Source organism: Brevundimonas sp. GW821-FHT09G01, assembly GCF_059416065.1.
In genome coordinates this window covers 439510-494078 of the sequence record NZ_JBWKOL010000002.1, presented here as the reverse complement: position 1 = coordinate 494078, position 54569 = coordinate 439510, and the positions used below count along the sequence as shown (strand labels likewise).

Annotated in this window: 56 protein-coding genes and 2 tRNA genes (2 of these 58 only partly in view); 30 read left to right on the top strand and 28 right to left on the bottom strand. The window is 69.9% G+C overall.

The window, feature by feature from the left end; genetic code table 11:
• Positions 1-513, top strand: the 3' portion of a protein-coding gene (locus AC07NB_RS07300) for a GNAT family N-acetyltransferase (RefSeq protein ID WP_291836070.1). It extends 21 nt beyond the left edge of the window; only the last 513 of its 534 coding nucleotides appear in the window; the start codon falls outside the window, past its left edge; its stop codon occupies positions 511-513.
• A gap of 222 nt (positions 514-735) precedes the next feature.
• Here AC07NB_RS07300 and AC07NB_RS07295 read toward each other — a convergent pair whose 3' ends face one another.
• The 3 genes from AC07NB_RS07295 to AC07NB_RS07285 all read right to left on the bottom strand — a co-directional run bounded on the left by AC07NB_RS07295 (position 736) and on the right by AC07NB_RS07285 (position 2282).
• Positions 736-933 (bottom strand): hypothetical protein, encoded by a 198-nt coding sequence (locus tag AC07NB_RS07295; protein WP_494571889.1) that lies wholly within the window; start codon positions 931-933, stop codon positions 736-738.
• A 123-nt stretch (positions 934-1056) separates the two neighbouring features.
• Entirely contained in the window at positions 1057-1710 is a 654-nt protein-coding gene (locus tag AC07NB_RS07290; RefSeq protein ID WP_494571888.1) for a BA14K family protein, read from the bottom strand.
• Positions 1711-1766: 56 nt separating this feature from the next.
• Positions 1767-2282, bottom strand: coding sequence for a hypothetical protein (locus AC07NB_RS07285; protein WP_291836062.1), 516 nt, complete (start codon positions 2280-2282; stop codon positions 1767-1769).
• A gap of 137 nt (positions 2283-2419) precedes the next feature.
• Here AC07NB_RS07285 and AC07NB_RS07280 point away from each other — a divergent pair, with 137 nt between their 5' ends.
• The gene (locus AC07NB_RS07280) at positions 2420-3622 is read left to right on the top strand and encodes a threonine ammonia-lyase (protein ID WP_494571887.1); all 1203 of its coding nucleotides are present in this window, start codon (positions 2420-2422) and stop codon (positions 3620-3622) included.
• Positions 3603-4136: a BamJ family beta-barrel-assembly machinery protein gene (gene bamJ, locus AC07NB_RS07275; RefSeq protein WP_494571886.1), complete on the top strand. Its 534-nt coding sequence runs from the start codon at positions 3603-3605 to the stop codon at positions 4134-4136. Before AC07NB_RS07280 ends, bamJ begins: the two co-directional genes overlap by 20 nt.
• Here the strand turns inward: bamJ and queG are convergent.
• The 3 genes from queG to AC07NB_RS07260 all read right to left on the bottom strand — a co-directional run bounded on the left by queG (position 4133) and on the right by AC07NB_RS07260 (position 6991).
• Positions 4133-5170 carry a tRNA epoxyqueuosine(34) reductase QueG gene (gene queG / locus AC07NB_RS07270; RefSeq protein WP_291836053.1) on the bottom strand — a complete coding sequence of 346 codons (1038 nt, stop codon included), beginning with the start codon at positions 5168-5170 and terminating at the stop codon, positions 4133-4135. The two genes, bamJ and queG, sit on opposite strands and share 4 nt — an antisense overlap.
• Positions 5171-5326: 156 nt before the next feature.
• Complete coding sequence (gene fzlA / locus AC07NB_RS07265) at positions 5327-6010, bottom strand: FtsZ-binding protein FzlA (protein ID WP_291836050.1); 684 nt, start codon at positions 6008-6010, stop codon at positions 5327-5329.
• Positions 6011-6058: 48 nt separating this feature from the next.
• Positions 6059-6991: a cation diffusion facilitator family transporter gene (locus tag AC07NB_RS07260; protein WP_492314067.1), complete on the bottom strand. Its 933-nt coding sequence runs from the start codon at positions 6989-6991 to the stop codon at positions 6059-6061.
• Between the two features lie 135 nt (positions 6992-7126).
• On the opposite strand from AC07NB_RS07260, the gene AC07NB_RS07255 reads away from it, so the two are divergent.
• Entirely contained in the window at positions 7127-8284 is a 1158-nt protein-coding gene (locus AC07NB_RS07255) for a citrate/2-methylcitrate synthase (RefSeq protein ID WP_494571885.1), read from the top strand.
• A 27-nt stretch (positions 8285-8311) separates the two neighbouring features.
• Complete coding sequence (locus tag AC07NB_RS07250) at positions 8312-9115, top strand: undecaprenyl-diphosphate phosphatase (RefSeq protein ID WP_291838681.1); 804 nt, start codon at positions 8312-8314, stop codon at positions 9113-9115.
• 222 nt (positions 9116-9337) lie between these two features.
• On the opposite strand, the gene AC07NB_RS07245 is transcribed toward AC07NB_RS07250, so the two are convergent.
• Positions 9338-10309: a complex I NDUFA9 subunit family protein gene (locus AC07NB_RS07245; protein ID WP_492314065.1), complete on the bottom strand. Its 972-nt coding sequence runs from the start codon at positions 10307-10309 to the stop codon at positions 9338-9340.
• A gap of 175 nt (positions 10310-10484) precedes the next feature.
• On the opposite strand from AC07NB_RS07245, the gene AC07NB_RS07240 reads away from it, so the two are divergent.
• The 5 genes from AC07NB_RS07240 to lptB all read left to right on the top strand — a co-directional run bounded on the left by AC07NB_RS07240 (position 10485) and on the right by lptB (position 13435).
• Positions 10485-10571, top strand: a tRNA-Leu gene (locus AC07NB_RS07240).
• A gap of 299 nt (positions 10572-10870) precedes the next feature.
• Positions 10871-11485, top strand: coding sequence for a ribonuclease D (locus tag AC07NB_RS07235; RefSeq protein ID WP_291838676.1), 615 nt, complete (start codon positions 10871-10873; stop codon positions 11483-11485).
• A 9-nt stretch (positions 11486-11494) separates the two neighbouring features.
• Positions 11495-12148: an LPS export ABC transporter periplasmic protein LptC gene (lptC, locus tag AC07NB_RS07230; protein WP_494571884.1), complete on the top strand. Its 654-nt coding sequence runs from the start codon at positions 11495-11497 to the stop codon at positions 12146-12148.
• A complete protein-coding gene (locus tag AC07NB_RS07225) occupies positions 12148-12624 on the top strand; it encodes an LptA/OstA family protein (RefSeq protein ID WP_291838669.1) in 477 nt (158 codons plus the stop codon). Before lptC ends, AC07NB_RS07225 begins: the two co-directional genes overlap by 1 nt.
• A gap of 19 nt (positions 12625-12643) precedes the next feature.
• On the top strand, positions 12644-13435 hold the full coding sequence (gene lptB, locus AC07NB_RS07220) for an LPS export ABC transporter ATP-binding protein (RefSeq protein WP_492314064.1): 792 nt from the start codon (positions 12644-12646) through the stop codon (positions 13433-13435).
• A 2-nt stretch (positions 13436-13437) separates the two neighbouring features.
• Here lptB and AC07NB_RS07215 read toward each other — a convergent pair whose 3' ends face one another.
• Positions 13438-14193: a DUF805 domain-containing protein gene (locus tag AC07NB_RS07215; protein ID WP_494571883.1), complete on the bottom strand. Its 756-nt coding sequence runs from the start codon at positions 14191-14193 to the stop codon at positions 13438-13440.
• Positions 14194-14327: 134 nt separating this feature from the next.
• Between AC07NB_RS07215 and AC07NB_RS07210 the strand changes: the two genes are divergently transcribed.
• The gene (locus AC07NB_RS07210; RefSeq protein ID WP_492314062.1) at positions 14328-14765 is read left to right on the top strand and encodes a hypothetical protein; all 438 of its coding nucleotides are present in this window, start codon (positions 14328-14330) and stop codon (positions 14763-14765) included.
• A gap of 16 nt (positions 14766-14781) precedes the next feature.
• Here AC07NB_RS07210 and AC07NB_RS07205 read toward each other — a convergent pair whose 3' ends face one another.
• The gene (locus AC07NB_RS07205) at positions 14782-16359 is read right to left on the bottom strand and encodes a phage tail sheath family protein (RefSeq protein WP_494571882.1); all 1578 of its coding nucleotides are present in this window, start codon (positions 16357-16359) and stop codon (positions 14782-14784) included.
• A 325-nt stretch (positions 16360-16684) separates the two neighbouring features.
• Between AC07NB_RS07205 and AC07NB_RS07200 the strand changes: the two genes are divergently transcribed.
• Positions 16685-16843, top strand: coding sequence for a hypothetical protein (locus tag AC07NB_RS07200; RefSeq protein WP_492314060.1), 159 nt, complete (start codon positions 16685-16687; stop codon positions 16841-16843).
• On the opposite strand, the gene AC07NB_RS07195 is transcribed toward AC07NB_RS07200, so the two are convergent.
• Complete coding sequence (locus tag AC07NB_RS07195; protein ID WP_494571881.1) at positions 16840-17280, bottom strand: VOC family protein; 441 nt, start codon at positions 17278-17280, stop codon at positions 16840-16842. The two genes, AC07NB_RS07200 and AC07NB_RS07195, sit on opposite strands and share 4 nt — an antisense overlap.
• A 145-nt stretch (positions 17281-17425) precedes the next feature.
• Between AC07NB_RS07195 and AC07NB_RS07190 the strand changes: the two genes are divergently transcribed.
• Positions 17426-18751, top strand: a complete 1326-nt coding sequence (locus AC07NB_RS07190; protein WP_494571880.1) for an Hsp70 family protein — start codon at positions 17426-17428, stop codon at positions 18749-18751.
• A 17-nt stretch (positions 18752-18768) separates the two neighbouring features.
• Here the strand turns inward: AC07NB_RS07190 and AC07NB_RS07185 are convergent, their stop codons facing one another.
• Positions 18769-20454: a phage tail sheath family protein gene (locus tag AC07NB_RS07185; protein ID WP_494571879.1), complete on the bottom strand. Its 1686-nt coding sequence runs from the start codon at positions 20452-20454 to the stop codon at positions 18769-18771.
• Between the two features lie 147 nt (positions 20455-20601).
• Here AC07NB_RS07185 and AC07NB_RS07180 point away from each other — a divergent pair, with 147 nt between their 5' ends.
• The 4 genes from AC07NB_RS07180 (at position 20602) to AC07NB_RS07165 (ending at position 24370) form a co-directional block, all read left to right on the top strand.
• Positions 20602-21267, top strand: a complete 666-nt coding sequence (locus AC07NB_RS07180; RefSeq protein WP_494571878.1) for a hypothetical protein — start codon at positions 20602-20604, stop codon at positions 21265-21267.
• Positions 21268-21414: 147 nt separating this feature from the next.
• Positions 21415-22920 carry an RNA polymerase factor sigma-54 gene (rpoN, locus tag AC07NB_RS07175; RefSeq protein WP_494571877.1) on the top strand — a complete coding sequence of 502 codons (1506 nt, stop codon included), beginning with the start codon at positions 21415-21417 and terminating at the stop codon, positions 22918-22920.
• A gap of 242 nt (positions 22921-23162) precedes the next feature.
• Positions 23163-23828: a ribosome hibernation-promoting factor, HPF/YfiA family gene (hpf, locus tag AC07NB_RS07170; RefSeq protein ID WP_492314055.1), complete on the top strand. Its 666-nt coding sequence runs from the start codon at positions 23163-23165 to the stop codon at positions 23826-23828.
• 74 nt (positions 23829-23902) lie between these two features.
• Positions 23903-24370: a PTS sugar transporter subunit IIA gene (locus AC07NB_RS07165; protein ID WP_492314054.1), complete on the top strand. Its 468-nt coding sequence runs from the start codon at positions 23903-23905 to the stop codon at positions 24368-24370.
• A gap of 181 nt (positions 24371-24551) precedes the next feature.
• Here the strand turns inward: AC07NB_RS07165 and AC07NB_RS07160 are convergent, their stop codons facing one another.
• The 4 genes from AC07NB_RS07160 to AC07NB_RS07145 all read right to left on the bottom strand — a co-directional run bounded on the left by AC07NB_RS07160 (position 24552) and on the right by AC07NB_RS07145 (position 26193).
• Positions 24552-24812 carry a DUF1150 domain-containing protein gene (locus AC07NB_RS07160; RefSeq protein WP_291835108.1) on the bottom strand — a complete coding sequence of 87 codons (261 nt, stop codon included), beginning with the start codon at positions 24810-24812 and terminating at the stop codon, positions 24552-24554.
• An 82-nt stretch (positions 24813-24894) separates the two neighbouring features.
• Positions 24895-25314 carry an Hsp20 family protein gene (locus AC07NB_RS07155; protein ID WP_291835106.1) on the bottom strand — a complete coding sequence of 140 codons (420 nt, stop codon included), beginning with the start codon at positions 25312-25314 and terminating at the stop codon, positions 24895-24897.
• 161 nt (positions 25315-25475) lie between these two features.
• Positions 25476-25551 (bottom strand) — tRNA-Ala (locus AC07NB_RS07150).
• 180 nt (positions 25552-25731) lie between these two features.
• Positions 25732-26193, bottom strand: a complete 462-nt coding sequence (locus AC07NB_RS07145; RefSeq protein WP_291835103.1) for a TIGR02300 family protein — start codon at positions 26191-26193, stop codon at positions 25732-25734.
• 247 nt (positions 26194-26440) lie between these two features.
• On the opposite strand from AC07NB_RS07145, the gene aroA reads away from it, so the two are divergent.
• The 7 genes from aroA to mscL all read left to right on the top strand — a co-directional run bounded on the left by aroA (position 26441) and on the right by mscL (position 31749).
• On the top strand, positions 26441-27736 hold the full coding sequence (aroA, locus tag AC07NB_RS07140) for a 3-phosphoshikimate 1-carboxyvinyltransferase (protein WP_494571902.1): 1296 nt from the start codon (positions 26441-26443) through the stop codon (positions 27734-27736).
• The gene (locus tag AC07NB_RS07135; protein WP_494571876.1) at positions 27733-28002 is read left to right on the top strand and encodes a hypothetical protein; all 270 of its coding nucleotides are present in this window, start codon (positions 27733-27735) and stop codon (positions 28000-28002) included. The genes aroA and AC07NB_RS07135 overlap by 4 nt, the downstream gene beginning before the upstream one ends.
• Positions 27999-28283, top strand: a complete 285-nt coding sequence (locus tag AC07NB_RS07130; RefSeq protein ID WP_494572570.1) for a hypothetical protein — start codon at positions 27999-28001, stop codon at positions 28281-28283. Before AC07NB_RS07135 ends, AC07NB_RS07130 begins: the two co-directional genes overlap by 4 nt.
• Entirely contained in the window at positions 28280-28930 is a 651-nt protein-coding gene (cmk, locus tag AC07NB_RS07125) for a (d)CMP kinase (RefSeq protein ID WP_494571874.1), read from the top strand. The genes AC07NB_RS07130 and cmk overlap by 4 nt, the downstream gene beginning before the upstream one ends.
• Before the next feature lie 161 nt (positions 28931-29091).
• Positions 29092-30795, top strand: a complete 1704-nt coding sequence (rpsA, locus tag AC07NB_RS07120; RefSeq protein ID WP_291835092.1) for a 30S ribosomal protein S1 — start codon at positions 29092-29094, stop codon at positions 30793-30795.
• A 244-nt stretch (positions 30796-31039) separates the two neighbouring features.
• The gene (locus AC07NB_RS07115) at positions 31040-31324 is read left to right on the top strand and encodes an integration host factor subunit beta (RefSeq protein WP_291835090.1); all 285 of its coding nucleotides are present in this window, start codon (positions 31040-31042) and stop codon (positions 31322-31324) included.
• Positions 31325-31335: 11 nt separating this feature from the next.
• On the top strand, positions 31336-31749 hold the full coding sequence (mscL, locus tag AC07NB_RS07110; protein WP_291835088.1) for a large-conductance mechanosensitive channel protein MscL: 414 nt from the start codon (positions 31336-31338) through the stop codon (positions 31747-31749).
• A 13-nt stretch (positions 31750-31762) separates the two neighbouring features.
• Here the strand turns inward: mscL and AC07NB_RS07105 are convergent, their stop codons facing one another.
• Positions 31763-32911: an N-acetyltransferase gene (locus AC07NB_RS07105; RefSeq protein ID WP_494572569.1), complete on the bottom strand. Its 1149-nt coding sequence runs from the start codon at positions 32909-32911 to the stop codon at positions 31763-31765.
• A 166-nt stretch (positions 32912-33077) separates the two neighbouring features.
• Here AC07NB_RS07105 and AC07NB_RS07100 point away from each other — a divergent pair, with 166 nt between their 5' ends.
• The 3 genes from AC07NB_RS07100 to AC07NB_RS07090 are packed head-to-tail and all read left to right on the top strand — an operon-like array spanning position 33078 to position 38519.
• Entirely contained in the window at positions 33078-33740 is a 663-nt protein-coding gene (locus AC07NB_RS07100; protein ID WP_494572568.1) for a hypothetical protein, read from the top strand.
• The gene (locus tag AC07NB_RS07095; protein ID WP_494571871.1) at positions 33646-35238 is read left to right on the top strand and encodes a Y-family DNA polymerase; all 1593 of its coding nucleotides are present in this window, start codon (positions 33646-33648) and stop codon (positions 35236-35238) included. Before AC07NB_RS07100 ends, AC07NB_RS07095 begins: the two co-directional genes overlap by 95 nt.
• Positions 35235-38519 (top strand): error-prone DNA polymerase, encoded by a 3285-nt coding sequence (locus tag AC07NB_RS07090; RefSeq protein WP_494571870.1) that lies wholly within the window; start codon positions 35235-35237, stop codon positions 38517-38519. The genes AC07NB_RS07095 and AC07NB_RS07090 overlap by 4 nt, the downstream gene beginning before the upstream one ends.
• A gap of 23 nt (positions 38520-38542) precedes the next feature.
• Here AC07NB_RS07090 and AC07NB_RS07085 read toward each other — a convergent pair whose 3' ends face one another.
• The 5 genes from AC07NB_RS07085 to AC07NB_RS07065 form a co-directional block, all read right to left on the bottom strand.
• Positions 38543-39025, bottom strand: a complete 483-nt coding sequence (locus tag AC07NB_RS07085) for a hypothetical protein (RefSeq protein ID WP_494571869.1) — start codon at positions 39023-39025, stop codon at positions 38543-38545.
• A 25-nt stretch (positions 39026-39050) separates the two neighbouring features.
• A complete protein-coding gene (locus AC07NB_RS07080) occupies positions 39051-39239 on the bottom strand; it encodes a hypothetical protein (protein ID WP_291839156.1) in 189 nt (62 codons plus the stop codon).
• Positions 39240-40325, bottom strand: coding sequence for a 4-hydroxyphenylpyruvate dioxygenase (gene hppD / locus AC07NB_RS07075; RefSeq protein ID WP_291839162.1), 1086 nt, complete (start codon positions 40323-40325; stop codon positions 39240-39242). It lies immediately after the preceding gene.
• A gap of 237 nt (positions 40326-40562) precedes the next feature.
• Positions 40563-42440, bottom strand: a complete 1878-nt coding sequence (locus tag AC07NB_RS07070) for a M1 family metallopeptidase (RefSeq protein WP_494572567.1) — start codon at positions 42438-42440, stop codon at positions 40563-40565.
• 154 nt (positions 42441-42594) lie between these two features.
• Complete coding sequence (locus tag AC07NB_RS07065; RefSeq protein ID WP_291839167.1) at positions 42595-43854, bottom strand: multidrug effflux MFS transporter; 1260 nt, start codon at positions 43852-43854, stop codon at positions 42595-42597.
• A gap of 80 nt (positions 43855-43934) precedes the next feature.
• On the opposite strand from AC07NB_RS07065, the gene arsC reads away from it, so the two are divergent.
• The 3 genes from arsC (at position 43935) to AC07NB_RS07050 (ending at position 45693) form a co-directional block, all read left to right on the top strand.
• Entirely contained in the window at positions 43935-44294 is a 360-nt protein-coding gene (gene arsC / locus AC07NB_RS07060; RefSeq protein ID WP_492314046.1) for an arsenate reductase (glutaredoxin), read from the top strand.
• Between the two features lie 65 nt (positions 44295-44359).
• A complete protein-coding gene (locus AC07NB_RS07055) occupies positions 44360-44821 on the top strand; it encodes a hypothetical protein (protein WP_291839174.1) in 462 nt (153 codons plus the stop codon).
• Between the two features lie 98 nt (positions 44822-44919).
• Positions 44920-45693, top strand: a complete 774-nt coding sequence (locus tag AC07NB_RS07050; RefSeq protein WP_494571867.1) for a TonB family protein — start codon at positions 44920-44922, stop codon at positions 45691-45693.
• On the opposite strand, the gene AC07NB_RS07045 is transcribed toward AC07NB_RS07050, so the two are convergent.
• The 7 genes from AC07NB_RS07045 to kdpB form a co-directional block, all read right to left on the bottom strand.
• On the bottom strand, positions 45690-46856 hold the full coding sequence (locus AC07NB_RS07045) for a cytochrome-c peroxidase (RefSeq protein ID WP_494571866.1): 1167 nt from the start codon (positions 46854-46856) through the stop codon (positions 45690-45692). The genes AC07NB_RS07050 and AC07NB_RS07045 overlap by 4 nt on opposite strands.
• On the bottom strand, positions 46829-49354 hold the full coding sequence (locus AC07NB_RS07040; RefSeq protein WP_494571865.1) for a TonB-dependent receptor: 2526 nt from the start codon (positions 49352-49354) through the stop codon (positions 46829-46831). The genes AC07NB_RS07045 and AC07NB_RS07040 overlap by 28 nt, the downstream gene beginning before the upstream one ends.
• Before the next feature lie 136 nt (positions 49355-49490).
• Positions 49491-50180 (bottom strand): winged helix-turn-helix domain-containing protein, encoded by a 690-nt coding sequence (locus AC07NB_RS07035; protein ID WP_291838579.1) that lies wholly within the window; start codon positions 50178-50180, stop codon positions 49491-49493.
• Between the two features lie 66 nt (positions 50181-50246).
• The gene (locus tag AC07NB_RS07030; protein WP_494571864.1) at positions 50247-52919 is read right to left on the bottom strand and encodes a DUF4118 domain-containing protein; all 2673 of its coding nucleotides are present in this window, start codon (positions 52917-52919) and stop codon (positions 50247-50249) included.
• Positions 52920-52921: 2 nt separating this feature from the next.
• The gene (kdpC, locus tag AC07NB_RS07025; RefSeq protein WP_494571863.1) at positions 52922-53497 is read right to left on the bottom strand and encodes a K(+)-transporting ATPase subunit C; all 576 of its coding nucleotides are present in this window, start codon (positions 53495-53497) and stop codon (positions 52922-52924) included.
• Between the two features lie 11 nt (positions 53498-53508).
• Positions 53509-54243, bottom strand: coding sequence for a TorF family putative porin (locus AC07NB_RS07020; RefSeq protein ID WP_494571862.1), 735 nt, complete (start codon positions 54241-54243; stop codon positions 53509-53511).
• Between the two features lie 19 nt (positions 54244-54262).
• On the bottom strand, positions 54263-54569 hold the 3' end of the coding sequence (kdpB, locus tag AC07NB_RS07015) for a potassium-transporting ATPase subunit KdpB (RefSeq protein WP_494571901.1). The gene runs 1742 nt beyond the window's last position; 307 of the gene's 2049 nt are visible here — the last part of the coding sequence; its start codon lies off the right edge, out of view — the gene reads right to left on this strand; its stop codon occupies positions 54263-54265.

Sequence of the window (54569 nt, the reverse complement as noted above, 5' to 3'; positions counted from 1 at the left end):
CCCGTCGTCGAGACCCGGCGCCTGGCCCTGCGCAGCCCGCAGGCCCAGGACATCAGCCGTCTCACGGCCCTGGCCAATGACGCCGACATCGCGCGGATGACGCTGCGCATGCCGCATCCCTTCTCGACGGCCGACGCCGAGGCCTTCGTGCTGGCCGTCGCGGGCCAGGATCCGGCCCGCGCCCGCACCTTCCTGATCGACCACGAGGACCACGGGCCCGTCGGCGTGATCGGCCTGTTCGAGGACGGGGATATCGGCCCGGAGGTCGGCTACTGGATCGGCCGCCCCTACTGGGGCCGCGGCTACGCCACCGAGGCGCTGGAGGCGGGCGTGGTCTGGGCCAGCCGCAACTGGCGCCGCCGCGCCCTGGTCGCGGGCCATTTCGACGACAACCCCGCCTCGGGCCGCGTCCTGGAAAAGGCGGGCTTCCTGTACACGGGCGAGGTCCGCAAGGGCTTCAGCCGCGCCCGGAACGGGGAAGCCCGTACGCGCCGGATGGTGTGGCTGGCCTAGCAGGCGCTTTCTCCCTCCCCTCGTGGGGAGGGATGTCGGCGCGCAGCGCCGACGGGGCGGGGTTCGTAAGGGCGGAAGCGCCGCTCCCCACCCGACCTCGCTTCACTCGGCCACCCTCCCCAGAAGGGGAGGGAGACGCCTGCGCGAAGCGCCAGGCCGCGTCGGGTCGGGAGGTCCCGCAGGGCCGACGGTCCGCGGCCCAACAAAGAACGCTCTTCGGCTTCAGCCGAAGAGCGTCGGCCCGAACACCGCCGCCAGGGCGATCGCGCCGCCGGTCACGGCCACGACGGCGCCGGCGATGAAGGCGATCAGGGTGCGGGCGCTACGCTGACGGCGCAGGCCGCCGGTCTTCACGCCGCGCAGGATGACGAACGGCTTGGGACCGAAGACCTCGGACCCGGAAATATTGTGCTGGGACATGACGCTCCCCCTCGACTACGCCCGGACGGGCGGGGCCAAGGAGCGGGCCGCAGAGGGCGAAACAATGGCGAACGCCGATCACCCACACGTCTGTGATCGGACGAACATTGTCAGGCGTCTAGCTTAGCCGCACCAGACCAGACGGCCGCTGTAGGCCCGATAGTAGCCGCTGCCGGGGTCGTAGGAGCGGTAGGTCGCCCGGCACCAGTCGATGCGGCGCCCGTCCCGGGAGCCTCCCGCATAACCGCCGCGATAACCGCCGCCGGGGAAGACCACGTCGGGCCGCCCATAGGCGCCCTCATAGGCCGTGCCCCCCTGATTGTGTCCGCCGTAGCCATAGCCGCCGTAGTACTGCGAGCCGTAGCCGCGGCGCGGGTAGTAGCCGTGACCGCCATAGCCGTAGCGGCCGGAGTCGTATCCGTCGCCGTCGCCGTACCGGTAGCCGGCCAGCTGGCGATAGTCGCTGCGGGCCTGCGGGCTGACGCGGCGGCGCTGGTCGCGCCAGCGGTCGCCGCAGTCGTCGCGGCTGGCGTCCCAGAACCGGTCGCAGCGATAGTCGCCCGGCCGGTCCAGCTGGCTGCGCCAGTCGAAGTTCGACGGCACGGCGTTCGAGCGGTAGCGCGGCGTGTAATAGCGGCTCCCGCCGTCCGGATCGTAGCCGCCGTTATAGCCGCTGTTCCCGTACTCATGGCCGTAGCCGCCGGCCCACGACTGGGCGGCGGCGGGGGATGCGGCCAGGGCCAGGCCGGCCGCGGCGATCAGGAGGGAGGCTCGCATGGTTAATTCTCCGAAGCGGCCCGATACGCGGCCTCGAAATACGGCGTTGGAGGCACTCAGGGCAGGGTGACGGCGATCCGTCCGTTACGCGTCTCGACGTGACGCATCAGCACCACGCGGTCTCCCCCGGCGCTAACCGGGGCGATGATGAACCAGCCGCCCGCGGGCAGGCCGACGAAGTCGAAGGTCCCGTTCCGGCAGGTCTCCGAGCGCACGAAGGAGCGGTAGTCGGCGTTGGGATCGGCCACGGTCCGGGCGCGCACCACGGCCTCGGGCAGGGCGGCGCGGTCGGTCGAGCCGTACAGGGTCCGGAACCGGGCGCGGGTATAGGGGGTGTCCGGCGTCAGGGCGACCGAGCCGGTGCAGCTGAAGACCTGGCCGTCGCGGCGATAATCGACCCGGCCCTCGATGGCCGCGCGGCCCGAGGTGCTGGACCAGGCGAAATCATCGGCGCGGAACGCGGCCGGTCCGGCCGGCGCGACGGGCCCCATGGGCACGGTCTCGCAGCCCGCCAGCACGGCGGCTGCGGCGGTCAGGGCGGCGAGGGGCAGAAGGGACCGGGCGGTGGACATGGGCTCTCTCCGGGCGGGGGCGGGTCGAACGCCCGATCAGACGCTCAACGCCGCCATAAGGTCAAGGTTGCGACCTCTTGGACCGTGGTTCACAAGCGCGCAACAAACCGGCGCGAGACCGGCTATAGGGGACGCTCATGACAGTGACGTTTGACGATATTCTGGCGGCTCGGGACCGGATCGCCGGTCAGGTGGACCGCACGCCCGTACGCTATTCCCGCCGCCTGTCGCAGCTGACCGGCGCCGAGGTGTGGATCAAGTTCGACAACCTGCATTTCACCGGCAGCTTCAAGGAGCGCGGGGCGCTGAACCGCCTGCTGCAGCTGACGCCGGAGGAGCGCAAGCGCGGCGTGGTGGCCGCCAGCGCGGGCAATCACGCCCAGGCGCTGGCCTATCACGGCGGCCGCCTGGGCGTGCCGGTGACCATCGTCATGCCCGAGGGCACGCCCTTCGTGAAGGCGGACGGCACGCGGGCCCATGGGGCCACCGTCGTCATCAAGGGACTGGATTTCTCGGGCTCCACCGAAGAGGCCCACCGGCTGCGCGACGAGGAAGGCTTCGTCTTCATCTCGGCCTTCGACGACGAGGGAATCGTCGCCGGGCAGGGCGTCTGCGGCCTGGAGTTCATGGAGGACGCGCCGGATCTCGACGTCCTGATCATCCCGATCGGCGGCGGGGGGCTGATCGCCGGTTCGGCCATCGCGGCCAAGGCCATGAAGCCGTCGATTCGCATTTTCGGGGTCGAGGCGGCGATGTACCCCTCGTTCAACGCCAAGCGGCGCGGCGAGGCGCCCAGATGCGGCGGCCAGACCATCGCCGAAGGCATCGCCATCAAGGCCGTCGGCGACATTCCCTTCGCCCTGGCCGAGCCGCTGATCGAAGAGGTCTTGGTCTGCCAGGAGGCCGATTTCGAACGTGGCGTCTCCTATCTGGCCACCATGGAGCGGACCGTCGCCGAGGGCGCGGGCGCCGGCGGGCTCGCGGCCATGCTGGCCTATCCGGACAAGTTCAGGGGGCTGAAGGTCGGCATCGAGCTGACCGGCGGCAATATCGACGCCCGCATGTTGGCCGTGGTCCTGAACCGCGAACTGGTGCGCGAGAAGCGGCTGATCGTCTATCGCATCCTGGGCGACGACCGCCCGGGCATGCTGTCCAAGATGAGCGCCGTGATCGGCGGCCTTGGCGGAAACATCATCGATGTCGTGCACAACCGGCTGGCGCTGGACGTGCCGGCCAAGGGCGCGGAGTTCGACATCATGGTCGAAACCCGCGGCGAGGCGCATGCGCAAGAAATCAGACAGGGACTTGAAGGTGCGGGTTATGAACTCCGGATGGGCTAGGGGCGTCGCCGTCCTGGCCATGGTCGCGGCCCTGGCCGCCTGCAATCGCGCGCCGGACACGGGCGGCGCCGACGCCGAGGCCAATCTGAAGGCCGGGCAGGCCTTCATGGAACGCAACGCCAGGGCTGAGGGCGTTCAGACCCTGCCCGGCGGCATCCAGTACAAGGTCCTCCAGTCCGGTCCTCCGGGCGGCGAGAGCCCGGACAGCAATGACCTGGTGCGCGTCGAGTACGAGGGCACCCTGACCGACGGCACGGTCTTCGACAGCAGCTATGAGCGCGGCCAGCCGGCGGTCTTCACCCTCGGCACGGTCGTCGCGGGCTGGACCGAGGCGCTGCAGCACATGAAGGTCGGCGACGAGTGGATCGTCTACCTGCCGGCCGACAAGGCTTACGGCGACGCCGCCAAGCCCGGCATCCCGGCCAACAGCGTGCTGGTCTTCCGCCTCAAGCTGTTGGCCATCGCCCGCGCCGAGGGCGGCGAACGGGTGGTCGGCGTCACCGCCAACGCCTAACGGCCGGGGAGTCGGGACAGCGCCCATTCGGCCGCATCCCGCACCACCGGCGCGGGATCGTTCAGCAAGGCTTCGGCCGGGCCGATCAGGTCGGCGTCGCCGCTGTTGCCGATGGCGTACAGGACATTGCGCACGAACCGGTCGCGGCCGATGCGCTTGACCGGGCTCTTCGAGAACAGGGCCCGGAAGGCGGCGTCGTCCAGCGCCGCCAGATCCGCCAGCCGGGGCGAGACCAGGGCGTCGCGCGCCTGCACCCGCCCCTCCTTGGCCGCCGCGGCGAACTTGTTCCACGGGCAGGAGGCCAGGCAGTCGTCGCAGCCGTAGATGCGCCCGCCCGTCGCCGCGCGGAACTCCTCCGGCCAAGGGCCCGCGAACTCGATGGTCAGGTAGGACAGGCACCGCCGGGCGTCGAGCTGGAACGGCGCCGGGAAGGCGTTGGTGGGACAGGCGTCCAGGCAGGCGGTGCAGGTGCCGCAGTGCTCGCCTTCCGGCGGGTCGGGCTCGAACGTCGTGGCGCTCAGGATGACGCCCAGGAACAGCCAGTTGCCGTGGCTGCGCGACAGCAGGTTGGTGTGCTTGCCCTGCCAGCCCAGCCCGGCGCGCTGGGCCAGCGGCTTCTCCATCAGCGGGGCCGTGTCGACGAAGACCTTCACCTCTTCCTTGGTGCGGGCGGCGATCTGGCCCGCCAGGGTCTTCAGCCGGCCCTTGATGACTTCGTGATAGTCGTCGCCGCGCGCATAGACCGAGATGTAGCCGGCGGACCGGTCTTCCAGTTCCGGCAGGGGATCGTGCTCCGGGCCATAGTTCAGGCCCAGGACGACGGCGGTCTTTGCGCCGTCCCACATGGCGGTCGGATGGGCCCGGCGCTCCAGCGTCGTCTCCATCCAGCCCATGTCGCCGTGACGCCCCGACTCGACGAAATGCGCCAGCCGCTCGCCCGCGCTCCACGGCTCGGACGCCGAGGCGAACCGGCAGACGTCGAAGCCCAGGGCGGCGGCGCGCTCGCGAATGAATTTACGGGGATCGGCCGCCATGGACGCTATCTCACACACCGCTCATCCCGGCGAAAGCCGGGACCCAGTCCTGTCCAGCGTGACGCCGGCATTTCAGGACCGGCGATGACGCATGCCCTGCAGAGGCGGATCACCCAGAACACTGGGTCCCGGCTTTCGCCGGGATGAGCGGAGATCTCAGAAGTCGAGGTCGGCGTAGTGCGCCGCCGCGGCCACCCCTGGGAAGCGGTCCGTCAGCAGGGGACGGAAACAGGGGCGGGATTTCAGCTTCATGTACCAGGTCTTGAGCGCCGGATAGTTCGCCCAGGCGATCTCGCCGAAATAGTCCAGGATCGACAGATGGGCCGCGGCGACGATGTCGGCCTGGCTCAGGCGGCGTCCGGCCAGCCAGTCGCGTTCGGCCAGCAGGCCTTCCAGCATCGTCAGATGGCCGCGCAGCGCCTCGCGCCCGGCGCGCAGCTGGCGCGCTTCGGGCGGGCCCAGCCGCAGCAGGGGCTTCTCCATCCGCTCGTGCAGCAGGACGGCGTCGACCTCGTCGGTGAAGCGGCGGTCGAACCAGCCGACCAGGCGCCGGGTCTCGGCGCGCTCGAACGGATCGGCGGGGACCAGGAAGGGCTCGCGGTCGCGGTCCTCCAGCCAGCCCAGGATGGCGGCCTGCTCGCACAGGGTCAGGACGCGGTTGTTGGCGGTGGTCTGCAGCACGGGCGTCATGCCGGACGGGTTCAGGGCGCCGACGGGGCAGTCCGGCTCCCACGGGCGCACGGCGTTCTCCTCGAACGCCACCTTGGCTTCGCCCAGCGCCAGTCGCGCGGCGCGCGAGACGGGGTCGAAGGCGAAGTGAAACAGGACGGAGACCGACATCCCGCACTCCATGCGCCCAAGCCCGTTAAGCGGGCGTTAGTCATCGCGTCAGGACCACGGGCCTTTTTGCCCCGTCGCCTGTGTCGCGTCCGGCTCCACCGGTCCGCGCGGGTCGGGATGGATCAGGATGTCGGCGTGCGGCCACAGGGCCAGCAGGCGCGCCTCGGCCTGTTCCAGGATGTCGTGGGCCTCGGCCAGGGTCAGGGTCGGCGCCATGTCGACGTGCATCTGGATCGTGGTCACCGGCCCCGCCTGACGGGTGCGCAGCCGGTGCACGCCGGCGATGCGCGGGTCGGACAGGATGGCGCTGGTGATGGCCACGCGGTCGGCGTCCGAGGTCGCCCGGTCCAGCAGCTGGTCGGCGGCGTCCTTCAGCACGGCCGTGGCGCCCCAGAACAGCCAGACCGCGACCACCAGGCCGGCGGCGGCGTCCAGCCCCGGCGCCTTCAGGAACGTGCCCGAGATCACGCCGATCAGGACCACGGCGCTGGCCGCCAGGTCGGAGGCGTAGTGGGCGCGGTCGGCGGCCACGGCGACCGAGCCGCTGGCCTTGATCGCCCGGCTCTGCCGCCAGATCAGCCAGACGGTCAGCGCCATGGAGATCAGGACCACGCCGACGCTCCAGGTCCCCGACGTCACCGGGCGGGGATCGAACAGGCGCTGGATGGCCTCCCAGCCGATGAAGACGCTGGAGGCGAACACCAGTCCGGCCTGCACCAGCGCGGCCATGGCCTCGCCCTTGCCGTGGCCGAAGCGGTGTTCCTCGTCCGGCGGGGCGGCGGCCCAGCGCACGGCGAAGAAGGTGGCCAGGGAGGCGATCAGGTCCAGCGACGAATCCGCCAGCGAGGCCAGGATCGACACCGACCCCGAGGCGCCCAGGGCGAAGGCCTTCAGCGCGATCAGCACCACCGCCACGCCCACCGACAGGCGCGTGACGCTGCGGGTCGCGGCGTGGGCGTCGTCGAGGGAGGAGGCGGTCATGACGCCTTGTCGCGGAAACCCGTGACCCTGCCAAGGCGCCGTGCGCGTACCGACGTTAGCGTGTTCGTCACGAAAGGGTCCCATGGTCGCGTCCCATTATGGTTTCCGGGCGCTGAACAGCCGGGGGAGACAGGCATGGACACGTCCGGCGAGCGCTGGATCGGGCGAGGCGAGGCGCTGGACCGTCTGCGGGTCAAGGCCCAGACGCTCTACGCCTATGTCAGCCGTGGCCGGATCGCCGCCCGTCCCGACCCGAACGATCCCCGCCGCAGCCTGTACGCCGTCCGGGACATCGCGCGCCTGACCGGCGATGCGGTCGACGACGGCGACGAAGCGCCGCGGACGGCCGAACGCGGCCCCGCCGCGCGCGGCCAGGCCGATCTGGAATCCTCGGTCAGCGTCGTCGCCTCGGGCCGCCTGTTCTATCGCGGCCTGGACGCGGTCCAGCTGTCCGCCACGGCGACGCTGGAGGACGTGGCCCGCGGCCTGTGGGGCGCCCGGACCGCCAATCCCTTCGCCGAGATCCGGCCCCGCGTGGGCGTGACGCCCGGCGGATCGACCCGCGCCCGCCTGTTCACCGCCCTGTCGCGCCGCGCCGAGGAAGACGCCGACGCCAAGCCGCGCACGCCCGAGGCCCTGCGCATTGAATGCGCCCGCGTGCTGGACGAGGCGGTCGATGCCGTCGCCGGCCCGGGGCCCCGCTTGTTCCTGCACCAGCGTCTGGCCCGCTTCTGGAAGGCGCCCGAGCGCGACGCCCAGCTGATCCGCCGGGCGCTGGTCCTGTCGGCGGACGCCGGCATGGACGCCGCCGTGGTCGCGACCCGCGCCGCCGCCGGGGGCGGAGCCTCCCCCGCCGCCGCGGCCCTGGCCGGACTGGCCGTTCTGGCCGCCTCGCGCACCGTGGGCGAGACCGCGTCCGCCTCGGCTTGGATCATCGCCGCCCGCCGCTCGCCCGCCGAGGCTGCCCGCGATGCGGCCGGGGCCGGGTTCGGCGATCCGGACTGGGCCGCCGGCGATCCCCGCGCCGCCAGCCTCCTGGCCGCCGCCGAACTGCCGGCCGACCTGGCCCGCGTCCTGCGCGACGGTGAGGCGGTCACGGGACAGCCGCCGGGCTTCGCCCTGGCCCTCGCGGTCGCCGTGCGCCGCATGGAGCTGCCGCGCGACGCGGCGCAGGACATCCTGCTGACGGGCCGCCTCGCGGGTTTGCTGGCCCATGCGGTCGATCAGATGCTGGACGGCTCGCCTATCCGGGCGCGCCTGCGCTATGTGGGGCCCGAACCGGGCGCGAACTGACCCGACATCATCTTTGAAAGGACGCGCATGGCGGACTGGCTGGCGGCGATCATCCTCGGCCTGGTGGAAGGCCTGACCGAATTCATTCCGGTCTCGTCCACCGGCCACCTGCTGCTGACCAAGGAGGCTCTGGGCCTGCCGCCGGAGCCGTGGGACACCTTCATCGTCATGATCCAGCTGGGCGCGATCCTGGCGGTGGTGGCGCTCTACTTCCAGCGCCTGTGGAAGGTGCTGGTCGGCCTGCCGGGCAAGGATCCGGCGGCGCGCATGTTCGCCCTGTCGGTGCTGCTGGCCTTCATCCCGTCCGCCATCGTCGGCCTGCTGTTCCACGACTTCATCAAGCGGGTGCTGTTCAATCCCACGATCGTCTGCGTGACCCTGATCCTGGGCGGCTTCGCCCTGATCGCGCTGGAGCGCTGGGCGCCCCCGGCCCGCACCGAGGATTCCATGAAGTTCAGCTGGAAGACGGCGCTGGGCGTCGGCCTGTTCCAGTGCCTGTCGATCATCCCGGGCGTGTCGCGCTCGGGCGCGACCATCGTCGGCGGCCTGCTGCTGGGCGTCGACAAGCGGGCGGCGGCGGAGTTCTCGTTCTTCCTCGCCATCCCGACCATGGTCGCGGCCTTCGGCCTCGACTTCTGGGAGAGCCGCGACCTGATCAACGGCGACGTCGCCGGACTGATCGGCATCGGCTTCGTGGTGTCGTTCTTCAGCGGCCTGTTCGTGGTCAGGACCCTGGTCGACTTCGTCGGCCGCTACGGCTTCGCGCCGTTCGCCGCCTGGCGGATCCTGGTCGGCGGCGTCGGCCTGCTGGCCATCTGGGCCTACGGCTGATCCCGGAGCGCCGGAAGTGGCGAGTGGTTAGTGGTTGGTGGTTGGTGGTTAGTGGTTAGTGGCTGGCCACCAGCCTGCGACAGCGCGGTTTGCGCCGCCCTTCCGCCGGCACTGTCAGCGGAAGGGCGGCGCAGGTCTTGTGGCTGCACCCTGCCGGCCAACCACTAACCACTAACCACTAACCACTTCCCCGAAGGTCCGCGCTCCGCCGGAGGCGGTGGCTCAGGCCGCCGTCGCTTCCGCGAACTGACCGCCGCGGCGGTAGCGCCACAGATAGCTGGCGGCCACGGCCTCGACGCCCGTGGGCTCGATGTCCAGCGCGGCCAGGCCCTGGGCGTCCGCGGCGACCACGTTGTCGCTCTCCAGCAGCACCACCTGGTCCTTGGTCAGCACCGGCTTGAAGCCGAGGGCCGCCGGGATCTGGGCGAAGGTCCCGATCAGCTTGGCGATGGCGAAGGGCAGGGGCAGGAAGCCCGGGGTGCGGTAGGTCTCGCGCGCCACCAGCCTCAGCACGTCCTCGAAGGTCATCACCGCCGGGCCGCCCAGCTCATAGGTCTGGCCGCCGGCTTCGCTGCGGCTCGCGGCGCGGGCCACGGCCTCGGCCACGTCGCCGACATAGACCGGCTGGAATTTCGTCTGGCCGCCGCCGATCAGCGGCAGGACGGGGGCGATCTGGGCCATGCCCGCGAACTTGTTCAGGAAGTCGTCGCCGGGGCCGAACACCACCGACGGACGCAGGATCACCGCGTCCGGCTTCACTTCGCGCACCGCCATCTCGGCCTCGGCCTTGGTGCGGGCGTAGTCCGACTCGCTCTCCGGATTGGCGCCCAGGGCCGAGACCTGGACCAGACGGTCCACGCCGGCGGCGGCGCAGGCTTCCGCGATCTTGCGCGACGCGCCGACGTGCAGGGCCTCGAAGGTGCGCGCGCCGGCCTCGTACAGGATACCGACCAGATTGATCACGGCGTCCGCGCCGCGAACCGCCTCGGCCACCTGGGCCGCGTCCGTGACGTCGCAGCGGATCGCCTGGATCTGGCCGACCGACCCCGAGGTCTGCAGCTTGTAGGCCCGGTCAGGACGGCGGCAGGCGATGCGGATACGCCAGCCACGACGGGCCAGGGCATGCACAACCTGGCTGCCGACGAATCCCGAACCGCCGAAGACGGTGACCAGGCCGGGGGCGACTTCGCTCATGTCAGACTCCAAAGGCGAACGGCGCGCGGGCGAACCCTTGCTGGGGCGGGGATTAGACGATGGCTGCGAGCCTCGCAACGCAAACGCAAAAAATGGCTGTTGACCCACATGATCCGCTGCCTTAGAGGTCCGCGCCTTCCAGACGAAAACGCCCCCTCGGGGACGCGACGTCCGGGCCCAGATGGCGGAATTGGTAGACGCGCTGGCTTCAGGTGCCAGTGACTGAAAGGTCGTGGAGGTTCGAGTCCTCTTCTGGGCACCAATTATTGAAACGGCGTCGCACTTCCGGTGCGGCGCCGTTTCTCTTTTGGGGCGGGGCTCGATGGGGAACGGCGCCCCGGCTGGCGGCCGTTGGTGCTGGCGAAGTGATTAGTGGTTAGTGATTAGTGGGTGGCCGCGTCTCTGACAGCGCCGGTTGCGCGCCGCCGCCTGCGGCGTCGACCCACTAATCACTAACCACTAATCACTAGCTGGGCTCCGTCAGCCGCGATTAGCCGCCTGCCGGCTCCGTCAGACGACATTGGCCTCGCCTCCTGCGCCGCTGCGCGCTACCTACGGCTCATGACGGTATTTCTGCACGAAGGCGATCTTCCCGACGGTCTGGACCTGGGTCCGGTGGTGGCTGTCGATTCGGAGACCATGGGGCTGCGCTTCCGCCGCGATCCGCTCTGCGTGGTCCAGCTGTCGTCCGGCGACGGCGACGCCCATGTCGTGCGCCTGAACCGGCCCGCCTACGACTGCCCGAACCTGAAGCGGGTCATGGCCGATCCGGCGGTGCTGAAGCTGTTCCACTTCGGCCGCTTCGATATCGGCATGTTCCAGCTGCATCTCGGCGTCGAGACCCGTCCGGTCTACTGCACCAAGATCGCCTCCAAGCTGGCCCGCACCTATACGGACCGCCACGGCCTGAAGGATGTCGTGCGCGAATGCGCGGGCGTCGAACTCAGCAAGGCCCAGCAGTCCAGCGACTGGGGCGCGGCCGTCCTCACCCAGGCCCAGTTGGACTACGCCGCCTCCGACGTCCTCTACCTGCACGCCGTGAAGGCCAAGCTGGACGAGATGCTCGAGCGCGAGGGCCGCACTGAGCTGGCGCGCCGCTGCTTCGACTTCCTGCCCACCCGTTCGGCCCTCGACCTCGCGGGCTGGGACGAGCAGGACATCTTCGCCCATGCGTGACGCGCACTGATGATCGAGCCGGTCGAGAGCCGCACCGCCGAGGACGAGGCCCGCGTCGCCGCGACGGCCAAGGCCTTCCGCTCGCGCTCCCGCCGGGTCCAGCTGCTGCGCCGCCTCCTGCCGGTGCTGATCCTGGTGCTGGCCGGCGGCACGATCAGCTGGGTCGTCCTGCGCACCGTCATGTCGGACGTCGAGCGCAAGGCCGGGACCAGCCGCGAGGTCCGCCTCGACAACCCCATGTTCCACGGCCAGGACGCCGCGGGCCGCAGCTTCGTCATCGGGGCCAAGGGCGCGGTTCGGGATCCGGCCACGGGCCGCTTCCGCCTGATCGGTCCGGCGCTCCGCCTGAACCTGGGCGGCCGCAAGGTCACCACCCTGACCGCCGACGGCGGTACGTACGACGAGGTCGCCAAGACCGTGACCATCGGCCCCAACGTCCGGATTTCCGACGGCGGCACCGGCTTTACGCTCGTCACGCCCGAGGCGGTGGTCAATACATCGACCGGCGTGGTGACCGGCGACAAGGGGGTTCAGGGAACCGGCCCCCTTGGAACGATCAACGCTTCGTCCTATGCGATCTATGAACAGGGCCAACGGGTCGTGTTCAGCGGTACGGGCGATAACAAGGTGCGCGGGACCGTGAACCCGGCGAGGGCGAACTGATGAGCAAGACCACACTTCTGACCGCCGCCGCGCTCGGCCTGGGCCTGATGGCTCTGCCGACGATCGGCGACGCCCAGAGCTTCCAGGGCGGGCAGCCGATCACCTGGGGCGCCGACCGCGTCGAATATGTCGGCAGCACCCTGAACCTCATCGGCCGCGCCGAACTGATCCAGGGCGACAACCGCCTGCGCGCCGACCGCATCGCCGGTCTGGACCAGACGGGCGACAGCCGCGTCGAGGCGACCGGCAACGTCTATCTGGTCACGCCGGAACAGACGATCCGCGGGGACCACGCGGTCTTCACCACCAGCAACGACACCGTCATCCTGACCGGCGACGTGATCCTGACCCAGGGCGAGAACGTCGTCACCGGCGCCCGCCTGGTCTACAACACCCGCACCGAGGCGGCGCAGATGGAAGGCGGCTCGGGCCGTCGCGTCCAGGGCGTCTTCCACCCCCAGACCCGGGGGAACTGAGCTTCGGCTCGGGTGTCGCGTGGCGCGCAAGGAACTCTCAGCCCTCAACGTCCATGACGCGGTCGCCCCGGCGCCGGTCGAGGCCGCGCGCGCGACCGGCCTGCGGGCCGAGCACCTGGCCCGCTCCTTCGGCCAGCGCCAGGTGGTCCGCGACGTCTCCCTGACCGTCCAGCGCGGCGAGGTCGCGGGCCTGCTGGGTCCCAACGGCGCGGGCAAGACCACCTGCTTCTACATGATCACCGGCCTGATCCCGCCGGACGCCGGCTCGATCTGGCTGGACGGCGAGGACATCACGGCCCAGCCGATGTACCAGCGCGCCCGCATGGGCCTGGGCTATCTGGCGCAGGAGGCCTCGATCTTCCGCGGCATGACGGTCGAGCAGAACATCCGCGCCGTGGTCGAACTGCACCAGACCGACCGCAAAAAGATCGCCGAGGAGACCAGCCGCCTGCTGGAAGAGCTCCGCATCGACCACCTGCGCCACGCCCCGGCCTCGGGCCTGTCGGGCGGCGAGCGTCGCCGTTGCGAGATCGCCCGCGCCCTGGCCGGCAACCCCAGCTTCATGCTGCTGGACGAACCCTTCGCCGGGATCGACCCCCTGGCCATCGCCGACATCCGGCAGGTGATCCGCTATCTGGCGGGCGAGGGCATCGGCGTCCTGATCACGGACCACAATGTCCGCGAGACGCTCGAGATCATCGACCACGCCTCGATCATCTCGGGCGGTTCGGTCCTGTTCGAGGGCAAGGCCGAGGACGTCATCCGCGACCCCGAGGTCCGGCGCGTCTATCTGGGCGACATGTACGCCTGATTTCAGCCGTTGCGGCGTCCGAACGGCTGCGACGGCGCCGTGCCGGGATCATAGGCGGGTCGCCCCCAGTCGACCGGCGCGGCCTGGCGGGTCGGCGCCGGCTCGGTCTGCGGTCCCGGACCGAAGTCGAATCGGGGCTTGTACGCGGACTCCGCGCCCGTCTCGCCCCTGGCCTCGGCGAACAGGCTCTCCAGCCGCGCCTCGTCATAGATCCCGCCGCCCGAGGAATAGCCGCCCGAACTGGGATCGCGCGGGTCGCCGCCGAACTGGTTCTCGCCGCGCGTGCCGGGCAGCAGGGTCAGGATCAGCAGGACGCCCTGGCAGACCATGCCGATCATCGACAGCACGCCCGCCGCGCCCAGCCCGGTCAGGACCGTGCCGACGAAGGCCTCGCGGCTCGCGCCCGCCCCGACCGCGCCGACGGCCGTGGCGATCGTGCCGATGACCATCACCGAGCTGAGCAGGCTGGGCACGATCAGGCACAGCCAGATCGCGCCGCGCCCGCTGTCGTGCAGTCGTCGCACCAGCACCGCGTAGTTGGGCACGATCAGGGCGGCCAGGCTGATCAGGATCACGCCGAAGGCGATCAGCACGCCGGGCGTCGCCTGGGCGGGTTCGCCCGAGCCCATGGCGCCCAGGGTCAGGCCGACCAGCAGGCCGTACCAGAGCCCCTGCAGCACGGCGAACAGCCAGTACTCGCTCCGGCTGGCGCGACCCTTGAAGTCGGCATAGCGGATCAGCGGTCGGAACATCACCATGGGGGCCCCCCGGAAAGCCTGTCGGACAAGGCTCAACCTGTGGGCGAGCGATGAACATGTCGCTGACGGAAGGGGTTAACCGCCGCGAGACGGTCCCGCTTGCCCCCGGCGGGCCGGTGTCGCACACTCCCGCCATGCAGAGACATCGCGCGCTTTCCCTGACGGTCGCCGTCCTGTTCACCGGGCTTCCGACCGTCGCCCTCGCCTGCGATTTCGCGATACCGGCCGACCCGGCGGGGCGCGAGGCCGCGGCGCGGGCCACGATCGACCAGTTCGCCGCCATCATCGACGCCGAGGTCGTCCGCGCCCCGGCGCCCGGCCGTCCCGCCCTCGTCCGCGCCGTCCGCGTCTTCAAGGGTCCGCGGCTGGAGATGTTCGAGATCGGCCCGCAGCGCACTTCCTGCGACGCCGGCATCGGGGGCGTCGGATCGCGCCAGCGGCTGTTCCTCACCGGCGGCCCGGACCTCTGGTACGCGGGCGACACCGCCTCCTACCCGGCTGACGAGGACCGGCTTCTCGGCTCCGACCGCGAGCAGGACTGGCCCTTCGTCGGCGTGGCGATCCAGCCCTGACGAAGGCGCCGCCGCCCTAGCCCTGCCCGGCCGTCTGCTGGATGTTCAGGATCACGAACTCGGCCGGTCTCACCGGCGCGAATCCGATCTGGATGTTCACCCGCCCGGCCTCGATGTCGGCCGTCGAGGTGGTGGTGGCGTCGCAGCTCACGAACCACGCCTGGTTCGAGGCGGATCCGAACAGGGCGCCCTGTTTCCACAGGTCGTTCATGAACGCCGACACCTGGCTGCGCAGGCCCGCCCAGAGGACTTCGTCATTGGGCTCGAACACCGCCCACTTCGTGTTCTGCAGGGTCCATTCCGTCAGATAGAGCATCAGCCGCCGGACCGGGATGTAGGCGTAGGGATCGCCCAGCACGTCGGCGCCTTGCAACGTGCGCGCCCCCCAGATCACCGTGCCGCCGATGGGGAAGGTGCGCAGGCAGTTGACGCCCAGCGGGTTCAGCAGGCCGTTCTCGGCGTCGGTCAGCACGGCGGGCAGGCCGGCGACGCCGTTGATCGCCGCGTTCAGCCCCGCCGGGGCCTTCCAGACGCCGGACTGGACATCGGTCTGCGCCCACACGCCGGCCATGTAGCCGCTGTTGGGGAAGGTCCGGACCTGGCCGTTGCGAAGCGGATCGACCGCCTGCACCCGGGGGAAGTAGACTGCGGAACTACGCCCCGCCTCGACGCTGAACGCGCCCAGGTCGGCCGGCGACACCGCCTGCAGCTCGCCCCGCGCATAGTCCGCCTGCCATCGCGTCGGCGGATCGATGATCAGCATCGCATTGCGCATCACGCAGTATTCCGCCGCCCTCTGGTAGACGACCGGCGGCGTGTCGCCGTCGACGTCGTCGGGCGGAATGCACAGAATGTTGAAGCCCGGCGTCTGGTCCAGCGCATACAGGCCGGTCTTCCGGACCGGATCGCCCAGCCAGGCGCCGATCGACAGGGGCGCTGAATCCCGGCCGCCCTGGCCCTGGCCGGTCGCGCCCGCCGCCACGGCCCCGCCGCTGCTCCAGGTCGCCAGTTGCGACTGCTCCGCCAGCACGTGGCGCAGCAGCAGTGCGGGATAGGCCGGGTCCAGGGTGACGTTGGCGAACCGCTCGCTCCGGACCGCGCCGTTCGGCGCCTCACAGGCGACGGTCAGGTTGAACAGGCCGGCCGGATCGGACACCCCCAGCCCGCGCGCGACCTCCGCGGTGACGCCCGCCGTATCGACCGTGGCGCTCAGCCGGTCGCCCCAACTCCCGGGCGAGGCGGCGGCCAGCACCAGCGGCGCGCCGTCTCCCGCCGGCCCCGCACCGAGCGACAGGGTGGCGCGGCAACCGTCGGTGTCGCCGCCCGCGGGCGCCTCGAACAGCCGCACGCACACCGCCTGGCCCCCGCCGTTCTCGAAGAAGGCGCTGACCTGGTAGGACATCGAACTGTCCCCATCCAGGCCGCCGAAGACGCGGTGGTAGTCCCCCCAGTTGTTCACCGTCACGGGCGTATCGACGGGCCCCATCGGCGCCCGGCCGATGAAGGCCGCCAGCGAGGTCGTGACCCCGACGTCAGGCGGCGCCGCGCCGATCTCCTGCACATAGACCCCCGGATACGAGACCGTCAGCGCCATTATCCCGTCCCCGAGGCCGTGTCCGGTCGCCGCCGCCCCACGCGCGGTCCTGGAAGCCCGACCGGAGTGAGCACGCGAACGGCCGCCGCCGCAAGCGGCCCGCCCTCGGCGCGGCGCCGCCCGGATTCCATCAGGGTGTCGATGGGCCCTGGGCGCCGAGCAGGCGCATATGCAGCTTGCACATCCCTGGCTGGTTCCGGCGTTCTCTCGATTGTTTGCGACCAAGTCCAGCCAAGAGCATTAGCCACGGGCGCGGCCTCTCCAGCGGGCCCGGGTGCTGCCTATGGGTCCATACACTTTGAAGGTCTTTCACAAGGGCAGCCCCGTGCCCACCGAGACGGCCCACGCCAGGCGCGCGCCGGAAGTTCTGGCGAAGATCAAGGACCTTCTGGAGAAGCACGCGGACTGTCACAGGGTCCGCGTCGAGACCCTGACCGCTCACCTGTTCACCGTCGATTGCAACGGCGACAGGGTGGAGGACTAGCACGGCTCCGCCAGCCCGATCAGCAGCCCCTCGGGCCCGCGGATGTAGCAGAGGCGGTAGGCGTTCTCGTACTGCACCACCTCGCCCACCAGCTGCGCCCCCAGCTTGCCCAGCCGCGCCAGCACGTCGTCGATGTCGCTGACCGTGAACATGGCCCTGAGATAGCCCAGGGCGTTCACGGGCGCGGTCCGGTGGTCGGCGACCACGGCGGGCGCCAGGAACCGCGACAGCTCCAGCCGGCTATGCCCGTCCGGCGTCACCATCATCGCCACCTCGACGCTCTGGTCTCCCAGCCCCGTCACCCGCCCGGCCCACTCCCCCTCGATCCGGCCGCGCCCCTCGCAGGTCAGGCCCAGTTCGACGAAGAAGGCCACGGCGTCGTCCAGCGACTCCACCACGATGCCGACGTTGTCCATTCGCAGGAGTTGGCTGGGCATGGGATTGGGTCCGGTGATCAGTTCGCGGCGTCGGTATCGACCGCCGTACGCAGGAACGCCAGAGCGGGCGAATCGGCGCCGCCTGCCGGTTCCGCCCCGGCGGCGCATGCGCTAGAAGCGCCGCCCACCGCCGGGAGCCGCCTTCATGACCACTGACATCGCCCCCACGGTCGGTATCGACTTCGGCACCACCAACACCGTCGTCGCCGTCGCCGGCGCGGACGGCGAGGCGACCGTCCTGCGCTTTGACGCCCCCACCGGTCAGGTCACCGCCTTCCGCTCGACCCTCAGCTTCCAGATCCGCCAGTCCGCTGACGGTCAGCCGCCCGAGCGCATCGTCGAGGCCGGGCCCTGGGCCATCGAGGCCTATGTCGAGGACGCGCTCGACACCCGCTTCATCCAGTCGTTCAAGACCTTCGCCGCCAACGCCGCCTTCACCGACACGGTCATCGACAACCGGCGCTACAGGTTCGAGGACCTGCTCAGCGCCTTCCTGCTGCGCCTGCGCGCCCATGGCGGCGAGGGCATGGCCGAGCTTCCGGCCCGCGTCATCGTCGGCCGCCCCGTCACCTTCGCGGGCGGCGCCCCTGACGAACAGTTGGCGCTGAAGCGCTACGAGACCGCCTTCGCCCGGCTCGGCTTCACCGACATCCGCTACGCCTACGAACCCATCGGCGCGGCCTTCTTCTTCGCCCGCACGCTCCAAAGCGACGCAAGCGTCCTCGTCGCCGACTTCGGCGGCGGCACCAGCGACTTCTCCGTCGTCCGCTTCGAGCGCGGCCTGGAGGGCCTGCGCTCCACCCCGCTGGCCCGCTCCGGCGTCGGCGTGGCGGGCGACGCCTTCGACTACCGGATCATCGACCATCTGGTGTCGCCCGAGCTGGGCAAGGGGAGCGAGTACCGCACCTTCGGCAAGACCCTGCCCATCCCCCAGCGCTACTACAGCGCCTTCGCCCGCTGGGACCAGCTGGCCCTGCTGCGCGCGTCCAAGGACATGCGCGACATCCGCGCGCTGGCCCGCACCGCGCTGGAGCCGGACAAGCTGGACCGGATGATCGAGGTCCTCGACGACAACCACGGCTACGCCCTCTACAAATCCGTCGCCGCGCTCAAGATGGCCCTGTCCAGCCAGGAGCAGGCCGATTTCGTCTTCGCCGCCGGCTCCATCCGGATCGAGAAGCCGGTCACCCGCGCCCAGTTCGAAGACTGGATCGCCCCTGACCTCGCCGCCATCGAGGCCGCCGTCGACGAGGCCGTCCAGCGCTCGGGGCTCGCCCCCGACCAGATCGATCGCGTCTTCCTGACCGGCGGCACCTCCTTCGTCCCCGCCGTCCGCGACATCTTCCACCGCCGCTTCGGCGCCGACCGCATCGAGACCGGGGGCGAGTTCGAATCCATCGCCTCGGGCCTGGCCCTGATCGGGCGGGAGGCCGATCTGGATGTGTGGAGCGAGCCGGCGCCCGCGGCCTGACCGCCTTTGATCGCCTCTCACGGGGCGGCGACGATGGACCTCTTGGCCGTCGCTCGCCGCCGATCAGGGCGGGCCGTCCGCACCGCCACGGTCATCCGCAGGAACGCCATCGGCTTCAACGGGGCGAAGCCGATCTGGATATTGGCCACCCCCGCCGCCAGATCTTCCGCGGTGATGGTCGAGGCGTCGCAGCGCACGAAGAAGCTCTCTTCCGGCGTCGCCCCGGTCAGCGCGCCCTTCTTCCACAGCTCGCTCATGAAGTCCGACGCCCGCGTCGTCAGCTGGTCCCACAGCGCCGGACCGTTCGGCTCGGACGCCGCCCAGGCCGTGTTCACCCGCAGCCAGCTCTTCATGTACAGCGCCACCCGCTGTACGTGCACGTATTTGTAGTCGTCCTCGGGGCCGTCCCAATCCGTCGGAAAGACGTCCTCGAACCCTTTGTCCCAGGGGACGATAAACCCGCGCGGCGCACCCGCTGTGGTCCTCGCCCCCCAGATCGCGAAGCTGGTTTCCGACACGCCCAGCACGCCGTTGATGCCCCGCAGGAGCAACGTATCGAACGGGATCTGGTCCGACCGGCGTTGCTCCGAAGGGGGGACTGGCGGGGCCACGCCGTTCAGTGTCGCCGTTGTCCATGCGGGGGGCGTCCAAACGCCGCGTTCGCGATCCGTCCTCGCCCAGATCCCCGCGATATATCCGCAGTTGGGGAAGGTCCGGATCTTGTTGTTCCGGAGCGGGTCCGGCGCTCTAATGCGCGGGAAGTACACGGCGGCGTGCCGCGCGATCGGGTTCGTCGTGCGTCCCGCCCCGAACGGATTGCCCAGCTCCGCCAACTGGATGCTGTCGGCCTTGTTCGATTTGACGGCCTTCTGCCATATCCCCGGCGGATCGATGATCAGCATGGCGTCGCGCGCCTCGCAGTACTCCGCCGCCGTCTGATAGATCAGGTTCGCCGTGTCGCCGTCCAACCTGTCGGGGGGAATGCACAGGATGTTGAACAGCGCCGCCTTCTCCAGCGCGTAGAGCCCGAGCTTCGCGTTCTGATCTCCCAGCAGGCTGAACATCGACAGCGGCTGGGACGCGACGCCGCCGGCGCCCTGTCCGCTCGCCTCCGCTACCGGCGAGGCCACGGCCCGAAACACCACCAGCTTCGACTGCGCCGCCAGCACCGCCGCCGGTCCGCGCGCCGCCTGCGCCGGATCGAGGGTCAGTCCGGCGAACCGCTCCGTCCGTGTCCCGCCCCCGGCTTCGGACAGGGTCACCGTCAGGTCGAAGGTCCCGTCCGCCCCGGTCGTCACCGTCGCCGTCAGCCCGTTCCCCCATCGGCCCGGCGAGTTCGCCGCCAGCACCAGCGGACCGACCCTCACCACCGCGCACCCGTCCGCCTCACCCGGCTTCGGCCAGTAGAGCTCACGCCTCAGGTCCGTCCGCGGCGGCCGGATCAGCTGATACAGCCGCACCACCAGCGCCTGCCGCCCCCCGTTGTCGAAGAAGGCCCGCACCTGCCACGACACCCCGGACGTCTCCGCCAGCCCCCCGAACGTCGCCTCGTACTCCGCCCAGCTGTTCACCTCGACCGGCTCATTCACCGGCCCCCGCACGGTGCGCCCGACGAAGGCGGTGATGGAGGTGGGAACGTCGACCGGCGGCGGAGCGCCGGTCTCCTGCAAGCGGACTTCGGGATGATTCCTGCGGACCGACATCGTCTCCCCATGTCTGAGCAAGCCTGACATGGGGCGGCGCCCATGCAGGATTGTCCAGTCGCACGACGGCGTTCGACCGGCCATTGGGCCGCCGACCAATTTTGACGTACCGGCGTGCGATCATCCTCCCGACAGGAGGATCGCACCGTGCAGACAGACACCCCCGCCGCTCCACGCGGCCGCGCCGTCCACAGTCCCGAGATCTGGACGCAAGCCCGTCGTGACTACCTCGCCGGCGATTCCACCGAACAGGTCTGCGGGCGCTATGGCCTGAAGGAAAGGACGTTCAGGGACCGCGCCCGGCGCGAGGGCTGGCGCAAGGCGGACCAGCCCGATCCGCCGCCCGTCCCCGACGACGATCCCGAGGCGGATCAGCCCGTCGACTGCGCGGCCCTGGCCGAGGACGCCCTGGTCCGGGTGCGGCGCGCCTTGCGCCTGGGCCGGGCAGGGGAGGCGGCGTCGTGGATGCGGCTGCACGAGAAGCTGGCCGCGCGGCTGGAGGCGGACCGCGAGGCCGGGCGGCGGCGCGAGCGGGTCGCGCGATCGCGGGGCGCGGCAGGGGCGGAGGATCCGCTCGTCAGCGCCCTGGCGCCGCTGCGCGACCGGATGGCCTTCATCAACGGCCTGGGGACGGCCCAGGTCCGCGTCGGCCGCGCCTGGCGCCAGGGCTATATCTCCGATGGGGTCTATGACCGCCTGAACGGCCTGAACTCCGCCGCGGTCGGGGTGCTGGACCAGCTCCTCGCCGCCGCCGCCGCGCCGGGCGATCCGCCCTCTTCGCACCCGGATTTTTCCGCCGCGCCCGATCCGTGAGGGCGCCGCCGCCCGCCGCCGCCCGGACTCCTTTTCCCGGCGCCGCGCATGGGCGTTCCAACCCTTCAATCGCCGTTAACCGGTTCGGCGACAAAGTCGCCTCAGCAAGTTTCGGGCCACTCGGGTCCGAAGGCGGGGAGGCACGCGGTGCTCGGACAGAGGCTGGAGATCAGGCAGGGCCAGGGGCTGGTCATCACGCCCCAGCTGCAGCAGGCCATCAAGCTGCTCCAACTGTCCAACCTCGAACTGGAGGCCTTCGTCGAGGCCGAGCTGGAAAAGAACCCCCTGCTGCAACGCGAGGACGGCGATCCGGGCGAGGCCAATGACGCCACGCCCGAGCGCATCGAGGTCGCCGACCGCGCCGAGATGACCTTCGAGGACGGCCGCAGCGCCGACGCCGGCGACTCCGTCGATGCGCGCGGGGACGACGTCTACGGCGACGCCGCCCCGGGCGAGCGCGGGGCGGACCGCACCGACGACGGCCAGCCCGGCCTGACCGACTGGTCCCGCGCCGGCTCCGGCGGCGGCCTGCCGGACGGGGAGGGGCGCGAGCAGCCCGACACGCGTGAAAGCACCCTGTGGGAGCATCTGCAGGTCCAGGCCTCTCAGGCGGGCTTCTCGCCGGCGGACCACGGCATCGCCCTGACCCTGATCGACATGGTCGACGAGGGCGGCTACCTGCGCGGCGACCTGGCCGAGGTCGCCGACCGGCTGGGCGTCGGCGGCGAACGGATCGAGCGCGTGCTGGCCGTCTGCCATGGGTTCGAGCCGACCGGCGTCATGGCCCGCTCGGTGCCCGAATGCCTCGAATTGCAGCTGATCGAGCGCAACCGCTTCGATCCGGCCATGGCCGCCCTGCTGGAGAACCTGGACCTGCTGGCCAGGCGGGACCTGGCGGGGCTGCGCAAGATCTGCGGCGTCGACGCCGAGGACATGGCCGAGATGATCGCCGAGCTGAAGGCGCTGACGCCCCGCCCCGGCGCGGGCTTCGGCGGCGAGCCGGCCCAGACGGTCATCCCCGACGTCCACGTTAGGGCCGATCCGGCCGGCGGCTGGAAGGTCGAGCTGAACGCCGACACCCTGCCGCGCCTGATCATGGACAAGCGCTACCACGGCGTCGTCGCCGGCGCGGCGCGCACGGACGTCGACAAGACCTTCGTCGCCGAATGCGCCGCCCAGGCCAGCTGGCTGGTCAAGTCGCTGGACCAGCGGGCCAAGACCATCCTCAAGGTCTCGTCCGAGATCGTGCGCCAGCAGGACGCCTTCCTGGCCTTCGGCGTCGAGTTCCTGCGCCCCCTGAACCTGAAGACCGTCGCCGACGCCATCGGCATGCACGAGTCCACGGTGTCGCGGGTGACCTCGAACAAATACGTCTCGACTCCCCGGGGCGTGTTCGAGCTGAAATTCTTCTTCACCGCCGCCATCCAGTCGTCAGACGGCGGCGCGCTCCACTCCGCCGAGGCCGTCCGTCACCGGATCAAGTCGATGATCGACGGCGAGGGCCGCGACGGCGACGTCCTCTCGGACGACCGCATCGTCGAACTGCTCAGCGAGGCCGGCATCGACATCGCCCGGCGCACGGTCGCGAAATACCGAGAGGCGCTGCGGATTCCGTCCTCCGTCGAGCGCAAGCGGATGCTCAAGGCGGGCTGACGTCCCGCCACGGCGAACTGTTCGCATTTTGTTCTTGCTGTGGGCGGCGCAGAGGCGCTATGGTTTCGTCTGCTGATCATGGGTCGGAAGCGGGCTCAAAGCGCCCGGCTGTGTCGGGCCGGAAGGTCCCGAAGGGCCGACGGTCCGCGGCCCAAAAAAGAGTGCGACCAATCGCGCAAGCGTGACTGTCGATTTCCTTGTTCTTCGTTGACACCAATCCGGTTCGGTCGCGTTCTATCGACATGCAAGTCCAGGTCAGCGGCAAGCACGTAGATGTCGGCGAAGCGTTAGGCTCGCGCATCTCCCAGGAACTCGAAGACGGGATCGGAAAATACTTCGAACGCGGTGCTGAAAACGCCGAGGTCGTGGTGTCGAAGGACGGTCACGGCTTCAAGGTGGACTGTTGGGTCCGCCTTGCGTCGGGGCAGGCTATCGTCACCACCGGACTCGGCGGAGACGCCCACGGCGCCTTCTCCGACTCGCTCGACAAGCTCGAGAAGCGGGTCCGTCGTTACAAGCGCCGCCTGAAGGATCACCACATCGGGCCCAAGCGTCTCTCTCCGGAGAAGACCGAGGACGCCGCCCGCGAAGTCGCCCGCAGCATTGTCCTGCGCAATCCGGACGAGGTCGAGGACGACACCTTCGGCGAAGCCGGCGCGCCGGATGAGCCGCCGCCCGTCGGCATGGTCATCGCGGAGACCGAAACCGAGATCCGCACCATCACCGTCGGCCGCGCCGTGGCCGAGCTGGATATGACCGGCTACCCGGTCGTCGTCTTCCGCAACGCCGCCCACGGCGGCATCTCGGTGGTCTACCGCCGCCCGGATGGAAACGTGGGCTGGATCGACCCTGAGCGGAAGGCCGTCTCGCTCAACGGACACGGTTCGGTAAACGGTCGTACGTCATAGTGCTTCCCACAAGGGGGCGGGTGCTCTAAAGGGCGCCCGCCCACCCGGGATGATCGAGTAGAGTCGGGGTTCCAATGGACATCGGTGATTTGCTGGCGGACGGCGGTGTCGTTCTGCGCAGCGGCGCGTCGTCGAAGCGCCAGGCTCTTCATGTGGTGGCGGACGCCGCCGCACAGGCCCTCGGCATGTCCGAGGCGCGCGTGCTCGAAGCTCTGCTGGAGCGCGAGGCGCTGGGCTCGACCGGTCTCGGCTCGGGCGTCGCGGTTCCGCACGCCCGGCTGGAAGGCGTCAGCCGGGTGACGGCGGTCTTCGTGCGTCTGGATACGCCCGTGGCCTACGGCTCGGTGGACGACCGTCCCGTGGACCTGCTGTTCGCCCTGTTCGCCCCGCCCAGCGACGGCGCGGAGCACCTGCGGGCCCTCGCCGCCGTCTCGCGCGCCCTGCGCTCGTCGGAGATGCGCGAGCAGCTGCGCCAGGCCCACACGACCGACGCCATCCGCGCCCTGTTCGTGCGCGACCAGGTCCCGGCCACGGCCGCCTGATCAGAAAGTCGGGCCGAAAGGCCCGTCCTTAGCCCGCTCATCCCCGCGGATGCGGGGACCCAGTACTTTGGGTGATGTGTTGATGGGCGGGGAGCAGGCGAGGGTCGTCCTGAAGCTTTAACGCCAAGCTGGACAGAACTGGGTCCCCGCGTTCGCGGGGATGAGCGGAAGAGACAGGGCTCTAGTGGACCGACACCGGCTCCAGTTCGTGGGCCACGGCGGTGGCGAAGGCGGTCTCGCGGTCCGTCATGATGGCCAGGCGCTCGCCGTCGGCGCCGTGCACGGCGTAGAGGGTGGCTTCCGGATCCACGGACAGGCCCTGGATCGCCGTCGCGGGCGTATCGGCCATCACGTCGGCGGCGCGGATCTCGCGCACATAGACGAGGTCGGGGGCGCCCAGTTCGGCGAAGTCCTGTCGGGTCATCTTCAGTTCGGGCGTCATGCGACCGCCTCCTTACGTTCAGCTAACGCCTGTGCGGCGCTTGGGTTCGGCCCCGAAAGCGGCGGCCGGAGAAACAACGGGTTCAACCCGTCGTGATGGGGATGCGCCGCAGGACGGGAAGGTCCTCGGGGCGGCTCATGTCGACGTGCAGCAGGCCGTGCTCCAGACGGGCCTCGTCGACCTCCAGCCCGTCCGCCAGCACGAAGCTGCGGACGAAGCCGCGACCGGCGATGCCGCGATGGAGGAAGGCCTGGTCGGCCTTGCCGGCGTCCTCGCGCTTGCCGGCGACGGTCAGCTGGCGGCCTTCGATGGTGATCGCCAGGTCGTCCGGGCCGAAGCCCGCCACCGCCAGGGTGATGCGCACCGACCGCTCGCCGCGCTGCTCGACATTATAGGGCGGGTAGCTGTCGGCCGCCGCCCGCTGGGCGCGGTCGATCAGGGCCCGGGTATGGTCGAAGCCCAGCAGGAAGGGGCTGTCGAACAGGATGGTGCGCGTCGTCATGTCTCAAGCCCCCGAAGCAGGCATTCGCGCCGTCCACGCCCCCCGAGATCGGCAGGGCGCCGGCTGAAGGGTAGATGGGACCGGACGCCCGGCAGTGCAACGGCTCACGCTGACCAGGGCCGGAATTGGAGAAGGCCCCGCGGTTTCCCGCGGGGCCTTCATGGTGGAGCTTAGCGGAGTCGAACCGCTGACCTCTTGCATGCCATGCAAGCGCTCTACCAACTGAGCTAAAGCCCCGAACCGTTGCCGGTCAGTCCGCCGAGGTGTTGGTGTTGGCCCCCGGCGAGGCGGCGGAACCTATGTCAGGGCCGTTTGGTGATCAAGCCCGGTTCCACCATTTATTTTCGCCTTTTTCGAACGCTGTTCGGAAGGCGATTTCCGGGCGGATCGAACGCTGCCGATCCGCCCGGAATTTCGTCAGTCCTCGTCGGACGACGGCTTGCCGATTTCGTCTTCGAAGGAGTCGTCGTCCTCGTCCTCGATGAACGGAACCGAGTCGTCATCGTCGTCGTCGGCCAGGACGTCGTCGTCTTCGACGGCTTCGCCCATGCCCGATTCCTCGGTCGGGTCGACGACGGCTTCGTCCTCGTCGTCGGGGGTCAGGATCGGCTCGTGGCCTTCCTCGTCGATCTCCGGCGTCTTGACGTCTTCTTCCTCGTCTTCGTCGCCGTCGACCTTCTTGTCCTTGACCTGATCCTCGGCCTCGTCGTCCGCCGGATAGCCGGCCGGGCGGCCGCGGCGGTTGCGCAGCTTCAGCGCTTCTTCCGGATCAAAGTCGGTTCCGCACTTCGGGCAGTGAGCCGGTCGGCGGTTCAGGTCGTAGAATTTGGCCTGGCAGTTCGGACAGACCTGCTTTTGGCCCAGTTCGGGATTAGCCACGGGGGCGCCTCTCACGGTAGGGGGGAATTCGGGCGGCTCCCTTGCCACCCTTGGGAGCCGCTGTCAAAAGCCATCTCCTCGGCGAAATCGGTTCGAGAGCGCTGCGCGCTCCCGAACTCAGATTTCGCCGGACTTTAGACTTGGGCCATTTTCTGGATTCAGGTCCTTCAGACCTGAAGCAAAAATGGCCGTACGCCCGCGCCATCCCTGCCCCTTTGGAGACCGCCGGGTGACGAACTTCACGCATCTGACCGCCCGCCGCAGCCCCGCGCTGAAGGGCGCCGTGCGCGCTCCCGGCGACAAGAGCATGTCGCATCGGACGATGATCTTCGGCGCCATGGCGAGCGGCGTGACCGAGGTCGAGGGCCTGCTGGAAGGCGACGACATCCTGGCCACCGCCCGCGCCGCCGAGGCGTTCGGCGCGACGGTCGAACGTCTGGGGCAGGGCCGTTGGCGGGTGACCGGGCAGGGCGGCTTCCGCTCGCCGGATAGCGTGATCGACTGCGGCAACGCCGGGACGGGCGTGCGCCTGCTCATGGGCGCGGCCGCCGGCTATCCCGTCACGGCGACCTTCGACGGCGACGGCAGCTTGCGGAAGCGGCCGATGAAGCGGGTCACCGGCCCGCTGGCCGACATGGGGGCGCGCTTCAGCTGGCAGGCCGCCGAGGACCGGCTGCCGGTCGAGGTGTCGGGCGGCGGGCTGACCGCCATCGACTATGTGCAGACGGTCGCTTCGGCCCAGATCAAGTCGGCCATCCTGCTGGCGGGTCTGAACGCCGAGGGCGTCACCACGGTCACCGAGCCGGAGAAGAGCCGCGACCACACCGAGCGGATGCTGCGCGCCTTCGGCGCCGAGGTCGGGGTCGAGGCGCAGGGCGACGGCTGGAAGATCTCGCTGAAAGGCGGCCAACGGCTGACCGGAACCGCCGTGGCGGTGCCGGGGGATCCGTCCTCTGCGGCCTTCCCGCTGGCGGCGGGGCTGGTCGTTCCGGGCTCCGAGGTCACGGTCGAGGGCGTGATGCTGAACCCGCTGCGCACCGGCCTGTTCGACACCTGGCGCGAGATGGGCGCGGCCCTGACCATCGCCAACCGCCGCATGGCCGGGGGCGAGGAGGTCGGCGACGTCACCGCCCGCCACTCGGCGCTGAAGGGCGTGGTCGTGCCGGAGGACCGCGCCGCCTCGATGATCGACGAATATCCGATCCTGGCCGCCACCGCCGCCTTCGCGGAAGGCCAGACGGTGATGCGCGGCGTCGGCGAGATGCGGGTCAAGGAAAGCGACCGCATCGCCCTCATGGTCGCCGGCCTGCGCGCCTGCGGCGTGGCTGTAGAGGAGGAGCCGGAGGGCTTCATCGTCACCGGCGGCCCTGTCGCGGGCGGCGCGACCGTCCACACCGCCCACGATCATCGCATCGCCATGAGCCATCTGGTGCTGGGCCTGGCTGCCGACCGGGCCGTCGCGGTCGACGAGCCCGGCATGATCGCCACCAGCTTCCCGGGCTTCGTGGAGATGATGAACGGTCTGGGCGGTCTGATCGAATGAAGGCGCTGCGCGAGGTCTTTTCTCGCGGCGTTGCGATCCTGGGGCTCCTGACCTGTCTGGGCGGGGCCGGCTGGACGGCCTGGGTCGTGTGGCGAGGGATCGCCACCGGCATGGTGACCGGCAGGCACGGCGCGGTTCATCTGAGGATCGAGGGCGATTTCTTCTACTATTCGACAGTGGCCCTGAACGGCCTGGCCTGCCTGTTGTGGCTTGGCCTGGGGGCCTTCGCGGTCCTTGTGCTGGTCCGCTGGAAGGACTGGACGTGAGCCGTGCGTTCATGCGGCGGTCTTTCAAGGCCGTGACGACCTGGATCCTCGCGGCGCTGATGGGCGCGGGGTGTTGGCGGGGCGGATCGGAGCTGCTGGTCATTCTGGACAGAGGCGTGATACCCGGCCGCCGGGGGCCGTCGCTGCATCTGGCCGACAACCCCCTGGCGTACTGGGCCGTGTTCGCCTTCTTCTGCTCCGCGCTGCTGACGGCCATAGGCTTCACCCTCTTTCTGGCCTACGTCGGCTGGCGGCAAGCCATGGAGCATCGTCGATCTTGAGCAGGAACTTCATCATCGCCGTCGATGGACCCGCCGCCTCGGGCAAGGGCACCATCGCCGCGCGGCTGGCGGCCGAGTATGGCCTGCCGCACCTCGACACCGGCCTGCTGTACCGCGCCGTGGGCGTCGGCCTGCTGGATGCGGGCAAGTCGCTGGACGACGAGGCGGCGGCGGAAGCGGTCGCCCGGGCGCTGGACGCCGGCGACCTGACCGACACGGAGCGCCTGACCAGCGGCGAGGCCGGCGAGGCGGCCAGCCGGATCGCGGGCTTCACCGGGGTGCGCGCGGCGCTGCTGGCCTTCCAGAAGGCCTTCGCGGCCCAGGCCGGCGGCGCGGTGCTGGACGGGCGCGACATCGGCACGGTGATCACCCCCGAGGCCCCGGCCAAGCTGTTCGTGACCGCCACGCCAGAGGTGCGCGCCACCCGCCGCTGGAAGCAGCTGACCGGGCGGGGCGCCGTCATCGCGTTCGAGGACATGCTGGCCGACATCATCCGCCGCGACGAGCGCGATGCGGGCCGGGGCGCGGCCCCGATGGTGCAGGCGCACGACGCCGTCTTGCTGGACACGACCGATATGGATATAGAAGCCGCCTTCGATGCGGCCCGCCGTATCGTCGAGGCGGCGCGCGCGAAACACGGTCTTTGACCCGTTCCGCAAATCCAACGCTCCCATCCTCGGCTTCCGCGGGCGCTCTGGTTGAGCTTCAGCCTCGCGTCCCGACGACCTGACTCTTTCTTCTGAACCCCTCTTTGGCGCGGGACCCTTCGGTCGCGCGCTCAAGCCTTTTTCTCCAACCCCAGAGTTACATGACCGACACCCTCACCCCCACCCGCGACGACTTCTCGGCGCTGCTCGACGAAACCCTTCAGGGCCGTGACCTCGGCGAAGGCCAGGTCGTCCACGGCCGCGTCGTCGGCATCGAAAAAGACATCCTGATCATCGACGTCGGTCTGAAGACCGAAGGCCGCATCCCGGCCCGCGAGTTCGGCATCGGCGAAGGCGCCGTCATTCCGAAGCTCGGCGACAACGTCGAAGTCTATCTGGAGCGCGTCGAGAACGCCCTGGGTGAAGCGGTCATCAGCCGCGACAAGGCTCGCCGCGAAGAAGCCTGGACCCGCCTGGAAGTCGTGTTCGCCGACGGCCAGCCGGTCAACGGCACCATCGTCGGCCGCGTCAAGGGCGGCTTCACCGTCGACCTGGGCGGCGCCTCGGCCTTCCTGCCGGGCAGCCAAGTCGACATCCGTCCGGTGCGCGACGTCGCCCCGCTGATGGGCAAGGAACAGCCCTTCGCCATCCTGAAGATGGACCGCCCGCGCGGCAACATCGTCGTCTCGCGTCGCGCCATCCTGGAAGAAGCCCGCGCCGAACAGCGCACCGAGCTGGTCGGCCAGCTGCAAGAGGGTGAAGTCCGCGAAGGCGTGGTCAAGAACATCACCGACTACGGCGCGTTCGTGGATCTGGGCGGCATCGACGGCCTGCTGCACGTCACCGACATGTCGTGGAAGCGCGTCTCGCACCCGTCGCAGGTCCTCGCCGTCGGCGACACCGTCAAGGTCCAGATCGTCAAGATCAACCCGGACACCCAGCGCATCTCGCTGGGCATGAAGCAGCTGCAGGCCGACCCGTGGGACGGCGTGGAAGCCAAGTATCCGGTCGGCGCCAAGATGTCGGGCCGCATCACCAACATCACCGACTACGGCGCGTTCGTTGAGCTGGAAGCCGGCGTTGAAGGCCTGGTCCACGTCTCGGAAATGTCCTGGACCAAGAAGAACGTCCACCCGGGCAAGATCGTCTCGACCTCGCAGGAAGTCGACGTGGTCGTGCTGGATGTCGACGCCTCCAAGCGCCGCATCTCGCTGGGCCTGAAGCAGGCCCAGGACAACCCGTGGGACGCCTTCGTCGCCAACAACCCGATCGGCTCGACCGTCGAGGGCGAAGTCAAGAACGCCACCGAGTTCGGCCTGTTCATCGGCCTGGACAACGACATCGACGGCATGGTCCACCTGTCCGACCTGGACTGGAACGTGTCGGGCGAAGAAGCCATCCAACGCTACCGCAAGGGCGAAACCGTCAAGGCCAAGGTCCTGGACGTCGACGTCGAGAAGGAACGCGTCTCGCTGGGCATCAAGCAGCTGGGCGGCGATCCGATGGAAGGCGACACCTTCAAGAAGGGTCAGCAGATCACCGTCACCGTGACGGCGATCGAGACCGGCGGCATCGAGGTCAAGTTCGGTGAAGACGACGCTCCGGCGACCGCCTTCATCCGCAAGTCGGACCTGTCGCGCGACCGCAACGAGCAGCGCACCGAGCGCTTCTCGGTCGGCGACCGCGTCGACGCCATGGTCACCGGCATCGACAAGGCCTCGCGCCGCGTCTCGGTGTCGATCAAGGCCCTGGAAATGAAGGACGAGGCCGAGGCCATCGAACAGTTCGGGTCGTCGGACTCGGGCGCTTCGCTGGGCGACATCCTGGGCGCCGCCCTGCGCGAAAAGGCCGGCTCCAAGGACTAAGTCTCTTCGTCATCGACGAAAAAACGATCAGGCGGCCGGAGCGATCCGGCCGCCTTTTTCGTGCTCAAAGCCCGGGGGCGCGGCGGAACTCGTGTACGGTTTCCGTCCTTTAACCTACAATTCGCGGGCTTGACGGACGGTTGGGCCTTTTTCGCCGGGCGCGCGAGAGATAGGGTGGGCTTGCATCCCGAGACTGGATGCAGCCGTATGGGTACGGGCTGGGGCTGAACAGGGCGGGGGCTGCATGATCAAATCCGAGCTGATCGAGAAGCTCGCGGCCGAAAACACGCATCTGACCCATGCTGAGGTCGAGCGTGTCGTGAATGTCGTGCTGGGCCGCATGGTCGAGGCGCTGGGCGACGGCGGTCGCGTAGAGCTTCGCGGTTTCGGAGCCTTTTCCGTTCGGGGCCGTCCGGCGCGCGCCGGCCGCAATCCGCGCACCGGCGAGTCGGTCGAGGTGCCCGCTAAGGCGGTTCCCTTCTTCAAGAGCGGCAAGGAGCTGCGCGAGCGGCTGAACGCCACCGACTGACAGGACGCCCCATGGGACTGGTCACCGAGTTCAAGGAATTCATCGCCCGCGGCAACGTCATCGACCTGGCGGTCGGCGTCATCATCGGCGCGTCCTTCGGCAAGATCGTCACCAGCCTGGTCGAACAGGTAGTCATGCCGCCGATCGGCCTGGCGCTGGGCCGGGTCGACTTCTCGAACCTGGAATGGGTGCTGGTCCCCGAAAATCCGGCGACCGCCGAGATCGAGAAGGTGGCGATCCAGTACGGCGCCTTCATCAACACCGTGATCCAGTTCCTGATCGTCGCCGTCGTCATCTTCCTGATGGTGAAGCTGGTGAACAAGATGCGCCGCGAGCAGGCGGCGGCGCCGGAAGCCCCGGCCGCGCCGACCCCGACCGAGGCCCTGCTGGCGGAAATCCGCGACGAGCTGAAGGCTCGCCCCTAGCCCTGAAAGCCGTCTAGGCCTTGGAAGCGGTCGCCGGGGCGGCCCTCGGAGCCCGTGCGCCGCGCACCGCGCGTTCGAGCGGGACGGGCCGCAGGCAGATCGCATAGTCCCCGTCATAGGGCGTGGGCGACCACAGGGCCGGATCGGGCGCATCCTCTGAAAACTGGACGTGGCAGTGGCCCCAGCCGCCTTCGCGGCGGGCCGTGCGGGCGAAGTCGCCGAGCCGGAGCAGGTCCCGCGGCGTGACCATGGGCAGCCGCAACTTGGCCGCCCCCATGGCGCGGGCGGCGTCGCGCAGGGCCGTCATCAGAACCGGGATCGCGTCGGCGTGGGGCTGCAGGGCCTCCAGGTCGATGACCTCCAGCACCGGCGGCTCGAGGATGTTCGACTTGGCCATCATGGCCATGGCGTAGGCGACGACGGCGCCGTCCCGCTCGAAGGCCAGTATCAACGGGCGCTGGGACAGGTCGGGGTCCTGCAGACGCCACCGCTGGATCTCCGGGCTGCGGTCCGCCAGCAGCCGCCCCTCGTCCGTCAGCGCCTGCCAGAAGGCGGCGTAGGGCGAGGCGTCGCCGAAATCGGCCAGCAGGCTGACCCCGGGCGGCAGGACGGGACGGGCGACACGGCCCAGCCGGTCGTTCATCAGCTGCTCGCCCAGTCCCGACACGGCGCGGGGCGCGGCCGCATACAGCCGCCGCCACAGGCGGCTCAGGGCCAGGGGCAGGGGATCGACGACCCAGCTCAGCTTCAGCGCATGAGTCTGTTCGGGCCAGGCCAGCATGCCGTGGCGGGCATAGAGGGGCTGGGAGGTGGAATTGGCGTTGAGGGTATAGCGGACGAAGACATCGGGCTGGGAGGTGAAGGTCTTCAGCATGTGGCGGCTGGTCCCGCGCACGCTGGCCGTGACGATGATCGAGAAGCCCGTCGCGCCGTGCAGTCGTCGCCCGCCCAGCCGGAAGCGCTGGATCAGGTTGCCGACGTGGGCGGCGGGTTCGCCGTCGGGGCCGTCCGCGACCCAGCCCGCCGGCGCGCCGATGTCCAGCCGGGCCGGGTTGGCGTGCAGCCACCGCCACCCGGCCAGCGACCGTTCCGGCCAGCCCACGCTGCGGTGCAGGTCCTGCACCCTTGGATAATCCGCTTCTACGATCTCTCTGAGCGTCATGGCTGAGCTGTATCGTTTCGGGAGCGGGGCGCGCTCCACGGCGGTAAACGTGCAGGGAGCGGGCCAGTTCTACAATCACGGGTATATGCGTCTCCACCGGAACGGGAGGGGCGGAATCCGGTTTGACTCTTCGTGGATGAGAACAAATAATGAACATTCATCTTTCATGGTCGCCATGCCCCCCTTTCCCGCCGCATCGCCGGAGCCGTTTCCCGAGGCCGCCGCGCCTCTGGAGGAGGCGTGCGCGTCGACGCCGCGGGACATGGCGGCGACCGTTCTGTTCGCCCTTTCGCGGCGACGGGAGGACGACCGGCGCCCGGCGCTGATCGCCGCGCCCCGGGCGTGGTTTGGGGAGTATGGCCGACCCTATGGCCCCGGCCTGGCCGGGACGGCGCTGATCCTGACGCCCGTGTCGACCGCCGCCGAGGCGCTGTGGGTGCTGGAGCAGGCCCTGCGGTCGGGGGCGGTGTCGCTGGCGCTGGGGGCGGTGGACGGGGCCAGCCTGGCCCAGACGCGGCGGCTGGATTTCGCCGCCCGGGACGGCGGTTCGACCGGATTGATGCTGCCGCGAAGTCTGGATGGCCTGAGCGCAGCGCGACGGCGCTGGCGCGTGTCGGCGGCGCTGTCCGCGCCCGACGCCGACGACCCGCGGGCGCCGGGACAGGCGCGCCTGATCGCGGAGATGACGCGGGGCCGGGGCGAACGTCCCGGCGCCTGGATGCTGGAGCAGGATGATGAGACGCATCGTCTCCGTCTGGCTGATCGACTGGCCGGTTTCGGTCCGGCGCCGATCGCTGGAACGGGCGCGGCGTCCGGCCTCGCCGCCTGACCCCGCCCTGGACCCGCAGACCCCGTTCGCCCTGATCCTGAAGAACAGTCGGGGCGCGGCGGTGATCCACGCCCTGAATCCGGCCGCCCGCGCCGCCGGCCTGCGGCGGGGCCAGACCCAGGCCGACGCCCTGGCCATGATCCCGCACCTGCTGTGCCGGCCCGCCGATACGGCCGCCGACGACCGGGCCCTGGAGGCGCTGGCGGTCTGGGCCGAGCGCTGGTCGCCGTCGGTCAGTCTCGATCCGTCCGGCGAGGGGCTGGAGGGGCTGTTCCTGGACATCACGGGGGCGGCGCACCTGTTCGGCGGCGAGGCGGCCCTGCTGGCGCAGATCCGAACCCGGCTGGCCGAGGCGGGGACGGTCGCGCGGGTCGCCCTGGCCCCGACGTCGGGGGCGGCCTGGGCGCTGGCGCGCTGGGGCGAGGGCCGGGATCCGGTCGCCACGGACGAGACCGTCTCCGACCTGCTGGCCGACCTGCCGGTCGAGGCGCTGCGGCTGGACGACCGCACCGTCACCGGCGCTCGCCGGCTGGGGCTGAAGACCATCGGCAGCCTGTACGCCATGCCGCGCGCGGGTCTGGCGCGGCGCTTCCGGGACGGCGACGCCATCGGCTTGGTGCGGCGGCTGGATCAGGCGCGGGGGTATGTCGGCGAGGCCCTGACGCCCGTGCGCCCGCCCGCCCGCTATCGGGTCTGGCAGGCCTTCGCAGAACCCCTGGGCGATATCGAGGGCGTGGAGGCGCGCCTGCCCGAACTGGCCGCCGACCTGACGCGAGCGTTGGAGAGGGACGGGCAGGGGGCCAAGGCCCTGACCCTGACCGGCTTCCGCTCGGATGGGCTGACGACCGGGCTGTCGGTGCGCATGGGACGACCGGGGCGCGAGGTTCCGATCTGGATGCGGCTGTTCCGCGAGGCCGGGTTCGGACGGCTGGAGCTGGGCTTCGGCCTGGACGCGCTGATGCTGACCGCCGACCTGACCGAGCCCATGGCGGCGCGGCAGGGGGCGCTGGAAAGCGAGGCGGAGGCGAAGCAGGCCGAGAGCCTGGCGGCCCTGATCGACCGGCTGACCGCGCGGCTGGGCGAGGACCGGGTGCTGACGCCCGAACCGGTCGACAGCTGGATTCCGGAGCGCGCCGAGCGGCTGGTCCCCGCCCTGGGCCGGATCCCGGCGGCGGACCCGGCGGAGGCCGGTCGCCGCCCCCTGCTGCTGCTCGATCCGCCCGAGCCGATCGATGATCCGCTGTTCGACCTGCCCGAGGGGGCGCCCGCGCGCTTCACCTGGCGCCGGGTCAGCCGCCGGGTCGTGCGGGCGGAGGGGCCGGAGCGGCTGTCGCCCGAATGGTGGCGGCCCCGTCCCGACGGGCGCGAGGTCCGCACCCGTGACTATTACCGCGTCGAGGACGGCGAAGGCGGGCGCTACTGGCTGTTCCGCGAGGGGCTGTACGGGCGCGAGGAGGGTCGCGCGCCGTCGTGGTGGATGCACGGAGTGCTGCCGTGACGGTCTGGAACGGCGAATACGCCGAGCTGGGGGCGATGACGAACTTCAGCTTCCTGGAGGGGGCGTCCCACCCGGGCGAGATCATCCATCAGGCCAAGGCGCTGGGGATCGCCGCCGTGGGCGTGGCCGACCGCAACACCCTGGCGGGCATGGTGCGGGCGCTGATGGAGGCCGAGAAGGTCGGGCAGCAGCTGGTGATCGGGTCGCGGCTGGTGTTCACCGACGGGACGGCCCTGATCGTCTTCCCGCGTGACCGCGCCGCCTATGGCCGCCTGTGCCGTCTGTTGTCGCTGGGCAAGAGCGAGGCCGTGCCGCAGCCGGGCGCGGACCCCGAAGGCGAGCGGATCGAGAAGGCCGAGACCCGGCTGACCTTCAAACAGGCCGTGGGGCTGGGAGAGGGGATGATCGCCCTGGCCCCCGCGCCGGAGACGCCCGACGCCGCCTTCGAGACCCGGTTGGCGGCGTGGCGGGCGGCCTGGCCGGACGATCTCTACCTGGCCGCCGCGCCCCTGTGGCGGGGGGACGATCGGCGCCGGCTGAACCGGCTGGCGGCCATGGCCCAGCGCACGCGCGCGCCGATGATCGCCACCAATGCGGTGCTGTATCACCACGCCGACCGGCGCATGCTGCAGGACGTGCTGACCTGCATCCGCGAGGGGGTGACCATCGACAAGGCCGGACGGCGGCTGCGGGCCAACGCTGAGCGCGACCTGAAGACGCCCGCCCGCATGGCCCACCTGTTCCGGGGCCATGAGGCGGCGCTGGAGCGGACGATGGAGGTGGCGCGCGCCTGCAGCTTCTCCCTGCGCGAGCTCAGTTATCAGTACCCGGACGAACCGGTGCCGAAGGGCTGGACTGCGCAACGCCGCCTGATGCGCCTGGCCTTCAGGGGCGCGAGGGAACGCTGGCCCGAAGGCGTTCCGCCGAAGGTGCGGATCCAGATCCGGGACGAGCTGAAGCTGATCAAACTGCTGAAGTATCCGAACTACTTCCTGACCGTGCACGACATCGTCGCCTGGGCGCGGGGGCAGGAGAAGCCGATCCTGTGCCAGGGACGGGGGTCGGCGGCCAATTCCGTGGTCTGCTTCTGCCTAGGCGTCACCAATGTGAATCCGGCCGAGCAGGACGTGCTGATCGAACGCTTCATGTCGGCCGACCGGGACGAGCCGCCGGACATCGACGTCGATTTCGAGCACGAGCGGCGCGAGGAGGTGATGCAGTACGTCTATCGCCGCTATGGCCGGGATCGGGCGGCTATCGTGGCGACCATCATCCACTACCGCCCCCGCTCGGCGATCCGCGACGTGGGCAAGGCGCTGGGCCTGACCGAGGACGTGACCGCGCGCATGGCGGATACGGTCTGGGGCTCCTGGGGCGATGCGGTGAAGGACGAGCATGTCGATCGCACCGGCCTGAGCCGGGACGACGCGCGGATGCGGCTGGCGCTTCAGCTGACGGCCGAGATCATCAAATTCCCACGCCACCTGAGCCAGCATGTCGGCGGCTATGTGCTGAGCCAGACGCCGCTGCTGGAGATCGTGCCCATCGGCAACGCGGCCATGGACGACCGGACCTTCATCGAGTGGGACAAGGACGACATCGACCATCTGAAGCTGATGAAGGTCGATGTGCTGGCCCTGGGCATGCTGACGGCGCTGAGGCGCGGCTTCGACATGATCGCGGACAGCTATGGCCGCCGGCTGCAGCTTCACACCGTCCCGCAGGACGACGCCGAGGTCTACGGCATGCTGTGCAAGGGCGATTCCGTCGGGGTCTTCCAGGTGGAGAGCCGGGCCCAGATGGCGATGCTGCCCCGGCTGCGGCCCGAGGTCTTCTACGATCTGGTGGTGGAGGTGGCGATCGTCCGGCCAGGGCCGATCCAGGGCGGCATGGTCCATCCCTATCTGAAGCGGCGTCGGGAACGGCGCGAGGCGCGGGCGCGGGGCGAGCCCTATGAGATCGACTATCCCAGTCCGTCCCCGGAGCATGGTCCGGCGGACGAGCTGAAGCAGGTGCTGCACAAGACGCTGGGCGTGCCGCTGTTCCAGGAACAGGCGATGCGGATCGCCATGCAGGCGGCGAAATATACGCCCGCGGAGGCCAACAGCCTGCGCCGGGCCATGGCCACCTTCCGGCACATGGGCACGATCCATGAGCATGAGACCCGGTTCGTCAGCCGCATGATCGAGCGCGGCTACGACCCGGATTTCGCGCGAAGCTGCTTCGACCAGATCAAGGGCTTCGGGGAGTACGGCTTCCCGGAGAGCCACGCCTGTTCCTTCGCCCTGCTGGTCTACATCTCGGCGTGGATGAAGCACCACTATCCCGAGGTCTTCGCCGCCGCCCTGCTGAACAGCCAGCCCATGGGCTTCTACGCCCCCGCCCAACTGGTTCGGGATGCGAAGGATCATGGGGCCGAGGCGCGCCATCCGGACGTGAACATGAGCGACTGGGACGCCACGCTGGAACCGGCACCGGGTGAGACGCGCCGCGCCCTGCGCCTCGGCCTGCGATCGATCGACGGGTTCAAGAAGGCTTGGGCCGAGGCGATTATGACGGCGCGGGCCGAGGGGCCGTTCGCCGACCTGGACGATCTGCGCCTGAGGGCGCGTCTGACGCCGGCGGCGATGGACCGGCTGGCCGAGGCGGACGCCTACGGCTCGCTGAAGCTGACCCGCCGGCAGGGGATGTGGGCCGCGCGCGGGGCGCCGCCGGTCGCGGGCGCGCCCCTGTTCGAGGCCATGGGCCTGCGCGAGGCCGACGGCCGCCCGCCCGAGGCCCTGCCGGAACTGGCGCCGTCCGAGGAGGTGGTGGGCGACTACCAGACCCTGCGCCTGTCACTGAAGGGGCATCCGGTCAGCTATCTGCGCGACCGGCTGGCGCAGGCGGGGGCGCAGACCGCGGCGGATTATCCGCAGACGGCGAACGGCAGGCGGGTGGCCGTCGGCGGGGTGGTGCTGGTGCGCCAGCGGCCCGGCACGGCCAAGGGCGTCTGTTTCATGACCATCGAGGACGAGACCGGCGGGGCCAATCTGGTGCTGTGGCCCGATGTGTTCGAACGCCTGCGTCCCGTGGCCATGGGCGCGCGGATGGTGCTGGCGCGGGGCAAGGTGCAGACCGCCGAGGGGGTGACCCATCTGGTGGTCGAACAGCTCGAGGATTGGACCCCCATGCTGGGCCATCTGACCCCCGACGCCGCCCCGGGCTCAGGCCATGCGCCCACACGCGGCGGGCATCCGAGGGATGTGCGGGTGCTGCCGGGGTCACGGGATTTTCATTGAGGAGGCCGAGGGAGGTAGCGGACCTAGGCGTCATACTCCTGAAGGCCCAGGGCTTCGTTGCTTCTGAAGCGGCCCAGGCCCAAGGCCGCGAACTCGTCATGCGCCGTTCCGGCCTCGACGCCCAGCGCGCGAAGCACGGTACTGATCGGACTATCGTCGAGGGCGGGTTGATCCTCTCCTTTCGATGCGCTCAGAACCATCCGGCCTTGGTCAAAGAGCGCGGCGGCTTGTGAGCCTGCGCCTCCAAAATACTCGGTCTCGACATAGGCAAACGCGCCGCTTCCGGCAGCGGCGATCAAAGCCTCGCGTAGTCCTTCGGATAGATAGTTGAAGCCATCAAGATACACTCCTGGCTTCAGCGCCGTGAGCATGTCGATCTGCCGTTCACCCAGAGGAGCGGCGACGAGGCCGAACGACAGTTCTGTCGGTTTGGGGCAACCGGCGACCTCCAAGATCCGCGCGATGACGTTCGGGCTGCCGATAACGGCCGTGATGTGATGCGCCATAGGTCTTCCCCCTCGCTACGCCCGCTCACCCCTTCCGGTGCCAGCGCCACTTCCAGATGCGGTAGCCGATGATGGGGGCGAAGCCGCAGATCAGGGCCGCGGCCAGCACCGTCCAGAAACCGCCGCCCAGCCAGAACTCGCCCGCCAGCGCCCCGACCACGGCCGCGAGGAGCGGACCGAGCCAGGGCAGCCAGTGGGGCGGCCGCACCTTCATTCAGGCATCGACCTTGATGACGCCGCGACGGATCTGGTCCAGCTCGATCGAGTCGAACAGCGCCTGGAAATTGCCGTTGCCGAAGCCCTCGTTGCCCTTGCGCTGGATGATCTCGAAGAAGATCGGACCGAAGGTGTCCTGGGTGAAGATCTGCAGCAGCAGGCCTTCCTCGTCCGAACCGTCGATCAGGATGCGGTTCTTGCGCATCCGCTCCACGTCCTCGCCGTGGTTGGGCAGGCGTTTGTCGATCAGTTCGAAATAGGTCTCGATCGTGTCCTGGAAGGCCACGCCGCGCGCCTTCATGGCCTCGACGGTCTCGAAGATGTTCTCGGTTGTCAGGGCGATGTGCTGGATGCCCTCGCCGTTGTAGCGGCGCAGGAACTCCTCGATCTGGGAGTTGTCGTCCTGGCTCTCGTTCAGGGGAATGCGGATGGCGCGGTCGGGCGCGATCATGGCCTGGGAGAACAGGCCGGTGGCCTTGCCCTTGATGTCGAAATACTTCTGCTCTTCGAAGTTGAAGACCGAGCCGTAGAAGCCGGACCAGGTGCGCATCTCGCCGCGACGCACGTTGTGGGTCAGGTGGTCCAGGATCTCGAGCCCCATCGAATTCTTGCGCTCGGCCTCTTCCCAGCCCTCGATCTCGTCCCAGGCGTCGTAAAGCGAGCCGTTCTCGCCGTACTGGTCGATGACGTAGAGCAGCGAGCCGCCGATACCCTGCAGGATGTAGGGGTAGTCGTTCCCCAGCGCGCCGCCGGCGACGCCTTCGGCCTTGCGGGCGCCACGTTGCAGCGCGCCCTCGAAGGCGGCCTTGGCGTCGGCGACGCGGAAGGCCATGCCGTTGGCCGACGGACCGTGATCGGTCGCGAACTCGCCCGCCTGGCCCTTGGGCGACAGGTTGACCAGCATGGTGATGTCGCCCTGCTTCAGGCGGACGACGTTGTTGGCCGGGTTCACGTGGGTGCGGGTGAAGCCCATCAGTTCCAGGCGGGCGACCATGGCCTCGGGCTCGGGGCCGGTGAATTCGACGAACTCGAAGCCGTCGACGCCGAGGGGATTGTCCTGATCGATACGGGCGGCGTCAGTCATGTGGCGTCTCCTGAAGGGGTGTCGGCGAAGGCCGATCTTGTGGGGCGGAACCTAGTGTCGCGGGGCGGTGAAGCCAAGGTGGCGCCGGACACAGCTTCGTGGGTCCCTCTCCCTCCCCGAAGTGGGGAGGGATGTCGGCGCGTAGACGACAGGGTGGGGTTCGTATCCGAGCGCTCGGTTCCCCACCCGTCTCGCTTCGCGAGCCACCCTCCCCAGAAGGGGAGGGAGAGGCTTTGCTCAGTTCGGCCGGCCCACGACGGCGTCGACCGAGTTGGTCGTGACCGGGTGATAGCCGGGACGGGCCTGGGCGTAGATGCGGGTGGCGATGGGGCGCCCCCATTCGTACTGGGCCCACAGGCTGGTGAAGAGCGGCAGCACGAATTTGCGGCGGCCCTGGGTGGTCAGGAAATGCTCCAGCGTCGGCACGGCGGGCTGGTAGCGGTGCTGGACCGCGATCTGCAGCCAGGCGAACAGGACCTCGGCGTTGCCTTCGGTCTTCAGGTGCAGGGTCGATTCCAGGTCGGCGAGCTGGGCGTCCGAGAACCAGCGGCCGCTGGCCGGCGGCACGGGCGGACGCCAGGCGAGGAAGCGCTGGCGCTCCTGCGTCGACCAGTTCGCCCACGGAACGGCCGAGGCCGGGCCGCCGGCGGCGAAGGCCCGCGCCGCCGCATCGACCGGAACGAAGGCGTTGGATACCGGCGGCTGCCAGTTCGACGGCATGCCCGGCTGGTAGATCCAGGCGTCCATCATGATCTGGTCTTCCAGCGCCTTGGTGGTCACCAGATGCGCGCGGATGTCCTGGAGGAACAGTTCGGTGGTCATCGGGCGGAAGGCGTTGCGCTCGAAATAGCCCTTCAGCCAGGCGTCGAAGCGCTCGCGGCCGACGATGCGCTCGATGGTGCGCAGGAAGGCGGCGCCCTTCTCGTAGGCGACGTCGGTCAGGCCCTCGTCCGGATCGCGGCCGTCGAGTTCAAGCTTCAGGCGGGTGTCGGCGGGCGGCAGGTCGGCCAGCGTCGTCTGCAGGTCGCCCCAGCCCAGGGATTGCAGCATCAGCGCCCGGTCGGGGCCGTACAGGGCCTCCATGATCCGGTTCTCGAAATAGACCGTGAAGCCTTCATTGAGCCAGAAGTCGGCCCAGGTGGCGTTGGTCACCAGGTTGCCCGACCAGCTGTGCGCCAGTTCGTGCGCCACCAGCGACACCAGCGATTGGTCGCCGGCGATGATGGTCGGGGTGGCGAAGGTCAGGCGCGGGTTTTCCATGCCGCCGAACGGGAACGAAGGCGGCAGGACCAGCAAGTCATAGCGGCCCCAGCGGTAGGGGCCGTAGAGCTGTTCGGCCACGTCCACCATGCGGGCGGTCGGGACCAGTTCGTTATGGGCGGCGCGCAGACGCGACGGCTCGGTCCAGACCCCGGTGCGTTCGTCGATCGCGGCGAAGTCCACGTCGCCCACGCCGACGGCGATCAGATAGGGCGGGACCGGATTGGTCATGCGGAAGCGCCAGGCCTTGCCGCCCTCGACCGGTTCGCCGTCCGTGGTCAGGGTCTCGGCGCTCATCACCACCTTGAGGTCGGCCGGCGCGACGATGCGAGCGTCCCAGGTCTGGCGGATGCCGGGGCTGTCCTGGGTCGGAACCCAGGTGCGGGTCAGGATCGCCTGCCCCTGGCTGAACATATAGGGCTTGCGGCCGCCCGCCGTCTGGGCCGGGGTCAGCCATTGCAGGGCGGCGGCGTCCGGGCGGGTCGAATAGCCGATCACGACCTTCTGCGTCGCACCGGCGGCCAGCGCCGGGAAGCGCACGGTCAGGGCCTGGCCGAGGATCGGATCGGAGGGACCCGTGCTGTGCTGCAGCGCCGCGCCCGAGCCGTCGGTGACGGTGCGGATGTCGAGGTTGCGGACGTCGAGGATGACCTCCGTCGCGCCGGGCACGCCCTGGATGTCGAGGGTGGCCGTGCCGGACAGGGTGTTGGTCTGGAAGTTCGCGGCCAGGTCCAGCGCGACGTGGCGGACGTGGGCGATCTCGGGCCGGGCGTAGGAGTGGACGTCGCGCACATACTGGATCGGCGCGGTGGCCGAGGCGGGCAGGGGCGGCATGTCGGAGCCGGAAGCGGTCATGGCGCATCCTCCCAGGGCGGTGGCGAGCGCGAGCGCGGAGACGAGGCCGAGAGTCCGGATCATGGTGCGTCCTTCCTGTGGCCCGCCGCCGTTCGGGCGTATCGAGGCCGTGTTCTTTTCGCTGGCCGGACAACGCCCCGGCGCAGCGAAAAGATCAAGAGGCGCGCGCGACGGGCGTCAGATGTTTGGCGCGGAACAGGTGGCCCCGCTCTGCGATCAGGACGAAGACCAGGGCCAGAACGCCCATGACCGTGAAGCCCAGCGCCATGGGAGTGGCCGAGCCGTTGAACGACTGGCCGATGGCGAAGCCCATCAGCGAACCGATGATCGTGGAGATGAAGCCCTGGGCCGAGGAGGCGGTGCCCGCGATATGGCCCATGGGCTCCATGGCCATGGAGCCGAAATTGCCGGCGATGAAGCCGAAGCAGAACATGGTCAGGGCCTGGAGGATGGCGAAGGTCCAGATCGACTCATGGCCGCTCAGGTTCACGGCGCTGTGGATCACACCCATGGCGATGAAGCCCAGCAGGGCGGTGTGGGAGATCAGGCGCGAGCCCAGCTTCTCGACGAAGCGCGAGTTCAGCAGGCTGGCCACCGCGATGCCGCCGGCGATGGCGGCGAAGATGGTGGTGAACAGCTCCGGCGCCTTGAAGACATCGTAGAAGATCTGCTGGCTGGAGTTGATGAAGCCGAACAGCGCCCCGGTGATGCAGGTCATGGCCAGGGTGTAGCCGATGGACACCCGGTTGGTGACGGCCTCGCGGAAGGCGCCGGCGATGCGGCGGGCGTTGATGGGCAGGCGGTCTTCCGGATGCAGGGTCTCGGGCAGGCGGATCGCGGCCCAGGTCAGGACGACCGCCCCGAACACAGCCAGCACGCCGAAGACCCAAGGCCAGGGCGCGACGGTCAGGATCAGCTGGCCGACCGTCGGCGCCAGGATGGGCACGCCCAGGAAGACGAGGAAGCTCAGCGACATGACCCGCGCCATGGTCCGGCCGGAGTAGCGATCGCGCACGATGGACACGGCCAGCACCCGGGTGGCGGCCGCGCCGATGCCGGTCGCGACGCGGGCGGCGATCAGCAGGCCGAAATTCGGGGCGAAGGCGCAGGCGACGGCGAAGACGACATAGATCAGCAGGCCCGCGATCAGCACCGGCTTGCGGCCATAGCGGTCGGCCAGCGGGCCGTACACGATCTGGGCCCCGCCGAAGCCGAGCAGATAGGCGGTGATGACCCACTGGCGGCTGTTCTCGGTGACTACGCCGAGCGCCTCGCCGATGTTGGGAAGGGCCGGCAGCATGGAATCGATGGCGAGCGCGTTCAGCGCCATGAACATGGCGATCAGGCAGACGAACTCGGGGAACCCCGGGCCCTTGGCGGCGGGCGGGGCGGCGTCGGGCGTGGGGGAGGTCATCGGGGCCACATGCGGTCGGGGTGCGACAATCGCAACCGGTGGGCGGTGAAAAGATCGACGGAGTGGCTATAAGGCCGCCCATGACCGTGACCATCTTCCACAATCCGAACTGCGGCACCTCGCGCAATGTGCTGCAGATGATCCGCGACGCGGGCCAGGATCCGCAGGTGATCGAGTACCTGAAGACCGGCTGGACGGCCGAGGGGCTGAAGGCGCTGTTGGCCGAGGCGGGACTGACCCCGCGTGAGGCGATGCGGACCAAGGGCGAGGCGGCTGGGGCGCTGATCGGCGAATTGGGCCTGCTGGAGGCGGGCGTCTCTGACGACGCCATCCTGGCGGCCATGGTCGCGCATCCGATCCTGGTCGAACGGCCGTTCGTCCGCACGCCGAAAGGCACGGTGCTGGCGCGGCCGAAGGAAACGGTGCTGGACGTTCTCTAGCGTTTCTTGCCGGGCGAACGGCGGTCTGCTTACCCTTCGGAGAGAGCAATCGGGGGATCGACCACATGTCCAGACTCATCGCCGCGGTCGTGCTGATCGCCGCTGTGGGCGCAGCCGCCTGCACGCCGACCTATGTCGCGCCGAAAGGCGCGCCAACCGCCCATATCGCGCTGACGCGCGGGGCCCTGACCGACGCTGATCACGCCGAGCTGATGGTGTCGAACGCGGAGTGGTCGCGGCGGGCGAACATCTCTGGCGGACTGCTCTTCGCCTATGACAAGCCCGAGGTCATCGCGGCCGGCGTCCCGATGTATTTCGAGTTGCAGACCGAGCGGACCGCGGGCGTCACCATGATCTTCTGCGGCTCGCATTTCGTCTTCGTGCCGGCGGCGGGCCATAGCTACGTCGTGTCGCCCAACGAGGCGGGGACGCGCTGTTCGCTGACCCTGACGGACGCCGCCACGGGCCGGACGCCCGACACCTTCCGCGTCGAGCCGGTGCAGGAAGGCTGGAGTCCGGCAGACTGAACGGCGGCGCCCAGGGCGCGAACAGGCCGCGCCGGCTGGTCTTTGCGAGTGATTATCGATATTAGGCGAGCCCCTGTTTCACCCGGTTCGCGGCGTTCATGTCCTTCCGCCCCCGCCAGAGCACGACCGCCACGCCGGGCGGGCATGTGTTGGCCTATGCGCTGGTCGCGGCTGCGCACGTGGGCGGGCTGGCGCTGTTCGGCCTGCAGGCGGCGCCTGAGCTGATCGGAGGGGCCGCGCCGGTGATCAACCTGACGCTCATGCCGTCGCCCCGCTTCGACTCGCCGACGCCGCCCTCCGCCGCGGCGAAGGCCGAGCGCCAGGCCGGGGGCGCCGCGCGGCCCGAAGCGGCGGATCGCCCCCGTGCGCACCTGACCCCGGCGGTGTTTCCGGCGGAGCTGACCGTTCCGCTCTCCGTCCAGCCGCAACCCTCCGAACAGGCGCGCCGCCCGGATGACAGCCGCACCGACACGCCCGGCCCGGCGGGCCCCGGACGCGCGGGCGAACGGGGCCAGGTGACCGCGGACGCCGCGACGCCGGGCGCGACCCAGGGCGGCGGCGGGCAGTCGTTGGGCGCCGCCGCGGCGGCCGACACCGACACCTGGTCCGCCGAGGTCCTGGCCTGGATCGAACGCCACAAGCGCCATCCGGGCGGCGCGCGCGGCGTCGTGACGGTGAGTTTCCAGCTGGATCGCCGCGGTCGGGTGCACCGGCTGCGTCTGGTGCGTTCCAGCGGCGTCAGGGCGCTGGACCGGGCGGCGCTGGACCAGATCGCCGCTTCCCAGCCCTTCCCGCGACCGGCTTCCGGCGCACGCTGGAGCCTGCGCGACTTCACGGTGAACATCGACTACCGGGCCAGGGGCGCCGCCTAGAGAGACTCCAGATAGGCGACCAGGTCGTCGATCTCTTCGTCGGTCAGGTTCAGCGGCTCCAGCATTGGATCGGTGACCGGATACATCGGATCGTTCTCCGATCCGATGGGTCGACGCGGATGCGCCCCGCCCGCGTTGTAGAAGCGGACGATGCCCTCCATCAGCGGGAACAGGCCGTTGTGCATCCATGGCCCGGTGCGTGAGACGCCCAGCAGGCTGGGGGTGCGGAAGGCGCCGACATCCTGGGGCCGGCCGGTGACGTGGTAACGGCCCAGGTCCTCGTGCTCGCGTCCGTAGAAGGTCAGGCCGAGATTATGGAACCGGCCGTCGCTGAACGCCGGGCCGCTATGGCAGCTGACGCAGGCGGCCTTGGTGCGGAACAGGTGCAGGCCGCGCAGCTGCTGGTCGTTGAGCGCGCGCCGGTCGCCGCCGATAAACCGGCGCCAGCGGCCCTGGCCCGGACGCAGGCTACGCTGGAAGGTCGCCAGCGCCTTGGCGATGCGTTCGACGGTGACCCGGTCGTCGCCGAAGGCGGCGCGGAAGGCTTCGGCATAGGTCGGGTCGGCGGCGATGCGCGCCTCGATCTCGGGCAGGGCGCCGGCCATCTCCAGCGGATCGACCAGGGGATGCAGGCTCTGCGCCTCCAGGGTGTCGGCGCGACCGTCCCAGAACAGGATCGGCATCCAGGCGGACGGGGCGACGGAGGGGGCGTTGCGCTTGCCGCGCTGGCGGTCGTGGCCGAAGGAGGTGCGCAGGCCGTCGGCGAAGCCCAGCTCGCGCGCATGGCAGGAAGCGCAGGCGATCTGGCCTGAGGCCGACAGGCGCGGATCGTCGAACAGGCGCTGGCCGAGGGCTGTCTTCTCGACCGTCACCGGATTGTCCGCCGGGGTCGCCGGCGGGGGCAGGGCGGCGAACTCGGTGAAGACCGCGCCAGCCCTCAGGGTCGGGGCCGGCCAGGCCTCGGGCGCTCCGGCGTAGGCGGCGCGCAGCTCTTCCGCCGTCGGGGTTTCGGACAGGACGGCGCGAACGGGCGCTGCCGAATCCTGGGCGCGCACGCTGTCGAACGCCCAGGCCCCGGCGATCAGGCCGATCGCCAGGACGACGGACGCCGGAGCGGCGCGCCGGGGGATGTGTCTCAGTAGCGGAATTTCACGGACGCCCATGCATTGCGGCCCAGTTGGTACGGCTGCGCCGGCGAAATGTAGTTGTCGTTCAGCACGGTGTTGAACAGGTTGTTGACCCGGAAATCGAGGGAGACGTTTCCGTAGGCCGTGCGGGCCATGTCGACCTGGGTCGACAGGTTCACGTCCACCGAATCCTTAATGTCGACCTTGCCGTAGACGTCATAGCTGACGCCGCCGACGGTGGTGTTGACGCCGGTGTCGGCGACCCGCTGGTAGCCCTCGCGGTAGCGGGCGTTGACGTTGGTGCGCACGCGTCCGTCGAACCAGCGCGCGCTCCAGTCCCCGTTCAGGATGAAGGGAGAGGCGTAGTCCTGCAGCTGGTTGTCGGCGATGGCTTCCAGCAGGTCCACGACCTGGCCGTTGTAGAAGACCTTCTGGCCGGACAGCTCGACCTCGTCGGCCATGGTGAAATAGCTGAGGTTGGTCGCGTCGGTGTGGGAGAAGTTGGTGCTCATCGTGAGCGTGTGGTCGTCCCCGAAGCGGCGCGTATATTCCAGCGACAGGCCGCGGTAGCTGCGCTCGCCGTCATTGGTGGCCGTGTAGACGCTGCGGGTCGCCGTCGTGCCGGTCTCGCGGTCGTAGATTTCGGTGGTGCGGACCGAGCGCGCGATCATGTCGCGGGTGTCGCGCAGCACGCCCTTGATCCGGTACTCGCCGCCGATCCAGGCCAGCGGTCCGGTGAGGGCCAGGGTCGCTTCGTCCGAATACGGAGTGTCCAGGCCGAGACCCGAATAGCGGTTGCTGTCGGTGTGGCTGCTCAGGACCCAGTTGTCGCTCCAGCGGCGCTCGGTTCCGACGATGGTGGGGGTGCGGGTGTAGGTGCGCGTCACCCCGGCGCCCTCGCGCAGGGCGTAGCCGACGAAGCTGCGGTTATAGTAGCGGTTCAGGCCTGCGGTCAGGTTCATTCCGGCCCAGGGCAGGTCGCGGGAGACGGACAGGCGCGGCGCGATGTTGTGATTGTCGAGGAAGTCCTCGTGGTCGTAGCGCAGGCCCGCGCGGACGTCGAAGCCGGCCAGATCGACCTGGTACTCGGCCCACAGGGCGTAGGCGTTGATCTCGGCCCGGGCGTCGAAGGCGCCGTAACGCAGCTGGGTCGTCAGGGCGTAGGAGCCGTTGCGGCAGGCCAGGTTCTCGCCCTTCACGCAGACGGTGTTGACGTTGATGTTGCTGGTCAGGTGCGAGATCAGCTCCTGCGGCCGCTCGCGGTGCGCCTTCACGTTGGAGACCTCGAAGCCGACGGACAGGTTTCCGAGGCCGAGCGGTTGCGCCCAGTCGCCCCTCAGGCGGATGTCGTCCTGCTCCTGGATGAAGTCTCCCGCCGCGCCGATGGTGCAGGACGTCGTGGCGGAGCATCCCGCCATACCCGGCGCGGCGGTCGAGATGTTGAACGTGCCCCACGGCGCGTCGCGGGTGTTGTCCGTGTTCGCATAGGTCAGGTCGAGGCTCCACGCCGCGGTCCCGCGCTCGCCGTCCAGCCCGATCCGGGCGGTCAGTCCGCCGCCGTTGGAGGTGATCAGGTTGTCGTAGGCGGTGTTGGTCTGGCGGGCCTGGCTCTCATAGGGCGTGTAGTTGACCTGGCCGGTCAGGGTCACCGTGTCGGCGAGATCGTACTCGGCCTTCAGCAGGACGTTCTCGCCCTTGCTGCGCAGGTTGAACGCGCCGTAGGCCAGATAGTTGTTGCCGGGGAAGTTGGTGACGGTCGAGGTGCTGCGGTTATAGCCTGCCAGCAGGCGCAGCCGTTCGTTGACCGGCAGGTCCGCACTGAAGCCGAAGCGCTCCTTCTCAAACTCGGGCGTGGCGGGCATGGCGCCCGATCCGATGGCGGTGCGGGCCAGGTCGGAGACCCGGTACTCGGCCATGCCGTCGCTGGTCAGGCCGTAGTAGGTTTCGAAGCCGAACACGTGCGACGGGGCGCGGGTGGCGATCTCGACGACGCCGCCGGTGAAGTCGCCGTAGCGGGCCGAGATGTTGGAATCCCGCACCGTCAGCGCGCCGACCAGGCTGGCGTCGACCCAATGGGTCTGGGCCGAGGCGGCGGCGACGCCGAAGCCGGTGAAGTCGCCCGCACCCTCATCGCCGTCGTACATGTAGGAGTTCACGCCGACGCCATCGAGGACGAACAGGTTCTCGTTCACCGAGCCGCCCGAGATGGAGATGGTCTCGGGGCGCAGGTCCTGCAGGGACTCGCGGCTGGCGGCGCCCGCCGAGTTGCTGAACTGAACCGTCGGCAGGATGCGCAACAGGCTGTTGACGTCGCCCGAGCCGGGCGCGCGGCTGTCCACCGCCTCGCGGTTCAAGGTCGTGGTCCCGGCCTCCACGCCCGTGCCGTAGACCGGCGCGGCGGGGGCGGCGCCGGAGTCGTCGATGACCACGGTAGGGATGGGCTTGGGCGGCGTCTGCGGCGCTGCTTGGGCCGCCGCGCCGCCAGCGTGGGCCAGCAGGGCGACCGCCGCCGCTGACGAAAGAAGATGACGCATGACCATGGATGCACCCCGCAAACTGACTGGGCGGGTCGGTTATCCGCGATCAAATGAATTTGCAAATCATTATCAATGACCGCGACGACAAAGCCACGCTTGGGCACGTCGCGGGCGTGTAGTCCGCGCCCGAGCCCTAGGTCTGCAGCCGGTATCCGACCCCGGGTTCGGTGGAGATCCAGCGGGGCTGGGCGGGGTCGGGCTCCAGCTTCTGCCGGAGCTGGCCGACGACGACGCGGAGGTACTGGGTGTCGGCGGCGTGGGCCGCGCCCCAGACGGCGGTCAGCAGGTCCTTGTGGCTGATCACCTTGCCGGCGGCGCGGGCCAGCTGAGCCAGGACGTCGTATTCCTTGGGCGTCAGGCGCACCTGTTCGCCCGCGCGGGTGACCAGACGGCGGTCCAGGTCGATGACGAGGTCGCCGACCGTGATGGGGCCGTGCGGCTGGTCGGCGCCCGTCTTCAGGCGCAGGGCGACGCGCAGTCGGGCCAGCAGTTCGCCGACGCCGAAGGGCTTTTCGACATAGTCGTTGGCGCCGAGGTCGAGCGCCTCGATCTTCTCGGCCTCGCGGTCACGGGCGGAGAGAATGATGATCGGACCCTGATAGAATTCGCGAGCACGGAGCAGCACGTCCTTGCCGTCCATGTCGGGCAGGCCGAGGTCGAGCACGACGGCGTCGGGGTTCCACAGGGCGATGGCGCGCAGGCCCTCCTGTCCGCTGTCGGCGCGTTTCGGATCGAAGCCGGCGGCGTCCAGCGCGGGCGACAGGAAGCGGTGAATCTGCGCTTCGTCGTCGATGACCAGGACGGTGGTTCTAGCGGCGGACATAGGCCCAAGCGTTTTCAAGCGAAGTGTGAGCGGTTCGCGTCACGAAAACGCGTCTTGCTGGAGTGATCATAGCAGGTCCCGGTGGGTGGCGATGGCCTTGGGCAGGCTGATCAGCACGCGGGTGCCGTGATCATCGACGATGGGGCTGGCGGCGGCGATGCGGCCGTTCATCGCCTCGACGAAGCCCTTGGCGATGGCGAGGCCCAGCCCGGCGCCCTTGGTCCGGTCCGAGGGTTCCTCCATGCGGCGGAACTTGTCGAACACCCGCTCCAGTTCGGCGGTGGGGATGCCCTTGCCCTCATCCTCGATGGAGATGACGACCGAGCCGCGATCCTCATAGGCGGCCAGTTCGATGCGGGAGCCGTCGGGGCTGTAGGCGATCGCGTTCTCGAGAATATTGACCACGGCCTGCTCCAGCAGGCCCTCGTCGACCATGATCATGCTGAGGTCGGCGGGGAAGTCGCGGGTCAGGGTGCGCTTGTCGAGGCGGCGCGAGATACGCCCGGCGGCGGCGTTCAGCACATCCCGCACGTCGGTCCAGTCGGACTTGATGTTCAGCCCGCCGCCCTCAAGCCGGGTCATGTCCAGCAGGTCACCGACGTAGCGGTTCAGCCGTTCGGCCTCTTCGCGGATGCTGAGCAGCAGGTCGGCGCGGATCGCGGGCGTCAGGGTGTCGCCATAGTCGATCAGAGTGGTCGCGGACCCCAGCACGGTCGACAGCGGCGTGCGCAGGTCGTGGCTGACCGAGTTCATCAGGGCGCCGCGGAAGCGGTCGGTCCGTTTCAGGGTCGCCGTCTCCAGCGCCTGTCCGGCCAGATCGGCGCGCTCGATGGCGACGGCGCCCTGGTCGAGGATGGCCAGCGCCAGCCGCTCTTCGTCCGAGCCGGGCGCCAGGGCGTCGGCCTCGATGCCGGCCACGCCCGAACGGCCGCGCACCCCCTGCAGGGGGCGGAAGGTCCAACTGGTCTGGGGCAGGGTGCCGGTGCCGTGGCCGGCGGGTTCGCCCTTCTCCCAGGTCCAGCGCGCGGCGGCCATGGCGGCGGCGCCGAGCTGGAGCGGCGGATCGACCGGAGGCGCGGAGGCGGCGACCATCAGGTCCTCGCCCTCGGGCAGCAAGACGACGGCCTTGGCCCCGGCGGCGGCGGAGGCCTGTTCAGCCAGGGCCCGGGCGGTGGCGCGGGCGTCCTCGGCGCCGGACAGGGTCTGGCTGGCGGCCAGCAAGGCCGAGACGGCTGAGGCGCGGCGCTGGGCATTGCGGACCTGCTCGCGCACCCGTCCCGCCAAAGCGCCGGTGGTCAGGGCCACGGCCCAGAACAGCACCAGGGTCAGCAGGTCGGTGGGGGAGCCGATCGCCAGGCTGTACAGCGGGCGCAGGAACAGGAAGTTGTAGACGAGGAAGGCGGCGGTCGCCGCCGCCAGCGCGGGGCGAAGGCCATACAGCACGCCGGCGCCGACGACCGCCGCCAGATAGATGACGCCCAGGTCGACGCGTTCGAAGCTGCGGTCCAGCACGACGCCCAGACCGGTGGCCAGCAGCACCAGCCCGACTCCGACCCCATAGCCGGTCCAGCCCGTATGCGACGGCATGGGCCAGAGGCGGAGGCGGCGCTCCGGCTCGTCGCCGGCGTCGGTGATGATGTGAACGGCGGCGCCCTGGGCGGCGCGGAGCAATTCGGCGGCCAGCGACCGGCCGAGGAAGGCGCTGAAGCGGTTCTCGCGCCCGCGCGCCAGGACGATCTGGGTGATGTTGTTGCGGCGGACGTAGTCCATGACCGTCCGCACCACGTCGTCGCCGCTGAGCCGCACGCTGCGCCCGCCCAGCTGTTCCGCCAGCTTGACCGCCTCGTTCAGGCGCGCGGCGCCGACCGCGTCGGCCACGCCGCCGCTGGGCCGTTCGACGTGGGCGACGGTCCAGGGGGCGTCCATCATCATGTCGGACATGCGCCGTCCGGTGCGGACCAGGGTGGCCGCCATGGCGTCGCCGCCGACCAGCACCAGGATGCGCTCGCCCGCCGCCCAGGGCCCCTCGACGCCCTTCTCACGCAGGGTGGCGACCAGCTGGTCGTCCACCGTCTGGGCGGCCCGGCGCAGGGCCAGTTCGCGCAGGGCGGTCAGGTTCTCGACCTTGAAGAAATTCTCGGACGCCAGCCGCGCGGTCTCGGGCACATAGACCTTGCCCTCGCCCAGCCGCTTGCGCAGCTCGTCGGGGGTGATGTCGATGACCTCGATATCGTCGGCGCGGCTGAGCACGCTGTCCGGCACGGCCTCGCGCTGGCGCACGCCGGTGATGCGCAGCACCACGTCCGACAGGCTTTCCAGGTGCTGGACGTTCAGGGTGGTCCAGACATCGATCCCGGCGTCCAGGATCTCCTCCACGTCCTGCCAGCGCTTCGGATGGCGCGAGCCGGGGGCGTTGGAGTGGGCGTACTCATCGACCAGAAGCAGGCCCGGCCGGCGGGTCAGGGCCCCGTCGATGTCGAACTCCATCAGGGCGCGGCCACGATAGTCGATCGGCTGACGGGCCATGACCTCCAGCCCCCGCAGCAGGCTTTCGGTTTCGCGGCGGCCGTGGGTCTCGACCACCCCCACCACGACATCGCCGCCCTCGGCCTTTCGGCGGCGGGCGGCGCGCAGCATCTCATAGGTCTTCCCGACGCCGGGAGACATGCCCAGAAACACCTTCAGCCGCCCACGCTTGCGGCGGGCGGCTGGCGATGCGGACGGGTCGGGTCCAGTCATGGTCAAGGGGCCGGCAGCTCCGCGTCGAGAGCGCGGTTGGTCATCAGCACGTTCACGCGCGGCTGGCCGATGAAGCCCAGGGTGGGCTGTTCGACGTGCCGGCCGATGATGCGCTGGACCTGTTCCACCGAGACGCCCCGGGCCGTCGCGATGCGCGGGGCCTGAAGCCGAGCGTAAGCCGGGGAGATATCCGGGTCGAGGCCCGAACCCGAGGCGGTGACCGCATCGGCGGGGATGACCCCGGCCCCGTCCTCGGCCCGGATCGCGACGGCGCGCTCGGCGACGGCGGTCTTCAGGTCCGGGTTCAGCGGTCCCAGGTTCGAGCCGGACGAGGCCGAGGCGTCATAGCCGTCGCCCGCCGCCGAGGGACGCGGGTGCAGGTAGCGGCCTTCCGCGAACGGCTGGCCGATCAGGGCCGAGCCGCGCACCGTGCCGTCCCGGTCGCGGATCAGGCTGCCGTTCGCCTGATCCGGGAAGGCCAGCTGGCCGACGCCGGTGACCGCCAGTGGATAGGCGCCACCGAGCAGCAGGGTGAAGAGGCCCGTCATGACCAGGGCCGGACGCAGTTGGGAGATCATGTCATCGCCCCTTAGAAGGCCGCCTTCAGCGAGGCCACGGCGCGCGCGCCATAGCTGTCGCCGAAGTCGTGCTGGTCGGTGTCGTGGTAGCGGACGTCGACGCTCAGGTGATCGGTCAGGGCATAGGCCGCGCCGAGGTTCCAGGTGGCGTAGTCGAGGTCCGACGACACCCACTGACGGCCCACCGCGCCCGAGACCGTCCAGCGGTCTGCGGGGGCGAAGGCGGCGTTGGCCTCCAGGTAGGTCGCCTCGTCCTCGGACGCGCCGAAGAAGTCCGGCGACCAGTAGACGGCGCCGCCGATGGTGACCGGTCCGACCGCGCGCGAGGCGGCGGCCTTCAGCTCGACGTAGTCATAGTCGGCCCCGTCCGGCTGGCCGGTATAGAGGTAGGCCACGCCGCCGAGGTCCAGGTTCCAGCCGGAGACCTCGGGCCGCCAGCCGCCGTACAGGTCGACTTCGGCGTCGGTATCATCGCCGAAGTCGACGTTGGAGGCCCAGGCCCCGGCGTAGAAGGCGCCGTTGGTCAGGTCGACGCCCGCCGAGATGGCCGGGTTCTCCTGCGTCTGGCTGACGCCCCGGAAGACGTAGTCGGAGGTCACGGCGGCGTTCCAGGAGATCTTGGGGCCGGTCGCGTCCTGGGCCCGGGCCTGTCCGGCCACGCCGACGATGACGAGGGCGGCGATGCAAGCGCCGGCGAACAGGGCGTCGTTACGGCCGGAGGCTTTCAGTTGGGTTTTGCGGTTCATGGGTTCAGTCCTTGCAGGATCAGGCCAGGCCGAGGCCGGTGATCACGAGATCGATGAGTTTGATGCCGACGAAGGGCGCGACGAGACCGCCGAGGCCGTAGATCAGCAGGTTGCGGCCCAGCAGCTTTCCGGCGCCGACGGCCCGGTACTTCACCCCGCGAAGGGCGAGCGGGATCAGGGCCACGATGACCAGGGCGTTGAAGATCACCGCCGACAGGATCGCGCTTTCGGGCGAGCCCAGCCGCATGACGTTCAGCGCGCCGAGGGCCGGCAGGGCGACCACGAACATCGCCGGGATGATGGCGAAATACTTGGCCACGTCGTTG

Bases quoted from the DNA above. Each gene is read 5' to 3' on its own strand.
- AC07NB_RS07295 (WP_494571889.1), bottom strand. From the start codon at position 933: ATGTCCCAGCACAATATTTCCGGGTCCGAGGTCTTCGGTCCCAAGCCG.
- AC07NB_RS07290 (WP_494571888.1), bottom strand. From the start codon at position 1,710: ATGCGAGCCTCCCTCCTGATCGCCGCGGCCGGCCTGGCCCTGGCCGCA.
- AC07NB_RS07285 (WP_291836062.1), bottom strand. From the start codon at position 2,282: ATGTCCACCGCCCGGTCCCTTCTGCCCCTCGCCGCCCTGACCGCCGCA.
- AC07NB_RS07280 (WP_494571887.1), top strand. From the start codon at position 2,420: ATGACAGTGACGTTTGACGATATTCTGGCGGCTCGGGACCGGATCGCC.
- bamJ (WP_494571886.1), top strand. From the start codon at position 3,603: ATGAACTCCGGATGGGCTAGGGGCGTCGCCGTCCTGGCCATGGTCGCG.
- queG (WP_291836053.1), bottom strand. From the start codon at position 5,170: ATGGCGGCCGATCCCCGTAAATTCATTCGCGAGCGCGCCGCCGCCCTG.
- fzlA (WP_291836050.1), bottom strand. From the start codon at position 6,010: ATGTCGGTCTCCGTCCTGTTTCACTTCGCCTTCGACCCCGTCTCGCGC.
- AC07NB_RS07260 (WP_492314067.1), bottom strand. From the start codon at position 6,991: ATGACCGCCTCCTCCCTCGACGACGCCCACGCCGCGACCCGCAGCGTC.
- AC07NB_RS07255 (WP_494571885.1), top strand. From the start codon at position 7,127: ATGGACACGTCCGGCGAGCGCTGGATCGGGCGAGGCGAGGCGCTGGAC.
- AC07NB_RS07250 (WP_291838681.1), top strand. From the start codon at position 8,312: ATGGCGGACTGGCTGGCGGCGATCATCCTCGGCCTGGTGGAAGGCCTG.
- AC07NB_RS07245 (WP_492314065.1), bottom strand. From the start codon at position 10,309: ATGAGCGAAGTCGCCCCCGGCCTGGTCACCGTCTTCGGCGGTTCGGGA.
- AC07NB_RS07235 (WP_291838676.1), top strand. From the start codon at position 10,871: ATGACGGTATTTCTGCACGAAGGCGATCTTCCCGACGGTCTGGACCTG.
- lptC (WP_494571884.1), top strand. From the start codon at position 11,495: ATGATCGAGCCGGTCGAGAGCCGCACCGCCGAGGACGAGGCCCGCGTC.
- AC07NB_RS07225 (WP_291838669.1), top strand. From the start codon at position 12,148: ATGAGCAAGACCACACTTCTGACCGCCGCCGCGCTCGGCCTGGGCCTG.
- AC07NB_RS07215 (WP_494571883.1), bottom strand. From the start codon at position 14,193: ATGGTGATGTTCCGACCGCTGATCCGCTATGCCGACTTCAAGGGTCGC.
- AC07NB_RS07210 (WP_492314062.1), top strand. From the start codon at position 14,328: ATGCAGAGACATCGCGCGCTTTCCCTGACGGTCGCCGTCCTGTTCACC.
- AC07NB_RS07205 (WP_494571882.1), bottom strand. From the start codon at position 16,359: ATGGCGCTGACGGTCTCGTATCCGGGGGTCTATGTGCAGGAGATCGGC.
- AC07NB_RS07195 (WP_494571881.1), bottom strand. From the start codon at position 17,280: ATGCCCAGCCAACTCCTGCGAATGGACAACGTCGGCATCGTGGTGGAG.
- AC07NB_RS07190 (WP_494571880.1), top strand. From the start codon at position 17,426: ATGACCACTGACATCGCCCCCACGGTCGGTATCGACTTCGGCACCACC.
- AC07NB_RS07185 (WP_494571879.1), bottom strand. From the start codon at position 20,454: ATGTCGGTCCGCAGGAATCATCCCGAAGTCCGCTTGCAGGAGACCGGC.
- hpf (WP_492314055.1), top strand. From the start codon at position 23,163: ATGCAAGTCCAGGTCAGCGGCAAGCACGTAGATGTCGGCGAAGCGTTA.
- AC07NB_RS07165 (WP_492314054.1), top strand. From the start codon at position 23,903: ATGGACATCGGTGATTTGCTGGCGGACGGCGGTGTCGTTCTGCGCAGC.
- AC07NB_RS07160 (WP_291835108.1), bottom strand. From the start codon at position 24,812: ATGACGCCCGAACTGAAGATGACCCGACAGGACTTCGCCGAACTGGGC.
- AC07NB_RS07155 (WP_291835106.1), bottom strand. From the start codon at position 25,314: ATGACGACGCGCACCATCCTGTTCGACAGCCCCTTCCTGCTGGGCTTC.
- AC07NB_RS07135 (WP_494571876.1), top strand. From the start codon at position 27,733: ATGAAGGCGCTGCGCGAGGTCTTTTCTCGCGGCGTTGCGATCCTGGGG.
- rpsA (WP_291835092.1), top strand. From the start codon at position 29,092: ATGACCGACACCCTCACCCCCACCCGCGACGACTTCTCGGCGCTGCTC.
- AC07NB_RS07115 (WP_291835090.1), top strand. From the start codon at position 31,040: ATGATCAAATCCGAGCTGATCGAGAAGCTCGCGGCCGAAAACACGCAT.
- mscL (WP_291835088.1), top strand. From the start codon at position 31,336: ATGGGACTGGTCACCGAGTTCAAGGAATTCATCGCCCGCGGCAACGTC.
- AC07NB_RS07105 (WP_494572569.1), bottom strand. From the start codon at position 32,911: ATGACGCTCAGAGAGATCGTAGAAGCGGATTATCCAAGGGTGCAGGAC.
- AC07NB_RS07100 (WP_494572568.1), top strand. From the start codon at position 33,078: ATGGTCGCCATGCCCCCCTTTCCCGCCGCATCGCCGGAGCCGTTTCCC.
- AC07NB_RS07095 (WP_494571871.1), top strand. From the start codon at position 33,646: ATGAGACGCATCGTCTCCGTCTGGCTGATCGACTGGCCGGTTTCGGTC.
- AC07NB_RS07085 (WP_494571869.1), bottom strand. From the start codon at position 39,025: ATGGCGCATCACATCACGGCCGTTATCGGCAGCCCGAACGTCATCGCG.
- AC07NB_RS07080 (WP_291839156.1), bottom strand. From the start codon at position 39,239: ATGAAGGTGCGGCCGCCCCACTGGCTGCCCTGGCTCGGTCCGCTCCTC.
- hppD (WP_291839162.1), bottom strand. From the start codon at position 40,325: ATGACTGACGCCGCCCGTATCGATCAGGACAATCCCCTCGGCGTCGAC.
- AC07NB_RS07070 (WP_494572567.1), bottom strand. From the start codon at position 42,440: ATGACCGCTTCCGGCTCCGACATGCCGCCCCTGCCCGCCTCGGCCACC.
- AC07NB_RS07065 (WP_291839167.1), bottom strand. From the start codon at position 43,854: ATGACCTCCCCCACGCCCGACGCCGCCCCGCCCGCCGCCAAGGGCCCG.
- arsC (WP_492314046.1), top strand. From the start codon at position 43,935: ATGACCGTGACCATCTTCCACAATCCGAACTGCGGCACCTCGCGCAAT.
- AC07NB_RS07055 (WP_291839174.1), top strand. From the start codon at position 44,360: ATGTCCAGACTCATCGCCGCGGTCGTGCTGATCGCCGCTGTGGGCGCA.
- AC07NB_RS07050 (WP_494571867.1), top strand. From the start codon at position 44,920: ATGTCCTTCCGCCCCCGCCAGAGCACGACCGCCACGCCGGGCGGGCAT.
- AC07NB_RS07045 (WP_494571866.1), bottom strand. From the start codon at position 46,856: ATGGGCGTCCGTGAAATTCCGCTACTGAGACACATCCCCCGGCGCGCC.
- AC07NB_RS07040 (WP_494571865.1), bottom strand. From the start codon at position 49,354: ATGCGTCATCTTCTTTCGTCAGCGGCGGCGGTCGCCCTGCTGGCCCAC.
- AC07NB_RS07035 (WP_291838579.1), bottom strand. From the start codon at position 50,180: ATGTCCGCCGCTAGAACCACCGTCCTGGTCATCGACGACGAAGCGCAG.
- AC07NB_RS07030 (WP_494571864.1), bottom strand. From the start codon at position 52,919: ATGACTGGACCCGACCCGTCCGCATCGCCAGCCGCCCGCCGCAAGCGT.
- kdpC (WP_494571863.1), bottom strand. From the start codon at position 53,497: ATGATCTCCCAACTGCGTCCGGCCCTGGTCATGACGGGCCTCTTCACC.
- AC07NB_RS07020 (WP_494571862.1), bottom strand. From the start codon at position 54,243: ATGAACCGCAAAACCCAACTGAAAGCCTCCGGCCGTAACGACGCCCTG.